Consider the following 57,671-nt stretch of genomic DNA (forward strand, 5'->3'; position numbering starts at 1 on the left):
TATTAGAGCGGTTTGCCATGAACATAAAAAACGCGATGCCCGCACCTGTCCCCATCACCACAATCGCCGCTAAAATATGAATAAACTTGGCGATAAAATATGGTTCCATCATTTCAATACCTGCTCTTTTTGATATATGCCAAACGCATTAAAGTGCGCGTAAAACTCTGATAATTTCAACAGACCAACACACGCTGTGGCTCCTCGGTGATCGATGCTATCTGATAGCAGCTTTTTGGCAATAATTATTGCTGAAAAAGTGGGAATATAAGGCCCGTGACCATCTGGAGCATACAGTCGCCAAGTCAATGTCTGAGGCTGGACGTTTAAATCTCGTCCCTTAATCGACACTTCCATCGCGCCAATATCACTGCCAAATTTAAGAAAACAATTGCTCAAAGTATCGAGTTGCTTAGCTAAAGGAGCCCAGCTTTTGACTATGTTCCACTTGGCAATAGCAGCCATTGTGACCATCCCCCAGTGTAATAAAGGCAATTCTAATCCAGCTTGAAAACTCACTCGCTCGGAAACACCATACCGCTCGGGAAATAAGGCCAGATCTGGCACATCTACATTGGCTAATAAACGGCGCTTTGCAATATCGCCAAAGTCATGACTTTTAGCATCCATCCAACCATAGGCTGGTTGCCAGCGACCTTGTCTAAATACCGAAAAGGGATGCCCTGTGTAGGTAAGAATGGCTTCAATTGTCGCAGTGCCTCTTTGGGCTTTATTCCCAGGTGCAATTGCGATATCAATACTGTCTATATTTTCAAACAAAGGTAAAAAGTGATCGATCACCGCCGAAGATAACCCGGGTACCGAACTGGCACCACTTACGACTAACACACCATTTTCCCGCGCCATTTTATCTAAACAGCCAATATCACATACAAACTGTCTGTCATCAGCTAAATCAATATAATGGGCTCCAGCGTCAATACAGGCCTTTGGTACTGTGTAGCCTTGGCCTTGATACGGTCCTCCTGTATGGATCACCATAAATGGCTTTTGTGCTTTCAATTGCTGTGAAAATGCGTCTGCATGCAAATCTACCTGCCACGTTTCAAGTGTTGCATTAGAGGATTTTTTCAGCAGTTCTACAAATTGCTCAGCTTTTTCTTGGTTTCTTCCTGCTATTATCAAGGTAATATCATGGCTAGCTAAAGATTTCGCTATGCGCTGACCAAAATTACCATAGCCACCTAATATAATTACCTTTTTTGACATTGCCTATCCTTACTTCTACTACAGTATCAAGATTGCTGGTTTTTAACTCATTAAGATCAAAGAATATCAGTCCAAATCTACAGCCTTTATCGTTCGTTATACTACCCAAAATCACAGACACAACAAAGCGCTGAGTTTGACGCGTCTTCAACATTGCATAATGAAAAAAAATCTATTCATTTCACATTGCAAAGTATGCGATCACGGCTAGACTTGCCTTGAATTCTATCAGGACAAGGAGTTATTTAATGACGCTTAAAACAACAGGAAAGGTAATAGCTGTCCTTTCTCTTGCCACCCTTACCGCTTGTATGAGCACATCTCAATCACCTTATTTAAAAAGTTCTCTCTCTGAGGGGATTGGTCCACTTGAGGTAAGAGCCCCCTATGCAAATTACGTCAACTACTATGGCTATGTTGACGCCACCGTCAAACCAGAGGGCGTATATAAAGGGAAAGATACGTACTATTTGTACGCATGGGTACCTGCGGCTGTTGACGAAATTGGTATCTCAATGCAGTCACCCGTTGAGTCAAAGCCAACTGACAAAGACTTTGTGCACACAAACTTTGCTCCGGGGATGGAAAAAGACCAAGCAAAGTACTTTGATACTTACATCGTGTTTGATCGTATGAATATCATCGACAGCAAAAAAATTGCGCAAGGCGGTAAAGTATTGCAGCCATTGGGTTACAACGATGACACACGAGAATTACCAGCAAACCCCAGTGGGGCTTATTACAACTCGCTCTTAAGACAAACAACCAATTTAAACAACCCGACTGAATCTTTAGTCAGAGGGGTTTATCGTATCTCATTCACCTCTTTCCGCTCTCAAGTTGAGGGCTCATTTGAAGCCACCATTGGCACCAATGTACCAGGTGTGAAAATTGCGGCTTCATTGGAGGAGCTTCATAAGCTAGTTAATGACGGCAAATTATAAGAATAAGTCAGGGTGATGCAGTGCATCACCTTATCCCACATCATGGCTGTAAGCTTCAAGTTTACTGTAGCATTATCGCTATTCCTTAACGCAAATTAGCTCAATGACTAACTCACCCTCAAGGTATTAAATTAGTTAAAAATAAAACCCAAAGTTTTAGACTTATTTCAAACAGTCGCTTCAGCATCATCCTTTAATCAAAAATGGCGCTGACCACCTTAGTTCAGCGCACTGAAAGCAATTTAAAGCACCGCCGTTAAAATTGAATTTATGCTTGGATACCACATCATCATCCCAGCAGCAGTCAAACCAATAAGCGTAATCAAAACACCAAAGCAAGCTACCCCAGCAACACACCATCTAACGCTCACATGTCGATGACGTTTACCCCATAAAATTAATTCATACATGGCCATTGGCAACAGATAGCAGGCGAATGAAAGAAATATATCAACAGGACCATCAAGTGTTAGCGTATTACCATTCATCCCCTGATTAACTAAATACCACCCCATCAGGTATAGACGAAATGTCCAAACTCCATTGACCAATAAGAAGCTATGTACCGCCATGCGTTGATGTGCATCAAAACGCTTTTTAATCGCGTAACGCCAAGCGAAGTAAATGGTGATAGGGATCAAAACGCCATTTAGCGTAATCCCCAATGATCCTATATCACTGAGCCGGTGGCCTGCTCCCCATGTTAGATATAGGCCAGTCAACGCCCCCGATAGACCTAGTAAAAAAAACACTCGGCCATTGTAGCGGTGAAAACGAGGGTAGCGTTTACGAACATTGGGGAGCAGTTGGAATAAGCCACTCAATGCCAATAAAGCTGCGGGTAAAACATGCGCAAAAAACATTGCTGATTGAAAGTTAATATTGCTATTGAGCCCTTGCGCTGGAGATATAGCTCCTGCTTTTTCGATACTGCCCATAGCCAAAGGCAATGCATATAGACTCAAGATATAGATGGCAAATGCCCACTGCCCTGCCAATGCCACCACCATCCAGCTTTTAGTCGCACCATTGAGTGTATTTTCAGCGGTTAAGGTAGGTAGTTTAAGTTGTGATAAAGTTAAAGAAATCATCTTAGCCCCTTTTGTAATCTGTTGATTTAATTACTAAGGTGACAAAAACAACGCGATTAGTCGCACCGAATTCGAAATTCGGTGCATGGTTTTTTGCAATCTTTACTTACAAAAGCAAAATTGAGGTATTGAGGCCAGTTGAGTACGATTAGCATGTCGATTTTTTTACCTGTATTCGAGCTTTGGGATCACCACATGATACAGCCATACATTCATGTCATTTTGCTAGCTGTTAGCCTTATCTTGCTATTTGCTCAACTCGGTGTGCGTAATAAAAAGACACTACATATTTTATTTGCAATCTTCTGTGGCTCAGTTGCAATGACCGCAGCTAAACGTATTACCGGCGCAGACCTTGGTCCCTATCAATACCTCATCGGCATGCTTGCCTGTGCAACTTGTAATTGCTTCTGGTTGATCGCAAGAGCGCTCTTTCGAGAAAAAAACCCGATAGCATGGCAGCACATCGCCGTTGCGATTACAATTGCAGTACTGGTCGTGTTTCAACAAGGTTACCTCTTTGCCACTGCACACTGGACGCTGCACTCCCCTTGGCTAAGCCTGTTGTTCAGCTCATTGGGAGAGGTCACTATTTTATTGTCGTCTGGTATATTGATGCTCTCTTGCTGGGAGGCATGCAGAGGCTTTAATCAAGCATCTCGTATAGATAAGCAACAGCGCATTGTGTTTTTGAGCATTTTTGGTAGCGCTATTTTGATCAGTAAAACAGCGCAAAATGTGCTTAATGGTAACCCAGAGCAACTGGCTTTGATCACATCACTGCTCACCATAGGTATCTTAATTTGCTTACAAACACTACTTATCTGGCGCAGCACTTTACGTAAACAAGCACAGGAAGGCACTATCGCGCCTCATGCTCACAGCTTAAAATCACACGCTACCAGCTCTGAAGAAACTAGCTCCCTTGCAAAGCAAATTCACAACCTTATCATCGAGCAACAGGGCTACCTGCAAACAAATTTAAAAGTGGCAGACATTGCAAGGAAGCTCGATGTCTCTGAGTACAAGGTCAGCAAAATATTGCGAGAGCATATGGGCGCCCGTAATTTTAACCACTATATCAATGAACAACGTATTCAACATGCCATGCAGTTATTAAGTGATGCCGATAAACAACATTGGTCGGTACTCGTCGTTGGACTTGAAAGCGGTTTCGCCTCTGTCGGTCCATTTACTCGCGCCTTTAAAGCCTATACAGGTTCAACACCAAACCAATATAGACAAACTCTACCACCTGCGACACCGGTATCTATCTGACCCTCTCCGGTCTTAAAAACGATGTAAAATACGCCTAAAACCAAAATAAAAAATTCTAATCCACAGGCATTTCACCCAACCTAAAAATAAATAATTTCATATAAATTAATAAGGTAAAAGTATTTCAGAACAAACCGAACACGATTCTTCCACTCAATATTTTTGTCATATTTTTGGAACCAACTTGCCACTTTTTCTTAGCTTATTTGTCTTTTTTGCTCTCTATAGTAGCGTCACTAAAACCGATAAATGAGAAAGGATTATGAAAACAAAATTACTGCCATTGGCGCTGTTATGTAGCACAACCACCTTATTAACGGGTTGTTTTGATTCAGATGACAACGAAGTTAAAGCCAAAGTCCCAAATCAAGAAGTGGTGATTGGCACAGCTATCGAGTTGCGTCTGATGGAAACCACAGATCTACATGCCAATGTGCTTAATTTTAACTATTTTACAGATGCGCAAGACAACAAAGTCGGCCTAGTAAAAACCGCAGCCTTAATCCATAAAGCAAGAAACGAAGCGCAAAACTCAGTACTTGTCGACAATGGCGATCTCATCCAAGGTAGTCCCTTAGGTGACTACATAGCTAAAATAAAAACCCTGCAAGACGGTGAAGTTCACCCTGTTTATAAAGCGATGAACACCTTGGACTATGACGTTGCCAATATTGGTAACCATGAATTTAATTTCGGTTTAGAGTTTTTACAAGAAGCCATTGATGACGCAAATTTCCCCTATATTTCTGCCAATGTCTTTAAATACGATGGCGACGATGATGATAGCAATGATGAGCCTCTGTTCTCTCCCTATCTTATTCAAGACAAAGCATTTGTAGATACAGATGGTAATACTCATACCATCAAAGTCGGTTATATCGGATTTGTGCCTCCGCAAATCATGCAATGGGATAAGGCTAACCTTGAAGGTAAAGTCATTGCCAAAGACATCGTCGCGATGGCGAACAAATACGTGCCAGAGATGAAGTCAAAAGGCGCGGATATCATCATTGCCATTCCACACTCAGGGATCGATACCTCCGCACATACTGAAAAACAAGAAAACGCCAGCTACCACCTGTCTAAAGTTGCCGGTATTGATGCCATCATGTTTGGTCATTCTCATACCAATTTCCCAGGCCCACGCTATGAAGGCATGGAAGACAAAGGGATTGACACCAAAAAAGGAACGGTTAATGGCGTGGCCGCCGTTATGCCTGGCTTTTGGGGCAATCACCTCGGTATTATCGATGTAACTCTCACCTATCAAGCTGACGGCTGGGCTGTAACAGGATCGCAATCGACACTCATGCCGATATATGAACAAGATGCAGATAGAAACGTCACCTCTTTGGCTGACAACGATGCCGATATTGAAGCTGCTGTGCACCATGACCACGAAGAAACTCGCACTTGGGTAAATGAACCTTTTGCAAAAATCACCAATCAAGTAAATAGCTTTTTTGCCCTCGTCAACGATGACCCTTCCATCCAAATCGTGACCGATGCACAGACCTGGTATGCGCAAGAGAAAATGCAAAACTCAGAGTATGATGGACTACCAATTCTTTCTGCCGGCGCACCATTTAGAGCTGGACGTGGTGGTGCCGACGACTATACCTATATCGCTGCTGGTGATATTGCTTACCGTAACGTTGCTGATTTATATATCTACCCAAATACATTAACAATCTTGAAGTTAAATGGCGCCGAAGTAAAAGAGTGGCTAGAAATGTCGGCTGGGCAGTTTAATCAAATTGACCCTGATTCAATGGAAATGCAGTCATTGATCAATGGTGACTTCCCTTCATATAATTTCGATGTTATCGACGGCGTCACTTACCAAATAGATATCACTCAACCCGCGCGTTACAACAGCAAAGGCGAAAAAGTATCTGATGGCCAGCGTATCAAAGCGCTTTCATATCAAGGGAAGCCCATTTCCGACGAACAGGCGTTTTTAGTCGTCACCAACAACTATCGCGCTTCAGGTGGTGGTAACTTCCCGGGCATCAGCGCTGATAAAATCATCAACCCATCACCTGATGAAAACCGCCAAGTTGTTGCCAATTATATCACCCACAAAAGCGGAGCGAATGAAGGAAAAGGTTTAGATCCTTCTGCCGATATGAACTGGTCATTTACTGCAATTGAAAACGCACAAATTCAGTTCACTACGTCAAACAGTGAACACGCTAAAACATACAGTGAACAATTCAACCATATTCAGCCGCTTGATAAAGCCAATGAAGCTGGCTTTGCACTGTATCAGCTGAACTTATCTCAACTTAACAACCAATAACACCCAAATACCCATACGGGGTGCACAAAAGAGTGCACCTCACCTCCTTTGCAGCTATTTAGGAAGTTGGCTGTAACAATAAACCAAACCAACGGGAATTGAAAAATGACTGTAAATAAACTGACTTTATCAGTCTTGCTCAGTGCGGGTTTACTTGCCCATTCAACCTTTACAACCGCCGCAGCCTACGACTGGAATAACACAGCGCCAGTTAAAGTACCTAGTGCAGCTAATAATAACGGCAAGACCGTTTATTTTGACGTATCTCATGGTGGCGTTGAAGGCAATGCTGACTGGGTCATTGACGGCGCTTTTTCAGACTTTGCAGACGCACTTGTTCAACATGGTTATACCGTCAAAGAATACCGCGGTGTTGACCTAAACAATGATGGCCGTATCCGCTTTTACGATGATCGTACTAATGGCGCACAAACAAATGAAGCCATCATTACCTTTGATGCAATCAAAGACGCCGATGTATTTGTACTAGCAGAAACGAATAGACCATTTACATTGGCTGAGCAAGCTGCGCTTGAGCAATATGTCGCCAGTGGCAAAGGCATATTTTTCGTTGCCGATCACTATGATGCGGATCGCAATTTAAATACTTGGGATGCAACTGAAGTATTCAACGGCTACAACCGCTCAGATCTGAGTAAATACAACATGGGTGGCGCATATGGCGACTGGCGCAATCCAAAATCGGCTCATGCAGGATGGCTAGTTGAAAACTTTGGGATCCGATTCCGCTTTAATGGTGTTGACTACAAGCAAGGTGTGAGTGGTGTAGAGCCTAGTGCTCAAACTGAAGGGATAACACAAGGTGTTGACCCAATCTTGATGGCCGCTGGCGCAACCCTCGCAATTGTTGACCCACAAAAAGCCAAGGGACTGGTTTACTTCTCAGAATCCGATACACCAGTCAAATGGCGACATGCCAAAGATGACGGACTATATTTTGGCGGAAAAGCTGAAGGCCCCTACGTTGCTATCGCCAAATCTGGTGCCGGTAAAGCCGCTTTCATCGGTGATTCATCCCCGATAGAAGATGCGACACCAAAATACCGTCGCCAAGATAACGGCAACACTAAAAAAACTTATCCTGGTTGGACAGATCCCGGTCATGCTTCTGTACTCGCTGTTAATATCATAAACTGGCTTGCATCCCCTGAAAGTTACCAATACTTCGATGGTCAAAATGGCCATGCCAGCGGGTTTGCTACACCGACCCCCATGGCATCTCAAGAAATGTCAGATCCCAACAATGGTCAACCGTGGGGCACGCCTGCTAGCGGTTTTAATCCATGGGACACAGATACCTACAAAAACAATTCGTTTAATGCCCCACATGGAGACGGTCAAACAAATCCTGATCCTGACCCGGATCCAAACCCAACACCGGGTAATGCTGTATCTGTCAGCGATGCGTTAGCGGCACCGCAGAATACACCTCTAGTCGTGATCGGTAAGGTTACTGCTGCGATCAATGGTATTTACGGATTGCAACTAAGCGACCTCAACAATCCCGCAACACACATTTTTGTTAAGCTGGAAAGCAACCAAAGAGCCGACTTTAACCCACAGCTAAACCCTGCAATTTTAAATCAAAATATTATTGTGACAGGAAAGCGCAACAGCTATATGGGTGAACCAGGCATTCGCTACGTCACTGAACTGCAAATAGCGCCTTCATACATGTCAGTTGAGCAAGCATTGGCCACTGCACAAGGTGAGTCTATCGAGTTAACGGGTCGCGTAAAGTCTGCTTTAAATAATATTTATGCATTGATTTTAGAAGACATTAATGACCCAAGCTTTACCATCAATATCAAATTAGAAAGCAGCCAGCGCGCGCAGTTTAGTCCTGTATTGAACCCTGATGTACTCAATGCAACTTTAGTGCTCAAAGGGGTGCGTGACAGCTACATGAGTCAGCCTGGTGTGCGCCAAGTTTCAAGTATTACACTGACTTCAGATGATAATAGCGGCAACCCGGATCACGGCAGCGATCTAAGCGTCTCTGATGTGTTAGCAATGAACAATGGTCAACCTGTGGTTGTATCAGGCACTATCACAGCAGCAATTAACAATAAATATGCGCTTGAACTGACGGACTCAAACAATGCTGGTAACAAACTTTATATTAAGCTTGAGTCTTCACAGCGCGATACCTACAGCCCTTTGCTCAACCCTGAGTTAATCGGCAAACGACTGAGAGTCGAAGGCATTAAAAATGATTATATGAGCCACCCAGGTGTGCGCAGTGTGAGCAAATTAACACTGCTAAATTAATTATATAGCGAAGAGGTTCAGGCCATATTGGCCCGAACCTTTTACGTTATTGTTTTATTGCTTGAATGGGTGTCGATGAAAAATTCACGTATTGATTTAATATCGCCTGACCATCGCTATTTTGGGTGAAAGTGAGGTAGATATTACTGTCCTCAAAAAAGAAGCTATTTGGCGACATCGCATATAACTCTTGATACCCCCAACCCTCTTGTAAGAAATACAAATCACCTTGATAATAAGCGACCGTATAGACAGCCCCATTTTGTAGGCGGTATTCACCCGCAAACGCGCGAAGTTGTTCATCAGAGAGAGACACTTCTTTAAAACTCGGAATTTTTATATCTAACGCTTTTGCTGCCAAGCGCTGGCTAAGGACAAGTGGCGAAATATTGGTGTTGTTTGACAACACAGCAACATAAAGTGCCTCTTCAGGCACATATAGCGCATCAGAAACAAAGCCATTGATCCCGCCATTGTGTGTGATCACTTGGTAATCGCCCAATGTGGTCACAGCAATGCCATATCCATAATTCGAAATGCGACCATCATTTAAAGTCACTGGTGCCAGCATTTGCTGGTAGCTTTGCTCACTGATTAATTGTTCATTTGCAAGCGCATAAAACCAAGTATTTAAGTCAAAAACATTGGAAGAAAGCGCACCAGCTGCATGAGGCCAACTCGTGTCAACATGGACAGGAGTGATATAACCATTTGATGTAGCATCATAGCCTGACACGTGATTTTTGATGACTTTGCGCCCGGCATAGTGGCTATTTTTCATATCTAGTTTTTGAAAGATATGCTCATCTATAAACTCCGCATAAGACTGTCCGCTAGCCACTTCTATGATCTTGCCAAGCAATAGATACCCTGTATTTGAGTAGGCCATACCATCACCGGGCTGGAATTTCATCGGGTGCTGAGCAACCCTTGTAAGTATGTCGTCCAAGGTTGCTGGAGCGGTTGCTTCTTTTAGCATCAACTCTCTGTCTTCGGTGTAATTGGCAATACCCGACGTATGCGTTAATAAGTGCTCGATAGTGACCACATGACCATCAGTAGGGAAGTTGGGCACATATTTATGAATATCATCCGTTACAGACAACTTCCCACGCTCTTGCAAAATCATAATCGCCGCGGCGGTAAACTGCTTGGTGATTGAGCCAATTTTAAAAACACTTTTGGCTTTTAGGGGTACATTCAACTCTAAGTTGGCACGGCCAATGGCTTTTTTGAAAATCACGTCACCGTCTTTACTGATCAAAGCAGCAGCCCCGGGTTCACTGTGGCTAAGTTCACTGCGCAGTACTTTACGATATTCCTTTTTATAAGTTTTTGAATCACTTGCCGCCGCATCGGCGGCACCCAATGATAAGGTCGTAGCTATTACAGTAACAATTAAAGAAGGTTTCATCTCAATTTCCTTGTGGTTTGGTATACGCCCACTATTCAACCATCTAGGCTCTCCTTTTGTTGTCGAAAAAGTGTTCTTTGTTGTTACAAAGTATATAAAACTGTCTGGACATTCTGGCATTAAGCCTGCTTATTTGTTTACACTCACAATACGCAAAGGACACGCAAAAGATGAATGTAAACAGCGTAACATACTCCCCTCATAACTATTCAAACACTGCAACAGCGAAACCAACAAGGTTCGATCTGACCAATGCGACCGATGTACAGCAGGTACATATAAGCGAAAATGGCAGAATTGCGGATACTAAATGGCAATCCATTGCCAACAAATATGATGTGCACAATATCTCAGATGTAGAAGCAGGCGCTATGTCACGAGATTTATTCGATGCTGGCTTTATTAATACCACCCAAATGATGATCTTAATGGCCCCCTCATCTATGAACGAGACACCACTGAAAAAACATGACATGCTCAATGATATGAAATATACGTTTCAAATATCAGCTTCACTGGGGGGACATTCCCCCACTTCCAAAGAGCATTACCTCAGTGCTATTAATGTGTTGGAGCGCCTAAAAGACTCGCGCGCCCCCTCCTAGTTACTTTTTATCACTCTCATAGTAATTGCCCGTCGCCCTTGCCAAGGCTTTATATACAAAAGGAATTTCAATATCTGGGTAACGTTCAAACAGTGACTCACGCATATAGAAGGTAAACTGCTTCGCACTTTCTATCGGCAACTCACTGGGGCGCTTTCCATGAATAATTTGAATGGCCATTTCGCTGGCAACATGGCCCTGCTCAACTGGTGATGCACTAAAAGCAATTTGCCCTCCATCATTGACATAGGAAGAAGAAAACCCAAGTACAGGCACATTAGCGGTGCTTTCCTGTGTCCACCTGATCACTTCTTTAACTGCTACACGATCTTTCCCTTTGCTATTACATGGATCTTTCCCTTCGGCATCTTTGTCTGGAACCAGTGTTTTATAACCATTTAATAAAATTAAATCAGATTGCTGATTGGCCAACAGCACCGCTTCTTGCCATTGTTTATAACTACAAACTTTGATGATATCTAGGTTAATTTCTGGCGCCCAAGTATATTGCTTGATCAACTCGATATTTAACTTACTAGTTGTCGAGTTATCGGTGATGAAAACCACATCTACCGGATCAGAATCGGCGATATTTATGCTATCGGGAAAAAATATTTTTAAGATACTTTCTTTGACAATCGGCAGTGGCCGTCGCTCTAAAATCCCCGTTACATTGTCTGCTTGATCAAAACCATACGCCTCAGGTTTGGCGTTTACGCCAGAAAATACCACGTTTATCTTGGGATGATTTAAATAGTGTTTAGTCACATATTTTTGCGCGTTGTCATCAACTGCGATGATCACATGCGGCTCCCAGCTGTCAATCAGTTTTTGAGCACGTGTGCCCGCGCGCGATTTAAACCCGCTGCCAGAATGACGCTTGGTATCCATATAATGATATCGTACCGAAAATGCTTCATCTTTTAGGACTTGGGCTATCCCGATATTAACCCTATCAGTCCAAGAATAACCAATGTGGTAACTGTGCAGAACCAGCACTCTGGGTTTGTTTTGTACCGCAATAAGGGTGTAAGCAATAAACCCAAATATAAATAATAACGGGATCAATCGATTTAAGTGATTAACCATGATGAGCTCCTTATCTTATAACATGTTTAACCAGCGAAAAAACGGCAGTGTGCAATAGATGGCCGCGATGCGAAACAGCACCGACAACGCATTAAATTTAAGAAAAGAGGCATGGTTGTAGAGTTTTGCTTTTTTTTGAACGACCCCCTGAAACATCACAAAATAGGAGGCTTGATAGGGAAAAAGCCAGCACTCTGCGAGCATGAGAATGATAAATGCCACCACCCAAGGATCAATACCATGTGATTCTGCCAAAGGTATAAAAATAGCCGCAGTGAGCATACCGGCAGCATTTATCGGTAAGAATAAGCGCAGTGCAAAAACAATACCGATTAATATCAGTACAAAAAACTCAAAGTCCTGAGCCATAAATACGCCAACAAGATTGAGTCGCTCACTGAGCAACATATCAATTTGCGTATAGTTGAGAATATGCACCATGCCAATCATAGAGCCAAGCAAAATCAAAAAGCGCCAATCAATGTCATTTTTAATTTGCTTGTTGCTGATCATACCCAGAGCTAAAAAAACAAATAATACCGTTAAACTCACCCATGATAGCTGGATTTTATGAAATGAAGCTGTGACTACGGCCAACAGAAAAAACAATACGCCGCACAAGGCAAACCACTCTAAACTTGTTATTGGGCCTAACATAGCCAGTTGATCTTTTATGTCTTGCTTCGATATTTTGGGTTTTTCACTATGTCTAAACATAAAATGCGAGCACACCAAAAATAGCGTCAACATTACTAAACCAGCTACGGATGCGGCCGTAAACCAATTCATCCATTGAAACTCTTCTCGACGCTGTACAGGCAGTAAACTAAACACCAATAAATTTAGTGATTTACTGGTCATAAAAATGGCTGAAAAAATACTCACGCCAGCAAACATAGAGAGACTTAAGCGCGTTGCTGCCGCACTGCCATTTTTGAACCCTAGACTTTTACTCATATCTACTAGCATGGGTGACAATAGCCCCACTCTGCCATTGGAGCTTGGGATCATAGGCGTCAAGAAAACCCCTAAAAGCAACAAACTAAAATTGTAACTGAAGGTCGAGTTTGGGCAGCGTTGTAAAATCCACAATACTACGCGGTAGGTAGCGCCTGATGCGACCAGCACAGAGCCCAACCCAAATATGCTCAACGCCATAAAAAAACTCCCCGATGCATAGCCCGACAACGCAACCTCGCTGGGCACCACGCCCAAGCTTAAGCAAATAATGAGAGTAAACAAACCGGCAGCGTACATAGGGATGAGTTGAAATACCCACATAATTAAAGTCACGCTGAATGCAGCAATAAACTGCTTTTGTCGCCAATTAAGCAGTGCATCACCTCCTTGTTCTCCAAAATACAAGATGCAAGCGGGGGTCAGTACAACCAAAAGCCAACCCAAGGCCTTGAACCAGTCTTTGTATTGAGTATCAACCTCGGGGACTTCTATCAGCTCTTGCTGTGCATCCAGCGCCGCAGGCGTGTGCACTTGCTCTAGCAACACTTTGCGAAACATGTCCTTAGAGGCTGTGTGCTCAGGCGCAATTTCATGCGCTTTATCACTGGGAATAGCCAAAAATATCGAAGACTCTAAAACAACGACCTCACTGAGGTAGCCATTCACGCCAAGTAGCGCCTCTTTGCCTATCACCCCCTCACTCAAGGTTTGACACTCCCCAGTGGAGCTCGTCAGCTGCACACTGCCAGTTAGCAGTACATAATATTGCTCAGCCAACTCCCCATGTTGAAAAAGCTTTTCACCGGGGGCGACTTGATACTTTTGTATATAAGGCAGTAATCTCGCGAGCTGTTGTCGGCTCCAGTCGTCAAACTCTTCTGTTTGGCTAAGGCGCTCAATATCTCGCTGTAATACAGGTAAATCACGACTTGCCTCCCCATCTGAGTGGGCGCCGTCAAGCGCACTGTGTTTATTTGCTAATAATTGTTCATTCATAATATGGTTCCGAGCTTGTCGCTACTTAAATCGAATTGAAATCAACCTAGTTTCAAATAGGTAATAAAAAACAAGGCACAGCTTAAAAAGGGCCAATAAAACAGTCTGGGTAATAAGTTATCTTTGTGGTGGATGAAATACATGCGCTCTGTACGTGACAACAACACACTGTTAATGGTGACTAGCGCTAAGGCTAAATAGGCGAGAAAATAGTAACTCTCGTAATAGTTGATCCCCGCATCGTTTAATTCGCCTCTGAGTGTGCTATGCCACAGCATGGTTGAAAACATCAAAGCTGAGGAGCCTGTGATCACCGCCATGGGATTGAATCCAAACACATCCGCTTGGCTCTGATTTGCAGTAGATAAAATCAATAGCAAAAATAAAATGACAAACACCATCATCATCGGCGCAACGTGGGTGATCAAAGGATTGATAAAGGCGCGCTTGATAGACACATTAAAGTACAACTCAGCGAGGTTATATCTATCGATGTAATTGCTTATACCAAAGTCCGTTTCATAATTGCTTTTGCGCAAACTGAAGTAACTATTTGCGATATCCCACCCCGTCAATTTAGCAACGGTGTTGAGGCCTGGTTTAGCAGAGTGGTAAACCAAGGGGTAAGCATTTAAATCAGGCTCCAAAACAATGTTATTCGCCATGTTGAGGTGCTTTAAGCGCAATGAAACCGTACCGCTGTCAAATGGGTAATAACTGTGGTCAATTGCCAATGGCAAGACGACTTTAAAATACCAACCAAGGGTTTCGGTGTTATGTGTTATGTCCCGATAATGATGCTCACCGAAGCGATAAAATAACTTGCCATCTACGGCATCGGCAAACACCACCCCCTTTTGCTTATCTTCAATAAGGCCATCAAGATCATACTTTTGCCAAATGTACCCACTGATCACCAGCTCATTGAGGTTTTGGTATTCAATAGAGCGCACCAATATACCTGTTTTCACAAATTGGGCTGGGTGCTGCTTTATTTGGTCGCTGTATCTCAGGTATCTCGCCCGCGCTTTTGATACATCTTGTTCATCGGTGAGCTTAAGAGAGTCGCTCTGGTGCTCGTATAAATGGACACTTGCCTCTTTAGCGATCAGTGCTAGGCCCACCATAAAACTCATGGAAATCGCCCCGACAAACAACCAACTAGATGGCAACCAGCTCGGTGTTGTGATTCGATGTCTAGTTTTAAAATACAGACCAATGATGCAGTTGATCGCAAATAGTGTTGAAACCAATACCAAGTTAACGTACATGCGATGTAACTCTTTGGCGTTATACCCAAGTTCATTGGTCATAAACACCACATGCAATTGCCAGTTGGTGTGAGCAATAAGTTTAGAGAACACTTTTGCTTTGCCGCTTTGCAATTGAAATGTTTTTGCTTGTGCATCTCGCTGCATTAATCGCTCTGTAAAACACGCCCCACCGCGCAGATAACACGCTAAAATCACATCTTTTTTACTGGCATACTGACTCACTCCACCATTGGTTAGCACCACTTCTTGTTTGGCCAGCTGTTCATTTGGGTGATAAATCAGATTGCCCTGCTCAGACACCACAAAGCCATATCCAGTTTTCCAAAAGTGCCGCGCGCGCATAATGGATTTAAGCTCGGTTAGGGAGTAATTGAGAGAGATCACACCCGCAACTTGAGAGCGACTCGCATCGGTAAAAAATGGGATAGAGTAGCCGATAATGTATGCACCACTGGTGCTGCTGAATTTTGGCTCTTGCCAAATTGCGCGCCCCTGCTCTACGGCTTTGGTGTACCACTGAGTTTTTTTGCTGCCTATTTGCGTGTAATCATAGTTTTTGGGTTTAATTTGGATTTGATTATTAGACTGAAATGCATACCAAGATTTCAATTCATACTGATCACTAGCAATTGCACCCGGCGTATTGAATATCTGTTTATCCAGCGACACACCCACTGCGAAAATCTGCCCTTCTTGACGGTGTTTGTTGCTCTGCAATGTATGAGTCAATATGCGTTTAACTTTTGTATCTAACGCAAAACTCATATCATGCTGGCTAAAATCCTCATCACTTAATTGAGATTTTATGGTGTCGCCGACCTCGATAAGGTACGCAATCTGTCGCTCAATATGCTTTGCAGCATAGAGGGTCTCTTCATACGCCAAAGTGTTTTTTTGTTCAAACACGTGCGTTTTATTTTGGAAGTACTGAGGGACCAAATAAATAAGCAAGATCAGTAACAACAGTCCAACATAGCGATTGCATCGGATCAAATAATCAAGCATACGTTGTTACACCTGCTCAATAGCCAAAGTGATAATTTAGGCCCAGTGACACAATGGCAAGATCTGCCCCCTGTTCGGTCCCGTCGCTTAGGATATTAGACTTGGCAGGTGTCACTGTGGGACTAACTCCAGCATTAAAACCATAGCGGCCATGAGTGTCATTATTGATTGCAGAGTAAATAAGCGACGTGCTTAACTGCTTGGAGAAGCGATATATAACCCCGATGCTCGCACCTTTTGCCCCATCGTTGCCAGCGTCACTTTCTTTCGCTCGCCACAATTGTGCTTGGTAGGTGAAATGATCGTGTTGCCACTGAGCATTGAATAAAAACGCATCTCGGGAATAACTTGAGGCAAGGCGAGAATCCGAGATGGTTTCATACATCCAGCTAAATTTGCACTTTTGCAGTCGATATTGCAGCGCAACTTTTTTGCCAGATAGCGCTGCATCCGCGAAGCGCTGCCGCTCATACCCTGTGACAAACGTAAAAGCACCTTTATTATGACGCAGTGCAAACGATACATTGTCTCGCTCACCGACTTCAACGTCCTCAGTTGCCAGCTGATTTTGTGAGTAACTAGCTGATATGGATAAATCTTTGATCAGGGCTCTGTCATAGACAACAATTTGCTTGGCCCGTACATTAAAGAGCTTTGACGCTTTTTCACCGCTGGCTGCACCAATGACTTGATTGTAATCTGCCACAGTGCCTGAAAATATATCGAGCTTGCCTGTCATTGATTTATAAGCAGTATCAATTTTACCAATTCGGAACCGCCCAATATCACGGTGCTTTAACCCTACATAGGTATTGCGCAGCGACCAAAATTCACTGTCTTCATCGCCTGACGCCTTAACACCAAACTCAATTTTATATAGCCCTTGCCATTGCTCATCGACCCTTTGCTTACCTTTCACGCCTAACCTAGAACCGTGCGTCGCAATAAACTGTCGGCGGGTATCCTCAGTCGTACTTTGTTCTCCTAAATCGACTGTATTAAAGGACAAACGAGCACGGCCATATACTTGAGGAGCATGGTCATTTTTAGCCTGAAGTGACGAAGTCGTCGCATGAGTCAGTGATGGCACCAACAAACATCCAGATGCGCAGAGTGGAAATAGAGAGCTTAGTTTCATTTTGATACTCAGATTGGTTGCTATAAACACATCCAGTATCTTTATGTTGAGCGCACAATAATTGGGGCTCTGAAGGTTAAATAGCGCGAATATTACGATTCACTCATTAATGACAAAAGCCAAGCAAAACACCCAAATACACACTTTTTACAAAAAATGGGCCCATTCATCACCCCTTTTTTCTGCGCCCAACGTTATACATATAAACACACATTCCTCAGAAAAAAGGTGAACTAGATGAAGCATAAAAACCACACCGCTGCGCCCTCGAACACTGATGTTGATATGAACCCTATGCTCGATATCGTTTTCATTCTGCTGATCTTTTTTATTGTGACAGCCAGCTTTCAAAAAGCACATGTCCTTGATCTTGATAGGCCAAATAAGGCAAATGTTGCGCTCTCGCAAACTTTAACCCCCCAATTTAGCATTGATCAGCGAAACCGTATTTTCTTGAATCAAAAACAGGTAGACCCTGACGCCATCGCGGTAAACATTGCACGATTGGCAGCCCAAGGGGAGATAACTTCAATTAGTTTAAAAGCACACGCCATGAGCGAGCACAACACGCTCGTTACGGTGTTAAATGCGATCAAGTCACAAACCGATGCACCCGTTGCTTTGGGTAGCTAATAAAGAAAGGCGAAGGGAAGAAGCCATGGTGTCGCATCACATTACACCATGGCGGCCAAGGCTATGGGTTAATATGATGAAGCTGGGTGTTAACTAACTTACCATCAAAATCACGGTGTGCATCAATCCGCGCGAAGAAAGCCTGTGCATTTGGTGTTACCGGGATAACAACTGAATAAAACGCAAAGTTAAGACCTGCAACAACCTGTTGCTGTGCAGCCAGAATCATATAATTAACACCTTCCAGTGATTCGATCTGTTGCGCGGCACGCAGCTCCGCTTCACTGAAGTCATCACGTAAGGCAACTGAATCAAACGAACCAATAGGCGGCACTAATACAGGCTCACTGAATACGCGATCTGATAGTTGAGTAAAATGTTCACCTTGTTGATTAACTACAATCAGCTCAAGGCGGTTCACTTTAGGTACGTTTGGTGCCACAACTGGTGACACAAAGCAATAAAACGCATAGTTAGTGCCATTTACAACCTGAGATTGCCCAGCTAAAGGCTTAATATCCACACCTTCACGCTTATTAATGTGTTCAAATGCATTGATGTATTCTTTGTCAAAATCCTGCGCCAATACGATTGGACCAAAACCACCTAAAATACGATTTGCTTCAGACATTGTCTTATCCTTTTATGTCATTAAGAAAGGGGTACTCCATACCTCGGAGTTGATTAAGATGCGACAAGTCTAGGCGCAATTGGACGGCCTGTTGGTATCACTTTAGTATCACTTTGGTATCAGATTTAGCGCCGTAAATTTGTGCAGCATTTTTGACATCTTTGTACACTAATTCGCACACCCAACTTAACCTCTGTTGTTGGCGTAAATCACCGTGCGTTGCTAGTCTTAACATCCCTTTTTCAAGGAGTCAGATTATGGATGGCAGGGTAAAACTGGATTGTAAAATGCTAAAACAACTACGCCGTGACATGGGGCTAAGTCAGGAAAAACTCGCATGTGCATGCCAAGAGAGAGCACTCTGTGTTTCCATTGCAACCCTCAAGCGCGCTGAATGCGGCTGCAAAGTATACCATCGCACGGCACGAGAACTGGCTCGCTTCTATCAAATCCCAGTAAAAGATTTATTGAGCGATCAACCCATTTAAACTACAACGATTAACTGCAAAATAAAGCAGTTCTAGTGCCAGTCAGAGTCAAAACGTGAATGCGCTCCTGCTTTAGGTCTGTATTCGTTGGAAAACAGCGACTAAAAACGCATAATGAATTTAAAGACCCCTTGAACACAAGCGTCGTATTGCTGAATCGATTTGTAACAAATTTGCTATTTTCAATGACAGTGCTTTCCCCTACTCTAAAACAGTAAAAGCAAATGGAGAACGCGATGAAAGAATTACAAAAGTTAGTCAGTGGCTTGAATAAATCCGGTGCACTGAACGGCTTTTTAGGTGGTGTCGCCGGAGGCGGAGTCAGCAGCTTATTAAGTGGTAAAAAAAGTAAAAAAACCGGTAAAAAAGCGGTGAAATATGGTGCCTTAGCAGCGGTCGGTGGGCTCGCATGGAAAGCATACAAACAGTACAGCGAACAAAGTCAATCGGCATCACAGCACCGCGACAGCCAAGCATATGAACAGGCAATGGCAAAACGTTCACACTCTCATCGTACGTTTGACTTTCAGCCCGCAAGTATGCCCGAACAAAGCTTCGAACAAGTTGTCGAAGATGATACGGGTTCAGGGCAACTGTTGCTCATGCGGGCAATGATTGCAGCCGCATATGCCGACGGCCATATCGATGAAACTGAACGGCAAAAGATATTTGCCCAAGTAGAAACCATGACCTTAAGCGTACAAGAAAAAGCCATGTTGTTTGACGAGTTAAGAGCGCCGATGGGCCTTAGCGAACTGGTGTCAGCGGTGCCAAATGCACAAACGGGTATCGAAGTCTACGCAGCCAGCGCAAGCGCCATTGACCTTACACAGACGGTCTCTTTACAATATTTGCAAGCGCTAGCCAATCAACTTTGCCTGCCTCGCGAGCTGGTCAATAGCATTCATCAGCAACTCGATACGCTGTAGTGGGAAGCAATAATTAGCTAAGCAGGCGTGACTCTTTCAAACTTATATTTGCTCAACAAAGTACACAAAAGAGCACGCCTCAGTGTGGATGGCTTACCCTCACTAAATTAGTTAAAACTGAGCTGATAAACTCGGGTAATGCCACTATAAACGCGGAAGGAATAGCCTTTCACAACCTGCAACACCGCACTTAAGGCTTTTTAACCACTTTGGGCTTTTTACGGTTTGGGTAACAGGTCGTGCACATAGGGCATACAGTGCCATCACACCCCCTAGCAGTACAAAACTCGCGACCATAATAAATAAATTGTAGATGCAGATCATTCCAATGCTCTTTTGCGAATAATCGCTTAAGGTCTTTTTCAGTCTGTGCCACGTTTTTACCACTGGTTAAACCCCAGCGCTGTGCTAAACGGTGAATGTGGGTATCAACAGGAAAAGCGGGCACACCAAATGCCTGCGACATCACAACACCCGCGGTTTTGTGCCCAACGCCGGGTAGAGTTTCCAGTGCATCCATATCTTCAGGCACAACCCCGTCATAATCAGCAACTAAAATTTCTGACAATTTTTTAATTGCTTTGGATTTTTGTGGTGATAAACCACATGGGCGGATAATGGCTTTTATATCCTCAACCGACTGCTTTGCCATATCAAACGGATTATCAGCCAACTGCCACAGTGCGGGTGTTACTTGATTGACACGTTCATCGGTACATTGCGCCGATAATAAAACCGCAACCAATAACGTATACGGATCTTTGTGATCAAGGGGAATTGGAGGCTCGGGGTAGCGAGCTTGGAGCTCTGCCAAGATATATGCTACACGCTCAGCTTTTAATAGATTTTTTTCAGACACGCTTACTGGCCTAGGTTACTTTTCACATTGCAATGCGCTTAATTTACACTGACGCCAAAGCTGCGTCAGCATAAAACATCATTTTCTCGATTTTGCGTCTTCACTACTCATTTGGCTAAGCACCGAGGTATTGCCCTAAAGCAATGAAAAAAGGCACACCAAGTAGCACATTGAACGGAAAAGTGATCCCCAGTGACGCTGTAATAGACATTCCGGCATTGGCCTCTGGTAAGCTCTCTTTCATTGCAGCTGGCACCGCGATATAAGAGGCACTCGCGCCAAGCACAGCCATTAGTGCAAGTCCACCGGCACTGAGCCCTAAAATCACGCCAAGGCCTGTCCCAGCTAAGCCACCTAACATTGGCATTAAAATCGCGAAGCTAATTAAAAATATACTGTTCTTTTTTAATGTGCCCAGTTGCTCACCTGCAACTAGGCCCATCTTCAATAAGAATAGTGCCAGGACGCCAGAAAATAGCTCGACAAAAAAAGGTGTGAGTTTTTGTACGCTCTCACCACCGACGAAACCGATAATTAAGCTCCCTACCATTATTAGAATGCTCTGGTTGGCGATCAGCTCTTTTTTCACAAACGTGCGGTTGATAACTTTTATATTACCTTTAGCAAGTACTAAACCAACCACAATTGCAGGCATTTCGAGCAACACCACAAACAGTGGGAAATAGGCTTCATAGGCAATGTTAGCAGCTTCCAAAAGCGCCACCGCGACAGCATAAGTTGCTACGCTGACCGAACCATAGTGCGCTGCAATCGCACCAGCGTTGATCTTATCTAGTTGACCAAAATAACGTAATAGCGGGTACGCCACCAATGGCAATAATAATCCAAATGCCACCACTGCAAGAGACATCGTCAGCAGTGCAGGGTCAATATGTTGCTGCAATGCTATTCCGCCTTTTAGGCCAATAGCCACCATCAAAAAAAGGCTTAATGTCTTATACAGACCATCTGGAAATGAGAGTTTTGCACCCAATAGCTGGGCTAGAATACCCAGTATAAAAAAAGCAACAACCGCGTCTATCATGGGTTACTTAGCCTCTGCTAAACAAGATGATTGAGCAGTACTTTGCGATTTTTGAGCTTTGTTAGGTGAAGATTTTAACACGCTAAAAACTGACAGCGTAAAGAGAATGACGGCCAATAAAATAAAACCTGTACCACCATGTCCGAGTAGGTTGCTCAAATAAGAAAACGCCAACAGACTTAAGCTTGTTATAAGGGATAACACCAAACTTTTAAATGCCATAACTCTCTCCTCTGTATTTTTGAAGATTTTACAAAAGTCAAAACATAGATAAAAATAGATAGTTACTATGACAATCATAGACAAAAGTCTAACTTGATAATTAAGTAGGATATATGGCTTCCAGATTACATGCCCACATTGGCACCTTTAGACAGCTCGAAATTCTGCTAGCTTTGCATGAAGGAGGCACTGTTAAAGCGGCATCCGAAAAGCTGTATTTAACCCAACCAACAGTTTCAATGCAGCTTAAAAAACTAGCCGAAGCCATCGGGCTCCCTCTGTATCAACAAGTAGGAAAACAGCTGAAATTTACCGATGCTGGTTTGGCAACGGTCTCTACGGCAAAGAAAATATTGCAAAGTTGCGAAGAGTTAGACATGCACCTTGCCAATTTACGCGGGCTCAAAGCGGGCACACTCAGGTTGTCCAGTGCAAGCACTGCGAAATACTTTATCCCCCATTTGCTTGGGCCATTTTGCGAGCGCTATCCAGATATAGATATTCAGTTTACTGTTGCTAACAGACAACAAGTAATAGAGCGTCTTGAGCAAGGATTGGATGACTTTTATGTGTTTAGCCATTTACCAGAAGGGTTAGATTTGGAGGTGATTGAATTTATGTCCAATGATCTGGTTGCCATTGCACCTGCTTCTCACCCTTTTAGCCAACAAGAATGCGTATCATTAGAGGCGTTTTGCCAAGAAGATTTCTTGATCCGAGAGTCAGGCTCTGGGACCCGCTTTGCTACCGAAGCTTTTTTCAAAAACAAGGAGGTTACACCCAATATCAAAATGACCATAGCCAGTAATGAGGCCATTATCCACTCCGTGCTGTCACGTCTCGGGGTTTCCATACTCTCGTCGCATACCCTTGCATTTGGCGAGATACATGATGTCAATGTGGTCAATGTCGAGTCGTTACCCATTCGCTCCAAATGGTCTTTTTCTTGGACCAAGCGAAAAGCACTCTCTCCTATTGCCAGTGTGTTTCTCACTTATGTTGAAACTGAAGGCAGAGCTATTATGCAAAATGCGATCAGGATTTAGTGAGCCTGTACAAAAAAAGCACACCGAACATGAAATATAACTGGTGTTATTAAGGTCTGTGTGACTGGCAACTTTAATTCGCTTGAGGGCTCTATTATGATAAATCCACTCAAATTGGCAACACTGTGCATAGTTATGGGCTTAACTGCTTGCGGCGGCAGTTCTTCTTCGTCTCCAACAAACTCAGCAGCCGCAACCACAGCGCCTACCACGAATACATCCACTGGCTCCACAACAACCACAACTCCAGCACCTGCCAATACAGTGACTTATGAACTGAAATTTACTCGTACTTGGGAGCGAAGCAACTTCCCGACAAACTACCCTAACGGTACTCACTTCTCACCTGTTATCGGTCTCACACACAATGAACAAGGGCGGATTTTTCAGCGTGAAACCTCTGCGAGCGCAGGGATTGCCAGCATGGCTGAAACCGGCTCAAAGACGCTGCTCAAAAATGAAATAAGCGATATACAAAACCTCGGTAACTCGAGTTACTTAATTGATGAAGCGGGTATTTCCGGTAACAGCAAAAGTGTTTCAATGACATTTGAAGCAAGCCAATCTTTCCCTTATCTGAGTGTGGTTTCTATGGTTGCCCCAAGCCCTGATTGGTTTATTGGCATCGATAGCCTGTTACTTTTTAATGATAACCAGTGGGTAGATGAACAAACTATCCAACTTAAAGTGTACGATGCAGGCAGTGACAGTGGCACGACATTTAGCGCCGCTGATTCGCCCACAGATCCTCAAGCTACCATCACTTTACTCAGCAGTGAACGCGCTGATACAGACTTTACAAATGGCGTTCACTTTACAAGTGGAGAAAATATTGGATTTATCAAGATAACCTTAATGCGGTAGGATCATGTGATGGCCACGGTTAATAAACAGTGGCTATAATTTATACGCTTGCTAGCAAGTCATGCAATAAGGCTCTGAGCCACACATTTTTGTCATCCCCCTCTTTGCGGTTAAACCACAACATCGCAATCGCGAAATCGGGCACCAAAATGGGGGGTTCAAAATGATGTAATTGACTGTTTTTAAAAGCGATATCAGCCATTTTTTTAGGCACTATGGCAAGTAATTTTCGGCCTTGTAATAAACTCTGGATAGTCATAAAGTTGCGTGTAGCTACACCAACTCTACGCGTGAGTCCTGCCGCTTTTAACGTGTCGTCAACACCCGTTGTCAAATGTCCATCGGGACTGACCAAGGCGTGTTCAACCTGTGCAAACTCCGCTGCTGACAGTTTTTCTTCACATGCAACATACCTTGGATCTGCGATACATACGTGACGTTCGGTGTAGAGGTGATGAGCGCAAAAGGCTGGATCCGGTTGAGCGATACTGCCGATAACAATATCCAATTTCTCTTGTTCTGCCAAAGCAACGTAATTACTTCGATTCACATTGATAAAGCTAATTTGTGCCATTGGCGCCTGCTTACGGATGGCATCAAAAATCGCCGGAGCAAAGATAAACTCCGCATAATCGGTTAGCCCGATACGGCACAACCCCGTATACTCTGCCGGATTAAATGGCACGCTCGTCAAAAGGTCACTACTTACACAATCCAGTAGTTTGGTAATTGTAGGCGCTAAAAGGTGGGCATGCTCAGTGGCCACCATTTTATGTCCTTGCCGTTCAAATAGCACATCATTAAACAGCGAGCGTAATCGTGACAGGCTATGACTCATTGCTGACTGACTCACACAACTTTTTTGGGCCGCAACACTCACACTTTGGTAACGATATAAATACGCAAAGGCCACCAATAAATTGAGATCTACGTTACGCCACTGTACGTCACTAAAACTCACTCATTCATCCCATATAATTCATAGAAATAATCAATACTATTAATTTGATTAATTATAATGCATTTTTTAACCTAATGGCATGAATCAAACTCGCATCCAAAAAAAGCACTCGACATGTTTACCATATTTAAACTTTTTTTCTTGCTTGGCTGGGTTAGCTTTGGCGGACCCGCTGCGCATATTGGTTACTTTAGACAAACCTTTGTTGAAAAACTCAAATGGCTCGATGATCAAGAGTATGGCCAAATAGTTGCTCTCAGCCAATTTTTACCAGGTCCGGGGTCAAGCCAAGTTGGCTTTGCTCTTGGTTATAAACGAGGAGGCTTGCCCGGCGCTTTGGCTGCCTTTTTAGGGTTCACACTGCCGTCGATATTGATCATGATTGGTTTAGCTGTGGTTGCCAGCCAAATCACCCAAAACGACCTCTTTCAGAGCATTGTACATGGCTTGAAGTTGCTTGCTGTAGTCGTAGTGGCCGACGCAGCATGGGGTATGTACAAAAACTTTTGCAAAAGCACCCTTACCGTTGGTTTGTGTATTTTAACAGCAACGATGTTACTCATCGCACCAAGCATCATAATGCAAATAGGGATCTTACTACTTGCAGCTATGATCGGTTCACGTTACTTGAAACAGACGCAGCCCAAACCAACAAGCCAAGCTTTTAAACCGAGTTACCCCCCGCTTTTCTTATTCGTAGCGCTGTTGATTGGTCTACCTTTTGCCGCCCAGCTCATGCCCTCGATCGCCCTGTTTAATGATTTTTATCAAGCAGGCAGCTTAGTGTTTGGTGGTGGTCATGTTGTTCTGCCTCTATTGCAAAACATCGTAGGTGATCAACTCAGTCAAGATAGCTTTTTAACTGGCTATGCCGCCGCACAAGCTGTACCCGGCCCAATGTTTACCTTTGCAACATATATTGGCTATGAACTACTACCAAGCAACCCGATTGCAGGTTCTCTTATTGCAACATTCGCCGTGTTTTTACCTGGCTTTTTACTGCTGTTAGCGGTGCTAAAAAACTGGCAAACACTCGCTCAAAAGCCGCGTGTAGCAGGCGCTCTCATCGGCGTTAATGCTGCCGTGGTGGGACTGTTAATAGCCGCTTTATACCAGCCTGTGTTTATCAGCGCGGTCTTCACCGCTTATGATATTGCGCTAGTCCTAGTGGGCTTCTTCTTACTGAAACAACTCAAGCTCCCCATCATTTGGTTGGTATTAACTTTTATATTGGCCGGTATCGTGACTGGGCTTGTCTAACTAATCAAGCAGTAGACATGGATGTCTTCATTCGTATTTTCAGCTACTTTTTATTGTACTTAAAGGCCTAAAAAGGCTTGCAATTCAATTACAAACATGGAATTGTATATTTGATTCAAATAACAACATAAATAAGGAATATTTTATGAAAACAAAAATTAATAAAAAGCAACTTAAGAATTTGTCTCAACATAGCAAGGCGATTTCACCACATACTACAGCAATCATTGCAGGTGGTAGACAAGGTGATATGCCTTTGCCAACCAAACTCGCTTTTGCCTGCCCAGGTACTGCGGCATAACGCCATCAGCATAGCGAAGGAAATACACCTTCGCTACTTACCCGTTTTAACGCAGTCAAAACCAACCACAATCTCCCCTCCTACTGACACATACAAAAGCGACCTTTTTACTTCACAATTAGTTTCACATTGGGCTTTTAATTACTCCACAATACGCGTAGACTTGAATGATAACAATTATCATTCAAGTCTACGCGTATGTTTAAAGATTTTGCTACTCGAACCTGCCCATGCTGCAATAAACCACTTAAACTAACTGAACGTATTGCTTTGCTGAATCGTGAGCCGCTGACTTGTAAATATTGTACAAAGCTACTAAGACCCAATTTTAGTATTATGCTGATCAATGTTTTTTGGCTAAGTAGCAGCGTTTCTTGGCTGATAAAGACGCATACTGAATTGAACTATGCTTGGGCGCTATGCGCTGCTCTACTGGCTGTAAGTGTGTTATTGCCTGGGCTAGACTTGCTCTTCTCCTTAGAAGAAGAGCACTAACAAAGCTGGTTAACTCAATCAGGATAACCAAAGCAGTTTAATCACCGCCGCAATGGTTGTTAAACTTAATACAACACACAGTGCGTTAAATACCTTGTTTGCAGCAGCGCCTTTAACGTAATCACCTGCAATTTGCCACCCGGCAAGCATGCCATTCAAAGCAAAAATACTCACACACAGTGTAGACACCACTTTGAACCAAGTTGGCGCAAGAAAATCACGTAAACTCTGATGATCAGTAACAGGCGCACTGAACAGCAATACAAGTAACATAATGCTGTATGCGACGATCAATGCATTGCCAATACGCTGTAATACCCACTGTTTTGTTCCCGAGCGTGCAACTCCTGTTATAACCATATCCAAACTCCAATTACGATACTCAATACGATCCCCAGACCAATAGCAACCCGAGAAATCATGCAACCGCTGGCAAGTTCCTCGAAGTAGCCAAACTCTTGTACAATATGCTTAATAGTACCCAAGCAGTAATAGCCCAAAGCAGTCAACAGACCCCAAACAATAAACTGGATCAAAAAGTTTTCGGTAAACAAAGAAGTCAATGTACTAAAGTTATGCGTCGATTGAATTGCGAAGATAAGCAGTGGTAATAAAACAACCAATGCCGCCCAAACAATTACGCCGCTAACACGGTGTAAAATTGACGCGTACGCCGTGATAGGTAACGCCATTGTCTGAATTGCCAGATTCGTAGGCCGTTCTCTTTTCATATTAAATACCCAAGTGCAAATGTATATAAATGCTAACGCAAATCATTACCAGTTACAAATGTGGTGAGGTTTTATCTTTCAAAGATGAGAGCGCTAAGAAGAGCTGAGGGCTAATTAACGTGTGTATGCTGGATTCATATAAAGTAGTTGATTATAACTAGTATGATAGATATAGCATGAGTGAGACAACACACATAAACAGGGCTTCGTAAGTTACTGAGGATAGATGTCTATCCTCACAGAGGCCATCAATGTGTTTTTTTCGGTCCAGTACGTACCAACTCTTTACCGTTCTCAAATACGTCTTGGGTAACCCAGCGCCCTAGTAGCAGCTGATGTTTGTCGTCAAGTACTGCGACGAATGGACGACCATTGCTATTGTGGGTTGCCAGTGCAATTCCCGCCACGTTTTCAAGGCCTAATCCGCCATTTTCCACTAGCAGTAAAAATGCTTCTAATTCAGCTAAACTGCTGATTTCTTCTTGATCGTTGATCATGGTTTTTAACTCTCTACAGACTTATTTCACTCTATTTTGAGATGAACTGAGCTCAAAATAAACATTAATGGCTCTATTATATCTCGCAATCCTATTGCCAGCTACGTGCTCTACAATATTGCGACAATGACGTATAGGGATTGCCGCACAGCCCCCTCTTGCCGTACACTCTTGGTCATTAATGCATTTATTTTTTTGAGGTATCAATGGCTGAACCTGACAACAAACCCTCTGGCTTCTTTAGCCAGATGCTTTTTAATATTATTCTTCCAGTGATTATTTTGACGCGCTTTTCTGGAGAAGAGCACTTGGGGCCTTCTCTTGGAGTCGTAGTCGCACTGGCATTCCCTGTTGGATTTGGCCTTTGGGAACGCCAAAAAACGGGTAAATTTAACTTTATTTCCGCCCTTGGTATTGTCTCAGTTTTATTGACAGGCGGGATTAGCTTACTCGAGTTAGACGCCAAGTATATTGCCATTAAAGAAGCCTTGATCCCCGGAGTGATAGGGGTTGCAATTGTGGTCAGTCAGTATACCAAGTACCCGTTGCTTAAAACCATGCTGTTTAATGAGAACGTCATGGACATTCCAAAAATTGATTCTGCACTAAAAGAAAAAGGCAATTTAGACAAGTTACCCAAAGTGCAAATTGTTGCGTCTAATATCCTTGCAGGGTCTTTTTTCTTGTCATCCGTACTAAATTATGTGCTGGCAAAAATGATTGTCGTTAGCCCGGCAGGCACCGAAGCATATAATAATGAATTAGGCCGTATGACAGCATTGAGCTATCCGGTTATTGTATTGCCCACTATGGTGATCTTTTTTGTGGCGTTGTATTACCTAATTAACTCGCTGAAAAAGCTCACAGGGTTAAAAATGGAAGAGATGTTTATTGAACAATAACGCAATGCATTTCACGACATAAAAAAATGGGGCCTTTGGCCCCATTTTATTTGCATAACTATCGGTTTTTAGGCAATCGAGTTAAGTCTAACTTAAGAATTTTAGAGCGCCTTTGGTAGTTATAAAGTGACTTCTTCTTTGCTGGTAAGTCCTCTATTCCCGCACAATCAAAGCCTTGCTCTAAAAACCAATGAATACTACGAGTTGTCAGTGCAAACAAAGCCTTATAGCCTTGCCGACGCGCTTTATTAATGACAGTACGTAGTAAGAAACTGCCCCGATCGGCATCCCGGTATTGTGGGTGTACAGCAAGGCTTGCAAATTCACCGACCTGCTCCTCCGAAAATGGGTAAAACGCAGCGCACGCAATAATCACTCCATCACGCTCTATCACAGTAAATTGCTCTATTTCCATCTCTAACTGCTCACGAGAGCGCCTGACTAGATAGCCTTGTTCTTCTAGAGGGCGAATTAAATTGAGCACACCATTGATATCGGCGATACTTGCGCTGCGCAGTTGCTCGGAGCTTTGAGGTGCAATTTGAGTACCGATCCCATCGAGTGAAAAGAGCTCTTGCAACAAGGCGCCATCTTCTCTATAACTGACCAAATGACAGCGGTGTACTCCGCCACGGCATGCTTCAATTGAGGCCTGTAAAAACACGGCTGCACTTTTACAAGGTGCATTACAAGTTTCTCCGCGAGCCAATAGCAGCTCAGCTTCATTGGGCATTAGCTCAGCAATGGCTTCTCCGTGTTCATCCAAGATACCGGCTTCATGGCAAAAACCAAGCATCTTATCTGCATCTAAGCGCAGTGCGACTTGCGTTGCAATTTCCTCGGCAGTTAAATTAAAACTCTCACCTGTCACCGAGGCCGAAATAGGACCGAGTAAGACAATGCTGTTATTATCAAGTTGGTGACGAATACCCTCTACATCAACACGTCGCACACGACCAGAGTGGTGATAATCCACCCCTTCATCAATTCCTATCGGTTGTGCAATTACAAAATTCCCGCTCACCACATTGAGTGATGTTCCTGACATAGGTGTGCTACTTAGAGACATTGATAACATGGCTGTTATATCAAGCTGCATAGCCCCACTCACTTGCTTGATAATGTGGAGAGAATCTCCATCAGTGACCCGAATATGATTGTGAAATTCACTGTGAAGACCCGCATTGGACAACGCATTATCAAACTGCGGTCTAGCACCAAATACCAACACAATTTTAATACCAAGACTGGTCAGCAACGCCACATCGTTAATAATGCTGCGATATCCAGGTTGATCAACCGCTTCACCACCAAGCATCACAACAAAAGTTTTCCCTCGGTGAGCGTTCACATAAGGGGTTGATTGACGAAAACCATCTACGAGTTCGGTCGTACGCACGAGCATTTACCTTTTAAAAGTGCCAATAATTGAACTTATCAAAACGAACCCCCATCATAGAGAATTAAAATTCAAAATTAAAGAATTTTTATTCTTTAATTTTGAATTTTAATTCTCCGTAAACGTCAGAAAAAACAATAAAGCAAAAACAAAAAGCCCTACAAAACAAAAGAGTGAATAAAAACCCCAGCCTAACCAAGCGTTTGACACCTTAAAAATAAAATACTTAACACAACAGAAAGTTAATTATTATTCACTATTAAGCTTCATCTTTTTCAAGCTAAATAACTCCGAACTACATATTTTCCCACATTTTTTAATTGCTTTAGCGGGCTTCTATGGCTATTATCTCGCCGCACTATCAACTAACTGTAGAGGAGAAAAATTCATGACAAACACACATTTATCCTTTGCAGGTCTCATCCGCTAAGTAGCTGAAAGCAAATTCAACTCCTGATATAGCTTCCTTTTAAGTTACCCACAGTCACTTATTGTGAAATATGGCCTGCCAATACGTTTTCCGTTTTAATTCCTATATAAAGGTATTGGTATTATGGGCAACTGCGTCCAAAAACTTACTGAAAATACAGCCCTTATTGCATCTAAAGATACATGGATTGAAGGGCTTGCTGTACAACAGCTGATAAAAACATCTGAACTTGAAAATATGCACCGTGTTGCAGGTATGCCGGACTTACACCCAGGTAGAGGCTACCCAATTGGTGCGGCCTTTTTTACCACTGGCAAGATATACCCAGCATTGATAGGCAATGACATTGGCTGTGGTATGTCGTTATGGCAAACATCTGCAAAAATCTCGAAGCTCAATTTAGATAAACTGGCAAAGAAGTTTAACCATGTAGAACAGCCCCTTGATGACAGCTGGCATACGTTCATTGAATCACGTAAAAATGAAAAAAGCATTACGACAAATAGCTATGATCACGCTCTTGGCACCATCGGTGGGGGCAACCATTTTGCCGAGTTTCAAGCCATAGACCAAGTCTATGATCAAGCCGCACTGGATGCCTTGGGTATAGACAAAAAGCACCTTCAGTTATTGGTACACTCAGGTTCTCGTGGGTTGGGCCAATCTATTTTAGTCAAACACATCACCAAACATAACCACAGCGGTTTGAACGTCAATGATATCGACTTTGCTTCTTATATCGCGGCACACAACGAAGCACTAAGGTGGGCTGAGCTTAATCGAGAATTGATCGCTTTGCGATTTTTAGCGGCGATAAGGTCCGATGGTCACTGCATATTAGATATCAACCACAATTTAGTATCACCGCAAAAAATTGACGATACCCAAGGCTGGTTGCATCGCAAAGGTGCAACACCAAGTGACCAAGGCTACGTAGTTATTCCGGGTTCTCGAGGAGATTATAGTTACTTGGTTAAGCCGTATGCTGTACCAAATGAACACACATTAGCTAGTTTATTTTCTCTCGCCCATGGTGCAGGAAGAAAGTGGCAGCGCGGCGCGTGTCAAAGCAGACTCAGTCACAAATATAAACGCGAAGATCTATATCGAACAGAACTGGGGAGTCGCGTGATATGTGGTAACAAAGAGCTGCTTTACGATGAAGCACCTCAAGCTTATAAAAAATGCGAATCCATCATCACAGATCTCGTTGAAGCAAGATTAATCAATGTCGTCGCAAAGTTACGCCCAGTCCTAACCTTTAAGACCAATGGGAGCTGCGCAGAGTGATCTTGTTACAACTATCTTCAGGGCTAGGTCCTCTCGAATGCTGCAAAGCTGTGGCGCTTGCTTTTGTTCAATTGCAAAAAGAAAGTAAGAAGCGGGGTATTTGTTGTGATGTAGTAGAGCTTATACCGGCCTCAAAAGCCGGCTGCTATAAGTCAGTTGTCGTCAAACTATCATCACCCAATCAAGAAGTCACACAGCAATTTGCACTCAGTTGGCAAGGCGCTTTATTGTGGACCTGTGAAAGCCAGTTCAGACCAATGCAAAAACGCAAAAACTGGTTTTTTAGCGGGCGAGTCTATCAAGTAAACGAACGCCAAGTTGACAGTGAAATTACATTTCAGGCATGTCGCGCCAGTGGTGCTGGCGGTCAACATGTCAATAAAACAGACTCAGCAGTACGGGCAACCCATGTAAAGACAGGCCTCTCTGTTCGAGTTGAAAGTGAGCGTAGTCAACATGCAAATAAAAAACTTGCCAGTGCATTGCTACTGCAAAAACTAGCCGCAAAGCAAGAAGCAGACATAAGCGTCCAGCAAAAGTCTCGTTGGCAACATCACCGAGAAGTAGAGCGAGGCAACCCAGTTAAAACGTTTAAAGGGGTTAGTTTCACCCCTGTTAGGAAGTGAAGCAAACTATGTTAGGTCCAACAAAGATAAACGTATTATTTGTTTGTAGTCGCAACCAATGGCGAAGCCCTACTGGCGAGCAAGTGTGGAAAAACCACGCAAACCTCTCGGTGCGCTCAGCCGGTACTAGCCCTAAAGCAAAGCGCACAGTAAACAAAGGGGATATTCAATGGGCAGATATCATTTTTGTCATGGAAGAAAAGCATAAGTGCCGCTTGCGAGCTAAGTTTACACAACTCTTGCTGTATAAAAATATCCAGGTGCTTGATATACCAGATGATTACCATTTTATGAATGATGCATTGGTTGAAATACTCAAAGCAACTGTCGGCGCCTATTTAGCACTCCCCCTGTAACTAACAACACAACTTTCAAGTAAAAACGCACCTACATACCTTAAATATCGCCTTCTACCTCTTAGCTCATAGCGATGAGAGAAGGCGCTTTTTACTAATGGCGCTATGATAAATAGGCCCTTACCGCCCTAATTACTACGGCTTATATAGCTGAAAAGTATCTTCATTGACCTCTTGTGGCAAATTCGCAGACTCTAACAATATTGCCAGTTAGTTTGCATTTAATACGTTTACGTGATGCACACAAATGAACAGTTGATGGAAAAATGTCTTAAAGCTGCCATTCAAATGTTATTTATTTTGTTTAAGGAGCCTTACATTTACCTCAGCATAGAAGTATAAGTCTAAAAAACAATGGATTAAATCTGCACCTCAAAAAACCATTGGCGGACAGACTCATAGTAGAGTCGCTTTTTGCAAGATAGCCTCTATTACAAAAAACAGCATAAATTTAATATCTTTCATATTAATCGCGTCCGATTTCCACGCCACTAAAGCGAGTGAATTTTAATCAACTGAAAATTCACACAATACCATTGACTCAAAGTGTAAAGCACTATTACTTTATTTACCTGTGAGCAATTTTTGTTCACTTTAAATGTGATAAAGGAAATTAGATGAATAAAAAAATGACAATGGCAGTCATGGGACTGGCTATGGGACTAGGAACTTCCCTTGCAGTTTTTGCAAGTAATGGGTACACGCACGGCTGTAACTGGCAATCGCACGGTACACTAGAAAACTACTGCGGTTTTCAAGCTTATGTTTGTCAGTGGGGTTATACACCGGGTTACGACTGTCGTACCATCAAAGCGCAATGTATGAGTGATTGCGGATAAGGCAACAAAGTTGGTAGGCTCTTTTACATAGAGTCTACTATTTTCTTTCTCGCATTGTCGTTGCCATACTGAACCTGCAATATGGCTTTGTATATCTTCTTGATGAATTCATATCTAATGTGCCTGCGCACTTTACTGTAACTTTCCCAAAAGACACAGCTAAAAAGCAGAATAGATAAGCTGTAGCTACAAAGTTGATAAATTCAACGTCTGGCTCAATCATTAAAAGTATAAAATTATTAATGTAGATAGGTTTTAAATCCTATATTTTTCAATCTAAAACAGTAAATCCCGCAGCGCCCAAGGCAGGTTGAATTTTAATCAATTCAAAATTCACACTATTTATTGACTCATTCCACCAAGCGCGATTACATATTTAGCGGTGAGTAATTTTTGCTCGCTGTTAAAATGATAAAGGAAATACAATGAATAAAAAAATAGCAATGGCCGTCATGGGGATCGCCATGGGACTAGGTACTTCTCTTGCTGTCTCTGCAAGCAATGGTTATACACATGGCTGTAACTGGCAGAGCTTTGGCACATTAGAAAACTACTGCGGGTACCAGTTTTATGTGTGTCAGTGGGGCGGAACACCTGGATATAACTGCCGCACGATTAAAGCACAATGTATGCGCGACTGTGCATAATTAATCACCCTGAGCGATAGTACCTGCTATCGCTCATTTTAACCCCGTGAGTAGAACAATGAATATAATAAAGTATCTGGTTATTTTTGCTCTTGCCCTCGGCCTAGGTTGGCTTGGTGGAGGCTATGGTATGCAGGCAATCCAAAGCTTGTTTGCAAGCCAGCAAATTGAAAAAGGGGACTATAGCTCATACGGTGTAAATTCAACGACACCCATTAAGATATATACCACCCAATGGTGCCCTTTTTGTAAAAAAACAGCACAATATTTAGAACAACGTAATATTGCCTTCGTAAAAGTGGATATTGAGCAAGATGCCGAAGCACTTAAAGAGTTTGAGGCATTAGGTGGTGAAGTGTTACCCCTAATTTTGGTATCTGATGGCTTGATCCGAGGCTTTAACCAAGCCGCACTAGAAACACAATTAAAGAGCCACCAGCTGCTCTAGCCCTAACGCGAAGGGTCAGCGAGCTTCAACACTAGGCCCTTTTTGCATCACCAATCAAACATACTACTTAGCACCACTTTCGCAATTACTTGAAGCTACTCTGGCATTATATTTTCTCAGGTTTCAAGCCGCGATTGAATAGTGCACAGAACTAGGCCCCACAATGCAAAGTCATTCACATTCGCGCGCTAAGCGCAATTGCGAAGGGATCTGCTCTATACACTTAATTACACTTACTTACATTCTAGAGCGGTGCCAAATGCCATAGTTGACACAAGTTATTTGCGCAGCTCAAAGCAACTCACAGACGCAATAATACAAGGATTTTAAATTAATCGGACTTAACACAATGCAACAAAACTCACGTTTTTACTTCATTGATAATTTACGCAGTATGGCTCTATTACTTGGAATTATTTTCCATGCAGCGATTGCCTACGGACCTTATTTTAAAAATATATGGTTTAGCGCAGATCCCAATACCAGTGTATTTTTCAACTACCTCGCAAACTGGCTACATTTGTTTAGGATGCCATTATTTTTTTTAATTGCAGGTTTTTGTAGTGCACTTCTAATTGCTCGAAAAAATGAGCAATCCTTTATCACATTGCGATTTAAACGCGTCTTAATTCCTTTTCTTGTTTTCTATCCAATCATCATTGCTGTATTTCTTCATATCTTCATGTGGGGCACAGAGGTCGCGAACCCCGTTCCGGCACTTTTTGGAGTCATTCAAGCTATTGAGAACCCACAGATCAGCACCATACATTTGTGGTTTTTATGGGTCCTAATGCAGCTTTGCATACTTCATTGGTGTTTAACTCGCTTTTCTAGCATTTACAAATATCTGTTGAAAGTAACGACAAACCCACTTGTTTTGTTGCTCGCACTCGTAGTTTGTAGCTTTATATCGCTTTTAGCACAGCCTGTCCCTTTCCACGCCCCAGACAAGCTGTATCCGCAATTTTGGGCATGGGGCTTTTATGGTGCTTTTTACTTTGCAGGCGCTATTTTATATAACAATCTACAGGTGAGCGCCCGAGGAGTTAAAAGCACTTTGGTTATCGCTGGTGTAGCGACTGTATCACTTGGGTACTACTTCCTATTGCTACCCGCATCACCAACTCTCACACAAGTAATTGAAGCCGCACAACAGGGCTACTTTGCGCCATCAGGTGCGCAGCACTCGCTGCTAGTGGCAATTCAAGCGATTGCAATTGTCAGCTGGACCGCATTGGCGCTTATTCTTGGTTACAACTATTTAAACAAAGAGAGTAAAGTCAGTCGTTACATATCAGAATCATCGTACTGGGTATATCTAGTGCATGTGCCAATTTTGCTTTATATGCAGCTTCCACTTACCAATATTGACTTACCAGCTGCAGTTAAGTTTATTCTCAGTGTGAGCGGCACTTTGGTTATCTCACTGGTTAGCTATCATTATTTGATCAGAGGACGCTTTATAGGCCATTTATTAAATGGAAAAAAGCCCACGTCACCTCCTTCTCCAAAGAGCGAAAATAACGCGCTAGCAAAATAGTCTCATTGAACGGGGGCAGAGTCCCCCACTTTGTGCGGTGTTGAAAAGGCAAAGCCAACGAAATAACTTGAATTGTCATCCCTTACCAATACGGTACTGATGTCAGCGCTTATACTAACCCCTTATCAAAAGCTTTTAATACCGCCTGAGTACGATCATTAACGTCTAATTTCGCCAGGATCTGCGATACGTGATTGCGGATTGTGCCATCTGAGTTGTTTAAAGTGATTGCGATCTCTTTGTTGGGCATCCCCAAAGTCAAACATTTCAAAACCTGAAGCTCTTTTGTTGTTAGCATCATTTGTGGCACCAACTGCTTTTTTAGTAAGTAATCGGTGAGTGCTTTTTGCAATACTTGCTGCCCTGCTACCACCTGTTTAATGGCCTCAATGAGGTCTTCAAGCTCAATGCTTTTTAAAACATACCCTTTTGCCCCTAAATTGACGGCATTGACTAGCGTATCACAATCTTCGAAAGTCGTGATGATCAGCACAGGAGGTGTGGGCTGAGGGAGTTTTTGCATGGCGCTTAATACCCCAAGGCCATCTAACTCAGGCATGCGCATATCTAACAACATTACATCAAACTGGGCCTCTTTTATTCGCTCCAATGCTTCAATACCGTTTTGAGCAACACCAGTGACTCTAATACACTCACTCAAATTCAGTAGACTTTCCAACCCCAGCCGAACTAGAGTTTGATCTTCAACCAAAAGACATGAAATCATCACTCTTTTCCTAGCTCAAGGGGTAAAGTCATAACATTCAAAAGCTGACTGTTCTCAAGGGATTGCTCAAAGTGACCACCGAATTGTGCCATTCGCTCAGTCAAGCCAACTAAACCGTTACCCGCTTTGGGCAACTTGGACTCTTTTTGGCTGTGCCATGCCTTGGCGACTAACAGCTCGGTCTCCCCTCTTACTTCTACCGAGACGTGTAAAAAGAACTCTTTTGCCTGAGTATGTTTTAACGTATTACTGATCATCTCTTGGCAAAATCGTACAATGCACAGAGTGTGCTGCTGCGAAATCCTTTTTTCATCGACATCTAACGCTAAGTCACATCGCAACCTAGGTGTCATGGCAATAATCTCTTTTAACGCATGCGCAAGTAAAGCACTGTCATTGCGTTGCACAGAGACGATATCGCGTACTTCCGAGAGCACCTCTTGGCTAAGTTGATGGCATGTCTCTAGCGACTTTGCGACATCGTTAGGTGCAACCCGTTTCGTAAAGTCTAAGTTTATGCTCAAAGCGGTTAACTTGTGGCCAAGTGAGTCGTGCAGCTCTCGAGAAATATGCTGCCGCGTTTGCGCGGCCGACATAATAGCCATCATATGCTGCGCCGCTTGGAGTTCTTTGTAGTTTTGCCGCGATTCATAGTGCATATTTAAACTTTCAACTATTCGACGGCTGACAAACCAATTCATACTGCAAAAAAAGAACCAGACAACAAAAGTTATCCAAGGGATCTCACCTTGCCAACGTTCAAAATGATACAGGCCATATGCAAACATTATCAAAGAAACAAATAGCATGACCTTGGGAAACGAAAAGTGTGGGCTAAATACCGCAGAAAACATCACAGCATGGATAAATAACAATGTTGTTGTAGAAAGAGGCACTAATGACAATATCAGTAAAAGATAGCAAACAGCGACAAGAACTACGTGTTTATTAGGGTTTTTTATTACATAAAATAATAGCAGCAGTATGGCTACACTCACAGGTAGCTGCAGCAACAAGGATGTTGACGAATTGGCATAGTATGCACAGGCACAGGTCACCCCAAGCCATGAAGCTATAGTTGAAAAGCGCCAATCTGTTGTGTGTCTGATCTGAGAGCCCATGGTGTACTACTTCGTTTTTTTAACCATTATGGCAAATGTGTCGGTTCATAAACAGTGACAGATGTCATAGGTTAAATAGGCAATTTGTGACTAGTGGCGGTCTGATTTCGACGGTTAGCATATGTGTATTGAAAGAAATAGAGAGTCTATTATGCAATACACACCACGCTTTCACTTCATTGATAACTTGCGCAGCACTGCACTTATACTGGGCGTCATCTTTCATACAGCCCTCACTTATGGGCCATACTTTAAAAACATTTGGCTTAGTGCCGATCCAAGTAACTCGGTATTTTTTGATGTGCTTTCAAATTGGCTGCATTTATTTCGCATGCCACTGTTTTTTGTTATCGCAGGCTTTTGTAGTGCATTAATTATCCAACAAAATAGTACTTATGCGTTTATCAAATTAAGGCTAAAACGAATACTCATCCCCTTTATTATATTCTTCCCTTTATTGGCGGCCTCGTTCGTGCATGTACTCACTTGGGGTGCAGATATTGCCGATCCTGTACCCGCCATTTTTACTGTCTTTAAAGTTATTGAAACGCCACAGATTAGCACCATGCATTTGTGGTTTTTGTGGTTATTAATGCAGCTTTGTTTATTACATTGGGTGATAATGCATATTTCAACCCGATGCCAATACCTATGCAGCGTCTTCGCAAAGCCAATTATCGCGTGTTTAGCTATTGCCACACTCAGTTTTGCTGCACTGCTGGGCCAGCCTGTGCCGTTTCCCGCACCCGATAAGATCCAGCCTCAATTATGGGGGCTCGTTTTTTACGGGGCTTTTTATGTTATGGGCATAGGATTACACCACAAACCGTACAGGCTAGAATGCAGTATCAAGACAATCATATTGACAACAATTATTGCGCTGATATCAGTAAGCCTTTACCTAACTTATTTGCCAGAACCACCAACATTAGAACAAGTAATTGAAGCAGCGAAACAAGGTTCCTTTACCCCTACGGGTTGGCGACACATGCGCTTAGTGGCCATTCAAGCGGTTGCCATAGTAAGTTGGACTGTACTCGTACTACAGTTAGGTTACCTCTTTTTAAATCGAGCAAACAGATTAAGCCGATACCTTTCAGAAGCGTCGTATTGGGTTTATTTGGTCCATGTTCCGCTGCTACTTTATATCCAATTTCCTCTCATTAACCTCGACTTGTCTGTATTTGCAAAGTTTACAATAAGCCTACTTGCTACCTTATCAAGCTCTTTATTAACCTACCACTTTCTAGTCCGAGGACGTTTTTTAGGTCACTTATTGAATGGCAAAAAAAAGCCTGAGTATACATAAGGGGAGTGGCCCATCTACACTTTGTTTCGGATATTACCAAGCAGCAGTCACTAGATGGCATACCCTGTGTGGATGCTGCTGCCAACGCTTAACAATATTGGGGGAATTACTCAAACTCTTTGTCATCCTCTACAACGGTAAACTTAGAGCTATGTACCAAATTACCTTTTGCGTGAATCTCAATATACCAATCACCTGGCGTTGCTTCATATGGATAATCAAAGTAATAGGCAAAACCCCAAATATACTCACCATTGTGCCCTGTAATATCTACTTGCCGATTTAATTGAGATCTTTTCTCCCCACTAGGGAGTATCATTTCTGGGTAGGAGATCCGAACATCAAGGTTATTTACATGCTCAGGGATAGATAAAAAAGCAATACCAATTTCAAAGCCGGTGCCCAATCTATTAGGGATGATCCAAGTTCTTTCTTTAAGCGTTTTTGATTGTTCATCTACGTTCATCACGCCGCTCAGTGAACTTTCATCTTGGATTAGTTCGCCACCTATTTTTTCTATATAAGAATGGACAAATACCACAGACTCTATCTTACTTCTGCTTGACTGCGCTGCCATAGAAGCAAAATTTGATAAAACAAGAATACAAAACAGTAGCGCTTTTAACATAGTTCACCTCTGTTCACTCATTTCACAATGAGCGCCACTTAACCGATAAATATAGCCGATAAACAGGCAGCCTTTAGTGCTGACCGGCAAAGTTATTCAACCTTTGGGTACACTTCGTGTTCAATAATATAAACTACCAACATAACCCAAGCCAATAACAATCTCCCACATCATTTCGTAAGATAGCTCGGTATTGCTTGTCAATTAGTTCACACATCTGCTGTGCCAAACGCAACTCTTGGAGCTAAAAAGTGCATAAGAACTCAAGTGATAAAATGAAATCAAAGTTTGAAATGTAAGAGGGAAAGGGAGTGTTACTTGTTTGGTATAAGGCCTGCCAAGCAGGCCCCTAAGTACTTATTTATGACTGTGCAACCGGCTGTTCAACAGCCTCCACATCTGCTTGTTTACCTAAAATACGATGCGTAATTGTACCTGCTGTCATAGAACCAGAAACATTCAAAGCAGTACGTGCCATATCAATCAGTGGCTCAATAGAAATCAGTAGTGCTGCAATAGTCACTGGTAGACCCATCGCAGGCAACACAATTAACGCTGCAAATGTCGCGCCCCCACCAACACCTGCGATACCAAATGAGCTGATCGCCACAATCGCCACCAAAGACAGTATAAACGAGATATCCATAGGGTTAATGCCCATACTTGGAGCCACCATCACTGCCAGCATCGCAGGATAGATCCCTGCACAGCCATTTTGACCTATTGTCGCGCCAAATGATGCCGATAGGTTAGCAATCGCAGGCGGTACATTGAGCTTATTAATTTGCGTGTCCACGTTCAAAGGGATAGTTGCGGCACTGCTGCGCGATGTAAATGCAAACGTCAATACCGGCCAAATTTTTTGGAAAAACTGTTTAGGGCTTACACCAAACAGACCCACTAACAAACCATGTACAACAAACATCAAAAAGATTGCTAAGTAAGATGCCACGATAAAACCAAGCAAATTAGTGATATCCGCAAGACTTGATGTTGCTACAACCTTAGCCATTAATGCCGCTACACCGTATGGCGTTAGTGAGATCACCATTTTAACTAATCTCATAACCACAGCTTGTACAGTCTCAACGAATGTACGGATCGGCGTTTCTAACTCTTCACGCTCAGCCATCACTTTACGTGCCGCTATACCTGTTAAAATACCAAAAATCACAACCGCGATAATTGAAGTAGAGCGCTCCCATGCCAAATCTTGAAAAATATTAGTTGGAATGAAGCTTAGCAACATCTGCGGAATAGAAAGGTCACTCACCGTTTCACTTCGAGATGCCAAAACCGCAATACGCGATGTTTCTCGCGCCCCTTCGGTTAAGCCTTCTGCGCTCAACCCAAATAATTGCGTAATAAAGATACCAATGAGCGCCGCAATCATGGTCGTGACGACTAACACTGAAATAGTAATGCCGCTTATTTTGCCAAGCGCACCTGATTTTTCTAGCTTTACTACAGCTGCTATCATCGACACCAGTACCAATGGCATGATGATCATTTTAAGCAATGCGACATAACCGCTGCCAACAACATTAGTCCAATTTAGGGTTTCTTCTATGGCCTGATGCCCTTCCCCCAACGAAAACTGCAAAGCGAAACCAAAAACACTGCCCAATGACAGGCCAATTAAAACAAGTCGAGAAAGCGTTGCGCCTTTTTTCTGAGTTTGGAATAGAAGAACGAGAATTGCAGCAAAAACAGCAAGGCTCACCATAGCGATGAAGGACATATATTTACCTTTGAATGCTCAATAAGAGAGAAAACCTAAAAGAAGATAGTTCGGAATTTTTTCCTAGCGCGCACAGTAATAAATTATTGCGTTACTGAAAAGAATGATTCGGAATGAGATATATTTTCGAGTTATTGATTTGCTGCTTTTTTGACTAAGACAAAGTAAGTACACAGCGACAGTGTATATTTTATAGTGGCACCCATGAAGCCTCGATGCCAACTTGGTTGCCTATAAAGCATCTAGATCATTTTGCAGCGCCTCTAGCTGATCTAAAATCGCTAAGAATTTCTCGCCAAATGGCGTCACCTTATACTCAACTCGCGGAGGCAGCTCATTGAACACATGTTTATCTAAAATTCCAAACTCGACGTTACGCTTAAGACATTGATTGAGCACTTTGGTTGATAGCCCTTCAACTTGCCGCACCATTTCCCCAGGTCGATTAACCCCAGCTTTTAGTAATTGATAGACAGTTAAAGACCACTTACAGCCATAAATAGTCTCGACCATTCTCGCACTCGATTGCGGTGCTAACTTTCTTGAAATTTTTTTCTCTTGTAAAGTCATAAAGATGTACCAAAAAGTACCTACCTAACCAAATTGTACTTACTATTCAGGGGCTTTTGTTAAAATTAATATTATCACGACTTTCAAAAACAAGAGACGTGATTATGACTTTTTCCAGTAATGGCACAGCCCTTATCATAGGTGGTTCAAGCGGTATGGGCTTTGAAACCGCCAAACAACTATTGCAAGCAGGTGTCAAAGTTGAAGTACTTGGCAACAACCCCAATAAGCTAAACGCTGCGGTTGATGAACTTAGCACATTGGGTGAGATTAAAGGCCTACAAATCGACTTATATGATATCAAGGCAGTCGAGCAACTAGCGTATAGCATCGCCAGCAAGGACACACACTATGGCTACCTCGTCAATGCAGCAGGTTATTTTTCACCTACCCCTTTTGTGGAACATACCATTGCAGACTACGATAAATACCATGATCTCAACAAAGCAACGTTTATCTTGACTCAGGCAGTAGTAAAAAACATGCAACGTTTTGGAGGCGGTAATATTGTCAATATAGGCTCGATGTGGGCAAAACAAGCAATAAAGGCAACGCCTTCTTCAGCATATTCCATGGCAAAAGCAGGATTACACGCCCTGACACAACATTTAGCCATGGAGCTTGGTGAAGTCAATATACGCGTCAATGCGGTTGCCCCTGCGGTAGTCCAGACCCCCATTTACGAGTCGTTTATAGCACCTAAAGATATGCAAAAAGTGCTCGCATCATTCAATGATTTTCACCCAATTGGACGAGTTGGCGAACCTCTGGATATTGCCCATAGCATCTTATTTTTATTATCCGACGAGGCGAGCTGGATAACGGGCACGATTATGGATGTCGATGGCGGAGTGATGGCTGGTAGAAATTAGGCAAGGTCACTCCCTAGGATCCAATCAAGACGAGAATATTATGCTAAACATGAATTTTGCTGAACAAGTCATTATCCATACTGCCGAGCAACCTTGGTTAGCCAGCCCCGCCAGAGGAGTCTGGCGCAAGCCTCTGGAGCGCGAGGACAAAGAGTCAGGTCACACCACCAGCATTGTAAAGTACGACGCAGGTTCAAAGTTTAAACCGCATCCACACCCGATGGGAGAGGAGATATTTGTGCTTGAAGGGGTATTTTCTGATGAGCATGGAGACTACCCCGCAGGCACCTATTTGCGTAACCCGCCTAACAGTGTGCATGCCCCTTTTAGCCAACATGGCTGCGTTATTTTTGTAAAACTCAACCAATTTGATCAACACGACACACAAACTGTGCGGATCAATACCAGAGAAACCAGGTGGCAAATGGGGCAAGGCAATTTACAGGTTATGCCACTACACAGCTTTGCTCATCAGCACACAGCCCTAGTAAAGTGGCCCGCCAAAGAGCGATTTGTGCCCCATAAACATTTTGGCGGAGAGGAAATTTTCGTTTTGGAGGGCGAGTTTATTGACCAACATGGCAAATACCCAGCAGGTACATGGTTACGCAGCCCACATATGAGTGAGCATACCCCCTATGTCGACCAACCAACACTTATTTTGGTAAAAGTAGGTCATCTAGGAGCTGAATGAGCTGCAACATAGCGTTGTTGTATGGTTTATTGCATGGTTATAATTCGCCTATCACGATATTTATCGCAGCTTATTCGGAGCTCAACCATGAAAAAACTCTCTAAAGTACAAGAAAAACAACAAGCACTTGTACTAGACGTCGCCGACAGACTCGAGGCGCAAGCCCGCGAAGAAATCCCCGGAATGCTGCAATGCTGGTTTGATATGGAATTTCACCTTTTCCCAAGCTCTCTATTACTGTGCTTCCAATTCGAAAGCGAGCAAGCATTGGAAGCGGCAAAACCAGAGTTACTTAAATGGCAAAAGCGCCTCAGTGCAGCCATGGTTAAAAAGGGGGTGATCCTGAAAGATATGCGTAAACACTTGGTGTTTACCTTGAATGGGCCTGAGGATTAAGCTTCGTTTACTACCTCAAAAAACGGCAGTGTAGTCACCCCTGCCGTATACCCTTATTGCTTGCCATTTGTATAAACCTTTTAAAGAGTCGCCTTTTTTATTCACCGAATAATTAGCCCTTCCCACAATCACTGCAAACCATCAATACGATCAGCCAGTTTTTTTCGCGTTTCTAGATGTTTTGCAAGCAGGGTTTGAAACTCAGGCAAGGGCTGTAATGGCTGCAACATATGATTATTTTGTAGCGTCCACCACTGAGAGTTAAGTGACTCCACCCAACCCATTTCTAGCGCGTTTGCCAAATGATTTAATGCTCGCTGATGATTTCCTTGCAATGCATTTACTTCAGCCAACGAAAATTGTGTTTGCACCTTATCAAACACTTCGCCTTGTCCCAGTAAATTTTCTACTTTACTTAACAGTTGCTGCCCACGTTTAGCTTCGTTCAGTTGTATAAGGGAAGCTGCATACAATATGATTGACTGGTAGTTGTCTGTGCTCACCTCAATCCGCCCTAGCGTGTCGTGCTGCCAACTTGGATACACTTGTAGCAAAGTGTTTCTCGCGGCTTCAAATTGCGCAGCTCTATATTGCGCGCGAGCCAGTTTTAATCTCGCAGCGACACTATAGGGAAGTCGAAACACTCGATTTCGTATATTTACTAAGATCTGCGCCTCGTTTTTACTTTCGCTCAGAGCAATCATGTCCAACGAATGTACAAAGTGGCCATGTAAAGGCTCCATTCGATCCAACAGTACTCGAGCGGCCTGCTCTGCGCCAACGCTAAGGTAAGCGAGCACTTGTTGTTCGCACACTTCAATACTTGAACAAGCATCAAAAAGTGCTGGAGTCTGCCTATGCCAATTTGCCATCGTCAAAATAGACGTCTGAGTATGTCGACTCACCTTAGCGGCATCCAATAAACGAGTATCCGAGTCAGGATCCAGCTCTAGGGCTTGCTGGTACATAAGTTGTGCCGAGTTCTGTTTCCCCATGGATTTTAATAAAAAGCTCATTGCTCGCTTTAGGGGCGCTGACAGTGGATCTAATATTATCGCCTGCTCCAAGTGGGCCACAGCCTCTGATTGTTTACCCAAGCGATTGAGCAATTTGCTATACCAAAGATGTGTCGTAGCACTGTTTTCAATCTCCAGCGATAAACTCATCGCATCTTGAGCTTGACGATAAAGTGCAAAGTTGCCTGTCGCCGCAGCTTTGTCTGATAACAGCATACCCTGCGTGGCCAGTGCTAAAGGCGAGTTGGGCTTCAATGCCAATGCCTTTTCAATATGTGGAAGCGCAGCATTGATTGCATCCATTTCACCCCAGCTACCAAAGGTGTGTAAAAACGCATAACTAATGGCTAGGCCTATATGTGCATCTGCGTACTCCGGCTCTAAGGCAAGACTGTGCTTAAAATAGGTGACCGCCTTATTTAATGAATCAGGTGTCCTTTGACGCCAGTGATATTGCCCCATTAGATACCACTCATACGCTTGCGCATCAATGTTTTGCTTCAGCTTTTCTTCGGATTTTTCAGTATTATCTATAACACCAGATAAAGAAGCGCTCACTTCATCTTGAAGCTGAAAACTATTGTCGGATTGACCAGTATAGATTTTCGACCACAATAGCTGACCATCATGGGTGCCTATTATTCTTACATGAATACGCGTTTGCTCACCCATTTTTTGTATATGGCCATCTAGGATCGCGTCAACTTGCAGCGCCTTGCCTATCTCAGTAGCGCTGTCATTACCTCGATATAAAAATGATGAATAACGTGAAATTACCTTAAGCGATTTTACCTGAGACAATTGATTGATAATGGCGTCGGATAAGCCTTCTGCGAAATATTGGCTATCTTGCAATGGGCTTAAGTCTTCAAACGGTAATACCGCTATAGAATGGACGTTTAACGACTGAGGATTGGCTATTTCATCCGACTGAGTGAAATACCAAACCAGAAAGAGAATTGGCAGTACACAACATATTGCCGCGAGTTGTTGTCGTGTAGCGCTCCCCATATTCGATAAATAAGGTGACTCCACCTTCTTGACCTCTGCAATAAGCAGGTAGCCTTCATTCGGTATGGTTTTAATAAAAATTGGGTTGCGTGCGCTGTCATCAAGCGCTTTGCGAATTTTGCTGATAGTCACCGACAAAATATCAGCCGCAACAAATTTACCTGCCCAGACTTGTTCGAATATTTTCTCTTTGGTGACAACTTTTCCGGCTTCTTGGATCAACAGCACAAGTACTTGCATACTCTTATTGTCGAGCATACGGGTTTCTGATTTGTTTTTGATGCTGTTGGTCTTCGGACATACCTGCCAGCGACCGAGCTGATACTGTTGACTATGCCTCACCCTTTAATCCCACCCGGTAAATATACTTCAAATTGCAAACAGCGATCCTCTTTGACATCCTATTTTTAATTTTTGCCAAGTAGACTGAACACAATTGACAATACTTTGGGCCTCAGACATTGTGCAGATTGCATAAAGAAATATCAAAAATAAACGCCAAAGTGTAGTACCTAACACCGATTCGCCTCAAAACCAAAGTCTCAACTCGTTTTAAAATCAGCTGAACTCGGATATTTCAGCATGGTCAAAAAAATAAACCACTGAAAGTATTGAATATATTTTTATCAAACAAGCATTATTTGTAATTTTAGAAGATTTAAGGTGTTTTAAGTTGCTCAAAACTTCTTGTCTAGTAGCGTTTGAGCAAATGACGTTAAATTAAGAGGCTTGTTATGGGCAATTCTATAAATCTAAAAAAAGCGATGGTATTAGTCACTGCGTTAAGTTTAAGCGGCACGACAATGGCTAATAATGATTCACAATTCAACCACACTGCGCCAGTCGCCACACAAAAAGAACTTCAAGGGCGATTTTGGGATCTATCAGAGCTCGATAAAGCCTTTATTAGCGCTGCCCCACAAGACATGAAAGATGGCACCCCAGTTGGAAAGTTGGCCCTACATAGCAAAAACCAAGATGTGGTTATGCAATTCGCACAAGAGGTAGCTAATAAAAAACATGGTGACTACACCAGTATGTTGATATCACATCAAGGAAAACTGGTTTTTGAATCTTACTTTCTGCGCGGTAGAGTCAATTTACCCCATGACCAAGCATCCGCAGTGAAAGGCTACACCAGCTTACTCTTGGGCAGGACCATTCAACTTGGTTATTTAACCATGACGGACTTACATAAACCCTTAGTCAATTTTTTACCTGAGTTAGATGCAAAGAAGTTCACCCAAGGCGCACAAAATATCACTTTGCACAAAGCACTGATTATGAGCGGTGGTCTGCAAATTTCGGAAGATAAAGCCAAGGAGTTATCTCGCAATCAAAATGAGCTATCAAGCAAAACTCTAAAAAAGCTTAAAGGTCAGGGCTTTATCCAAGAACTCTTAGAACACAGCCAACCAATTACTGATGAGTCTCAACAATATCGCTACGGCAATTACAATCCAACCTTGGTCATGCAAGTCATAGATGCCGTGGTGCCAGGTGGTGCGGAGCAATTTATCAAGAAAGAATTGTTAAACAAGTTAGGTATTACAAACTTTACTTGGGCTAACGCGATAAGCGGATTACCTGAGGGTGGCTGGCGAGCATCAATGACATCAAGAGATATGCTCAAGCTCGCCCAACTCGTTAAAAATAACGGTAAATGGCAAGGGGAGCAGTTGATATCCCAGCATTATCTAAATAAGGCGATGCAAAAGCTCATTCGCCCTGTTTCAGACTGGATCCCCAAACATTACTCTTATGGGTACTTCTGGTACCAGACCGATATCAATGTGAAAGGTAAAAACTACAACGCCAATATCGCCTGGGGCGGTGGTGGTCAACGTCTGATAATTATCAAAGAGTTAGATTTAACTGTCGTGATCACCGGATACGACAGAGAAGACACTATTTTTGACCAAATAGCCCAAAGAGTTGTACCGGCATTTATTTAGCGCTTGCGCACTTATAAAGCGCCTCTTATGTGGCGCTTGCACAAGCCTATTTCAAAGCGCTAAAGCCGACATGCAGCGTTGATTTTTTCACCATATCTAGGTCACCAAACAAAGGCGTATTCAACCTCACTTACATAACTCAGCGGCACGCTTTGCCTTCATACACAACGCATATTTTGCACTAGATACTCGACTTTTGCCCAATTCAGAATATCAATCACCTATGCTACTTTTTGCTATTCCAACCTCAATAGAGCGATATATAGGGTAAATCGTGCCGCCTCAATTTATCAAAAGTCAGAATACCCGAAATAAAAACATGTTTAATGTAAACGTCATGTTGACCTTTGGACTATTAAGAAATATCGTGTAATTCGCAACCCTATCAGGCTATCAAATCGACGCCTTTTAGTGGTCGTGAGCATGATTTACTCACGCTTGTTTCCGTTTTGGTACAAAGTTGTTAATGCAGAGTACTCAATTGATGCATATCAACCCCCACATCGCAATAAAACAAGGGTAGAAACGAGAGTTATAGCGGTGGCCGGAAAGAAATTAATATAATCGCTGTTATATCTCAAAAGCCAATGGCAAAAAAGTTAGGATGTGGTAGAAAAACAATTGGTAACTATGAGCAGAGTATGAATTCGATAAAGTTTAAACCTTTTTAGATATTGCACTGCAAGCTAAATACTAAGTCTTTACTTAATCATGTAAGGCCCATTAGAAATGCTCTCACTAGGCCTGAGTTACAGGATGACGAAGAATGAACGAAATATTACCTCGTATATTTTTATATAAATTAAACACTTCAATTACTTGGATAGTTAAAAATCTCCTCCTAACCCGCAAAAACTGTGAGGTAAAACCTATCAGACAATCACAGCCTGATAATGCTTATACTGATACATTTGCTACGGTGAAGCCTGCCAGCTCTTTCGAACATACTCGTCAAATGCTGAAGGGCGAGTAAGCATGAAAAAACCAACGCCTCTCGACACATTAAGTAAGCTGAAATATGTTATGACATCAGTGGTAGCTTGATATACAAAACGTAAAGGATAAACAGCAATGAACTCCCCTTTTAGAAATCTTCGAAAACTGCAAACCCTTGGTTTAACTAGCCGTGACTCGGTATCTGATGGAATAGGTGCTTATGGCCCATCAAAGGAAAGCTCAATCAACGACAAGTTTACCGCCTCTCAATTCAAAGGAGGACAGCACCTCACCATCAGTGCTTGCGTCTCGATATCGGGAGGCAATACAGCTTACAAAGCACCAAGAACAGCACAACGGCAATTTGGTAGTATCCCTATCACGATTGATAAGCTGAAATAAGGATAACTAATGAAGCTTTCAAATTTAATCTTGCTAAGTATCGCCTCTCTGGCTTTTTTTTATATCCAATTATGGGACCAGCGCCTAGTGACGCCAATTTATATTAGCCTGTTAACTATATGTATAGGCTATGGCATCTACATAAGAGAGATCAATGTAATTCATATAGCAGGGTTTATTTTAGCTTTAACTGGGATTGAGATAATCATTTTCGAGTCTGGTATTATTAACCACGTGACAGTTGCTGAAAACACGCTGCTTCAAGGTAGCATTATTTATGGTGTACAAATCTTTTTTACTGTTACCACAGCCCTTGTATTAATATTCAGAGTGCAATTGTCACGGCTTTTGTCCAATTCAACAAACATAAAACTCACTAATTTTGATGGTGTTTTTCATTGGTTATTCATCTACATGGCAATTGTAAACTTGTTAACACTGCTAGAAAACATTGCTTGGTCTTATTTCAATATGAAGTCTTGGACATTGATTTATGACAATTTTGAAGGACTGATTTACATTGCATGGGCGCTCTGCTGTGGCGCGCTGCTTACCATGTTAATTTGCGCGCCTAAATTAACCCCTCCTCAAGAACGTAAGCTTTCTTAATCAACACACATACCTAGAAATGGCAAAAAACCAGATCTCTATCTGGTTTTTTGTTGCCGTTAATTGCTACTTTGGCGTTGCAACATGCCTGAGGTAAAGTCATCTCATAGTTTGCAATTCATTATTGTGCACTTAACCAAGAAGGACAACTCGGTGACTGCCGATAGTGCTTGATTAAGCTACGTCGCGAGTCATGAAACTGCCACTGCATTTTGTCGGTATAAGTTTGATATAAAAAGGATTGGCCAGATCAAATACCGTTTCGAGTAATGTCTCCTGACCCAATTCAGGGTGATGGGGTGGGGAAATGGGCCTACTCGTAACCGTGTTTAAGCTGCATTAATGTACAAAACGTCTTATTCAATGCGCTTAGGTTGTTAGGGTCTATTCAAAGGCTTGTGCCAAATCAATCCACCTAACAACCCATTTTTTTCGTGGCATTACGCTAACTTAAAGCGATTTATCATCCTCATCATGTCCTCAGAAACCTGACTTAGCTCTTCACTGGCTGTCGCCATTAAGGTCGATTCACCAGCCAACGAAGTGGAACCGTCATTCAAATTGGCAACATTTTGATTGATACCATTGACCGTCATGGTTTGCTGTTCCGTAGCCGCAGAGATTTGCTGATTCATGCCTTGGATAGCATGAACCTCTTGCGCTATCTCGTTGAGCGCCTCTCCCGCTGATGACGATATCTCCGACGTATTGGACGCTTTTTCAGCGCCTTTACTCATCACTTCTACCGCTTGCTCAGCGCCAGCCTGTAACTTCTCAATAATCGTTTGAATCTCAATGGTTGATTCCTGCGTGCGCAATGACAAAGTGCGCACTTCATCAGCAACCACAGCAAAACCTCTCCCAGCTTCTCCTGCCCGTGCAGCTTCAATGGCTGCATTTAATGCCAACAGGTTGGTTTGCTCAGCAATGCCTCGGATCACCTCAAGGACGGTATCGACATTGCGACTATCCGCAGCCAGTTGAGCAATGACCTGACTCGCTTCCCCAATATCTTCTGCCAAAAGCTGAGACTTTTGAATGTTACACTCAATGATCTCTAAACTCTGCTCTGTTTGTTTGGCCGCTTTCACACTGAATTCTGATGCGTCTACCGTTCTACCCGACACTTCAGTCACCGCTGCGAGCATCTCATTCATTGCCCCAGCAAGCTCTTCTGTATCACTGCGTTGCTGATTCAAATTCATATCCACAGTTGAAACGGACGATGACAACCGAGTAGCAGAATCAGCCAGCTGCGTTCCTGCGGCACTGACACTGAGCATAATGTCCTGAATAGAACCCACAAAGCGATTAAAATACTGAGCTAAATCGATCAGCTCTTGACTGCCCTCTTCTTTCAAACGCTGAGTTAAATCCCCTTCACCACTCGCAAGATCGCGCATTGCTGACACAGTGCTTTTAATTGGTTTAGTTATACTTCTAATGAAATAAATCACCAAGGTAGATAACACCGCCAACACCATAACGACGTTCATCAGGGATATCATCTGAGATTGCTCGATATCTTCCTCTAACGCCGCAATATTGATACCAGTGCCAATCATCCAATCCCACTCGTGAAAATAGTCTGCGTAACTGGTTTTTGGTGTCAATTCCGTTGCATCAGGTGAGGTTTTCCAAAGATATTCAACAAATCCACCACCACTTTTTCCGGTCGCATAAAGCTCTTCCACAAATAACTTTCCATTGCCATCTTTGAGCGGCAAAATATTCGTACCAAGCAGGTGCTTTAAACCAGAGGCCAGCTGTATCCCTTCCTTATCAGCCACAAAAATATAGTTGCCGTTGTCAAAGCGCATTGCAGAAATAGCCACTAAGGCCAAGCGCTTCGCTTCTTCTTCACTGAGCGCGCCACTTCGGCTTTGTTCATAGTAATGGTTGATAACACCGAGTGCGCTCTCAATGATCAGCTGCACACCGTATTCATAGTTAGCACGCATATGCTTGTTGGTGTTATGAGCATCCAGCAAAGAATTAGCGAAAAGCCCCATTGCAAATAACACGACTATCATCCAAGCACGTGTACTAATTGGTGCATTATGAATTGAAAAGTTCATGATGCCTCCTCATTACTCATGCGGACCAGTCACTTTCTTAGCAGAAAAGCTGGATTCATGGCTGGTGTATAAGCGACGCAGCGCATCTTTGCACGACCCCTCATCTTTAGCATTGTCTTCAACATGTTTGATCACATCTTGAAACTGTTGCAATAACTGCTTTGAGTCCGCTTCAGACTTTTGGCAGACCCTTTTTGAATCTTGTGATTTGCGATGTGACAGCTTCTTGCCCTGCGCACGCTTAAATACACTATCCATAATTCCCCCGGCCTCTCCTGTACACTTTGCTATGTTTGTCTATCACGTCCAGCCATAGCGTATGTACAGTCCTTGTTAAATGTTAAATTGATAAACGTTTACTCTGTTCAGTGCACAGTCCGGCAAATAAACCTTACTATTTTTGACGTGTAGCAGATAAGGGAGCCAAAGCTGGCCTTTTTCTCGATCTGCGCCAAACCCACTGAACGATTCCATATACTCACCTGAGCAGGTGAAAACCTTGATTGCTCGGTTAACCAAATCCGAAACAAATAAATACCCGTTTTCATGATCAATACTGGTTGGTAGCAAGAAGTTTTCGCTGTCTGTGCCGTATCCTTCCTGACCAAAGCTGCGGAGCCATTTCCCTTGCTGATCATATACTTCTATTCGATTGTTGTTTTGGTCTGTGATAAAACACGTGCCCTGTGCATCGACGGTAATATCTGATGGTGTGTGAAATTCACCGTGCTCTGAACCTAATTGACCAAATGTATGGACTAAAAATGGACCACCCGTATCAGACAATCGCCAGCGACAAATACGATTGTTTCCCGAGTCAGCAATTAGAATGTCATTATTGGTAGGATCTATTGCGATACCTTGCGGTTGGTTAAGCTGCTCATCTCCTGTGCCCAGCCCACCAAAAACAGTGTATGGCACCAGCTCTCCAAGCCTGTCGTTATACTGCAATATGGTGACAATGCCACTTAAATAGTTGCTTACTACCAGTAAAGGCACCTCAGGATCTAACTGTCCTGGCAGTGGTTTTGATGGTGTTAAAGAAGCGATCCCCAGCGAACCTGGTAACATTGGCAAGCTAATAGGCCTAGCGGAATCACTCTTGCCATCTTCCGTGGCTTGCAATTGATAGTTTCCTGAGTCCATCATCCACAGTAAATCTTCTGGATCTTCAAACTTATCATTTAGAAAAATACGCACCATGGTTTGCTGCCACCTTTGCACCCATTCCGTTTGCGCAGACAACGCGATACTTAACCATGATGGTAACCCAGGAGGCTGCATCACTTTTAGTAACTGATCTTGCAGGGCAAGTTGGTGTTCAACCCAATGCTCAAAAAGGGGCGCATTGCTTGAGTAACTAGATTGCGTATTCGTCACATCTCCCACAACCGAGGTCACAAAATGCAGCTGCCCGGGGTTATCACGCTCATCACCCACAGACTTAAGCACTTTGGTTGCACGCGACTTTCCTCCTTTGAGGGTGGCCAAATTCACCGTATGTTTTTGCAAAGATGCCAAAAATGGTTCAGTAATTAATAAAGTGTTTGTACCTGTAAATTCCGTAATTTGAACTGGCGCAAAAAAACCATCTAAGCTCCCCATAAACTGGCCATTTAAATCATACACTGAAATAGCATTGGGTAACCCCCCGGGAATAAGCACGCGATTTTGGATCACTGACACCCCGCGTGACAAAGCCAAGCCATCGATGTAACATTTTCCTGTTGCGCTAAATTCCACACCTTGGCCTTGCCAGTTACAGCGCACCACAGTGGCAAAGCCAGTGTTTGAAATGTAAATATTGCCAGCTTTATCTAAACTCAGCCCCTGAGGCCACAAAAGATGTACAGGATCTCCTCCTTTTTCTGGCACAATCTCTTCAATCGACCGCTCAAACTTGCCGTCTTCGCTAAAGATCACTAATCGAGATTGACTTTGTTGCCCTTCATAAAACTCATCAGCAACACACAACTTCCCATCGTGGACAACAATACCGTTAGGGCCCCGAAGCGCAACTTCTGGTTCGTCGCCAAATATCTTAACTGGCTTGATCTCTAAACGCTCGGTGTATTCCAGTATATGAACTCTGAAATTACCAATATCTGTCACATATACCCAGTTTTTATCCGGGTGCGCAAGTAACCTAAAGGGCATATTGAATTGCTCAGGCCCAGTACCGACCGTGCCAAAACTGGCCAATATTTGATCCATGTCTGAATCAAATACCAACACGCGATTGTGCGCCGTGTCAGCAAGCCATACACGGCCAAATTTGTCGACACAGCTCCCAACTGGAGTGCTGAGAGAAAGGTGCCCTATTGTCGAACACGGTAGTTGTGGCAACTGGTCAACAGTTGTACCAATATAACTGTGGTATGAGATCCCCATAGTACCTAGCCTGTAAAAAGAGTCCGTTTAGTCAAGCTTCTGCCGATACGTTCGAGCAGATCCTTGGTGTAATTAATTATCATTACGATTTTTTTACTGTTTCATACCAAAAAGTAGCAGGAAGAAAATTACTCGCCAGTAAGTCACATTGGAAAAATCGTATTTATTAAAAAATTCACATTTGTATTTTTGCTGCGACCTCCCCAAAACGGAGAAGAAATGCTTTAACGACAAGGCCTGTGGGCTACTTTTAAGAAGATATTATGATTGAAAATCCGGTTCTATTGTTCGGTACAGCGCAAGATGGAGTTATTAATATTATTCATATTGACAACTTCTATTCTAATTCAATACTTAACCAGTGCACTGACAACAATTAGATGAATTCATAACTCCACACTAGTGATAATTTATAGGGGCCTGAACCTTCACATAAACTGTGCAAAATAGTCAACGCACAAGCCCCCTTGCCAGCGCAGAGGTGTTCATTTTTTGTCATTGAGCGGAATAATCAATCAACGTGTCTCACACGTCTAATTTGTAGATTCCATCCTAAGCTGTTTTCAAGTAAGCTGCCTCAATTCCATAGAGAACCCAAAAGAGGAAAGAGCGTTGGATAAAAGAATCGAACCTGAATTACCCAGTATTACGCCCGACTTAGATCAGGTTGAAACCTTTAAACAGTCCCTCAATCCATCTAATAATAAAGCGCCTTTGCCACAGCAAGACCCTGAACACAAAATAGGGCAAACCAAAAAAGCTGGGGTTATGACTTGGGTGGGCACCGCAGCTATTATCACATTGACTGCGGGAATATATGGACTCTATCAACAAAACCAAGCAATGCAGGCGCAATTGTTCGAATCAACCAAGCGAATTGCGGAGCTTGAACGTACGTTATCTGCGACTGGAGAAGAAATGGGCTTGTCCGCAGGTGCTATGCAAGCAAACTTGAAGGCGCTGAGCGAACGTACCGATGAACTGTGGTCTCAAATGGATAAACTCTGGGCCTCAGCATGGAGAAGAAATCAGTCTGACATCAAAAAGCTAAAAGAACAGACGAGCAACATTGCCAGCAACCAAACAAAACACGTCAACACCCAATCAGGCGTGGCAGCAAAAGTAGACACACTCGCACAAAGTCAAACGGATTTAGTATTCAAACTATCTCTTTTAGAAGAACAGTTACAGGCCGCTGAAGCGCTGAAAAATCAGTTAACGTCAATTAATACCGATTTAGATCAATTAAAATCTCAGTCGCGTGGCAGCAATGCTAAGCAAGTAGAGATTGGCAGTAGCATTGCCCAGCTTGAAATTACGCAAAATGCTTTAGCTGAACAATTAGAACGTCTAGAAAGCCGATTCGCCTCCACCACAAATACACAACAAGCGGCGAATTAAATATATTAAATAAAAGGGATCAGTACTGCTGCTCCCTTTGACTGATATTGACTGTTCATTTGTTTCACTCAGAGCATTTTGCTTTAATTTTTACCAGACTCTAAGTAACTGATCTCTGGACAGCGGAAGTCTTCTCCAAAAATAAGATATAGTTCATATACCTGTGCAATGGTCATTATCGTTTTTCCTGTCTCAAAGTTACTTATTGTGGCTTGATCTACATTGAGCTTCGCGCCTAGTTGAGTTTGAGTCAAGTTCCGCTTTTTTCGAGTGTGCCGCAAACTCAATTGAACCTCTGACATAAAACTACATACCTTATTTTTCCTTCTTATTGCATTGTTTTTCATACCATTTGCTCTTACTTTAAATAAACGTATAGAAGTATCTCTGACGTATAGCCTACAGTTAACAAATACGAAATCCGTTATCCTCTTTTTGCTTATTTATGCAAATAAGAAAAGTTTCAATAATGCTCATTAACTTTCAACCTGTTTAACTATTGTTCAGAGTGTATACGCACTTATCCTACACAATAGTAAGTCAAATAGGTTTGACTATCGAAGTTATTCTCATACAATAAAGATGAACAAAATATAAATAACAGATAACATAAAGGTTAATATCGGGTAAGGATAACTCAGGAAAAGTACATTGACTCTCAACTCAAAACATCTAGTCCAGCAAATAAGGCTCGCCGGAAACTATAGTGTAAGTCGCTTTGCTAAAAAAATGGGGGTTTCAAAACAAACAATATACA

The 57,671-nt window shown here is 42.8% G+C and carries 56 protein-coding genes (2 of these 56 only partly in view); 29 read left to right on the plus strand and 27 right to left on the minus strand.

The features are described from left to right. Both J8M00_RS14855 and J8M00_RS14860 read right to left on the minus strand, forming a co-directional pair. Positions 1-112: the 5' end (the start) of a DUF2269 family protein gene (locus J8M00_RS14855; protein WP_247687393.1), read on the minus strand. The gene continues 365 nt to the left of window position 1, outside the view; 112 of the gene's 477 nt are visible here — the first part of the coding sequence; its start codon is at positions 110-112; its stop codon lies beyond the left edge, outside the window. Next, on the minus strand, positions 109-1,230 hold the full coding sequence (locus tag J8M00_RS14860; RefSeq protein ID WP_211011313.1) for a saccharopine dehydrogenase family protein: 1,122 nt from the start codon (positions 1,228-1,230) through the stop codon (positions 109-111). Before J8M00_RS14860 ends, J8M00_RS14855 begins: the two co-directional genes overlap by 4 nt. A gap of 248 nt (positions 1,231-1,478) precedes the next feature. On the opposite strand from J8M00_RS14860, the gene J8M00_RS14865 reads away from it, so the two are divergent. Further along, positions 1,479-2,174: a LipL32 family surface lipoprotein gene (locus J8M00_RS14865; RefSeq protein WP_211011314.1), complete on the plus strand. Its 696-nt coding sequence runs from the start codon at positions 1,479-1,481 to the stop codon at positions 2,172-2,174. A gap of 242 nt (positions 2,175-2,416) precedes the next feature. Here J8M00_RS14865 and J8M00_RS14870 read toward each other — a convergent pair whose 3' ends face one another. Further along, positions 2,417-3,265: a DUF2306 domain-containing protein gene (locus tag J8M00_RS14870; RefSeq protein ID WP_211011315.1), complete on the minus strand. Its 849-nt coding sequence runs from the start codon at positions 3,263-3,265 to the stop codon at positions 2,417-2,419. Between the two features lie 195 nt (positions 3,266-3,460). Here J8M00_RS14870 and J8M00_RS14875 point away from each other — a divergent pair, with 195 nt between their 5' ends. From J8M00_RS14875 to J8M00_RS14885, 3 genes are all read left to right on the plus strand, one after another. After that, the gene (locus J8M00_RS14875) at positions 3,461-4,543 is read left to right on the plus strand and encodes a helix-turn-helix transcriptional regulator (RefSeq protein ID WP_211011316.1); all 1,083 of its coding nucleotides are present in this window, start codon (positions 3,461-3,463) and stop codon (positions 4,541-4,543) included. A 262-nt stretch (positions 4,544-4,805) separates the two neighbouring features. Next, positions 4,806-6,845, plus strand: coding sequence for a bifunctional 2',3'-cyclic-nucleotide 2'-phosphodiesterase/3'-nucleotidase (locus tag J8M00_RS14880; RefSeq protein WP_211011317.1), 2,040 nt, complete (start codon positions 4,806-4,808; stop codon positions 6,843-6,845). A gap of 105 nt (positions 6,846-6,950) precedes the next feature. Further along, positions 6,951-9,137, plus strand: a complete 2,187-nt coding sequence (locus J8M00_RS14885; RefSeq protein ID WP_211011318.1) for a DUF6359 domain-containing protein — start codon at positions 6,951-6,953, stop codon at positions 9,135-9,137. Between the two features lie 46 nt (positions 9,138-9,183). On the opposite strand, the gene J8M00_RS14890 is transcribed toward J8M00_RS14885, so the two are convergent. Continuing rightward, entirely contained in the window at positions 9,184-10,551 is a 1,368-nt protein-coding gene (locus J8M00_RS14890; protein ID WP_211011319.1) for a serine hydrolase domain-containing protein, read from the minus strand. Positions 10,552-10,721: 170 nt separating this feature from the next. Between J8M00_RS14890 and J8M00_RS14895 the strand changes: the two genes are divergently transcribed. Continuing rightward, the gene (locus tag J8M00_RS14895; protein ID WP_211011320.1) at positions 10,722-11,156 is read left to right on the plus strand and encodes a hypothetical protein; all 435 of its coding nucleotides are present in this window, start codon (positions 10,722-10,724) and stop codon (positions 11,154-11,156) included. On the opposite strand, the gene J8M00_RS14900 is transcribed toward J8M00_RS14895, so the two are convergent. The 4 genes from J8M00_RS14900 to J8M00_RS14915 are packed head-to-tail and all read right to left on the minus strand — an operon-like array spanning position 11,157 to position 17,618. Next, positions 11,157-12,245 (minus strand): ABC transporter substrate-binding protein, encoded by a 1,089-nt coding sequence (locus J8M00_RS14900; protein ID WP_211011321.1) that lies wholly within the window; start codon positions 12,243-12,245, stop codon positions 11,157-11,159. A gap of 15 nt (positions 12,246-12,260) precedes the next feature. After that, positions 12,261-14,201 (minus strand): SLC13 family permease, encoded by a 1,941-nt coding sequence (locus tag J8M00_RS14905; RefSeq protein WP_211011322.1) that lies wholly within the window; start codon positions 14,199-14,201, stop codon positions 12,261-12,263. Positions 14,202-14,242: 41 nt separating this feature from the next. Then, positions 14,243-16,480 (minus strand): PDC sensor domain-containing protein, encoded by a 2,238-nt coding sequence (locus J8M00_RS14910; RefSeq protein ID WP_211011323.1) that lies wholly within the window; start codon positions 16,478-16,480, stop codon positions 14,243-14,245. Positions 16,481-16,496: 16 nt separating this feature from the next. Next, positions 16,497-17,618, minus strand: coding sequence for a porin (locus J8M00_RS14915; protein ID WP_211011324.1), 1,122 nt, complete (start codon positions 17,616-17,618; stop codon positions 16,497-16,499). Positions 17,619-17,855: 237 nt separating this feature from the next. Here J8M00_RS14915 and J8M00_RS14920 point away from each other — a divergent pair, with 237 nt between their 5' ends. After that, positions 17,856-18,251 (plus strand): ExbD/TolR family protein, encoded by a 396-nt coding sequence (locus J8M00_RS14920; protein WP_211011325.1) that lies wholly within the window; start codon positions 17,856-17,858, stop codon positions 18,249-18,251. 61 nt (positions 18,252-18,312) lie between these two features. Here the strand turns inward: J8M00_RS14920 and J8M00_RS14925 are convergent, their stop codons facing one another. Further along, positions 18,313-18,882: a hypothetical protein gene (locus J8M00_RS14925; RefSeq protein ID WP_211011327.1), complete on the minus strand. Its 570-nt coding sequence runs from the start codon at positions 18,880-18,882 to the stop codon at positions 18,313-18,315. Positions 18,883-19,139: 257 nt separating this feature from the next. On the opposite strand from J8M00_RS14925, the gene J8M00_RS14930 reads away from it, so the two are divergent. Both J8M00_RS14930 and J8M00_RS14935 read left to right on the plus strand, forming a co-directional pair. After that, positions 19,140-19,370 (plus strand): helix-turn-helix domain-containing protein, encoded by a 231-nt coding sequence (locus tag J8M00_RS14930; protein ID WP_211011329.1) that lies wholly within the window; start codon positions 19,140-19,142, stop codon positions 19,368-19,370. Positions 19,371-19,606: 236 nt separating this feature from the next. Beyond that, positions 19,607-20,299 (plus strand): tellurite resistance TerB family protein, encoded by a 693-nt coding sequence (locus tag J8M00_RS14935; RefSeq protein ID WP_211011331.1) that lies wholly within the window; start codon positions 19,607-19,609, stop codon positions 20,297-20,299. 190 nt (positions 20,300-20,489) lie between these two features. Here the strand turns inward: J8M00_RS14935 and nth are convergent, their stop codons facing one another. The 3 genes from nth to J8M00_RS14950 form a co-directional block, all read right to left on the minus strand. After that, positions 20,490-21,158, minus strand: a complete 669-nt coding sequence (gene nth / locus J8M00_RS14940) for an endonuclease III (RefSeq protein ID WP_211011333.1) — start codon at positions 21,156-21,158, stop codon at positions 20,490-20,492. 115 nt (positions 21,159-21,273) lie between these two features. After that, complete coding sequence (locus J8M00_RS14945) at positions 21,274-22,203, minus strand: sodium-dependent bicarbonate transport family permease (RefSeq protein WP_211011334.1); 930 nt, start codon at positions 22,201-22,203, stop codon at positions 21,274-21,276. 3 nt (positions 22,204-22,206) lie between these two features. Beyond that, positions 22,207-22,425, minus strand: a complete 219-nt coding sequence (locus J8M00_RS14950; protein ID WP_211011335.1) for a hypothetical protein — start codon at positions 22,423-22,425, stop codon at positions 22,207-22,209. Positions 22,426-22,538: 113 nt separating this feature from the next. On the opposite strand from J8M00_RS14950, the gene J8M00_RS14955 reads away from it, so the two are divergent. Next, a complete protein-coding gene (locus tag J8M00_RS14955; protein WP_211011336.1) occupies positions 22,539-23,471 on the plus strand; it encodes a LysR family transcriptional regulator in 933 nt (310 codons plus the stop codon). Between the two features lie 96 nt (positions 23,472-23,567). Beyond that, entirely contained in the window at positions 23,568-24,335 is a 768-nt protein-coding gene (locus tag J8M00_RS14960; RefSeq protein WP_211011337.1) for a spondin domain-containing protein, read from the plus strand. Positions 24,336-24,375: 40 nt separating this feature from the next. Here the strand turns inward: J8M00_RS14960 and J8M00_RS14965 are convergent, their stop codons facing one another. Beyond that, positions 24,376-25,296, minus strand: coding sequence for a LysR family transcriptional regulator (locus tag J8M00_RS14965; protein WP_211011338.1), 921 nt, complete (start codon positions 25,294-25,296; stop codon positions 24,376-24,378). Positions 25,297-25,410: 114 nt separating this feature from the next. On the opposite strand from J8M00_RS14965, the gene chrA reads away from it, so the two are divergent. Together chrA and J8M00_RS14975 are read left to right on the plus strand one after the other, a co-directional pair. Further along, complete coding sequence (gene chrA / locus J8M00_RS14970) at positions 25,411-26,556, plus strand: chromate efflux transporter (protein WP_211011339.1); 1,146 nt, start codon at positions 25,411-25,413, stop codon at positions 26,554-26,556. A 145-nt stretch (positions 26,557-26,701) separates the two neighbouring features. Continuing rightward, complete coding sequence (locus tag J8M00_RS14975) at positions 26,702-26,857, plus strand: hypothetical protein (RefSeq protein ID WP_211011340.1); 156 nt, start codon at positions 26,702-26,704, stop codon at positions 26,855-26,857. A 513-nt stretch (positions 26,858-27,370) separates the two neighbouring features. Here J8M00_RS14975 and sdhD read toward each other — a convergent pair. The 3 genes from sdhD to J8M00_RS14990 all read right to left on the minus strand — a co-directional run bounded on the left by sdhD (position 27,371) and on the right by J8M00_RS14990 (position 28,580). Next, entirely contained in the window at positions 27,371-27,712 is a 342-nt protein-coding gene (sdhD, locus tag J8M00_RS14980; RefSeq protein ID WP_211011341.1) for a succinate dehydrogenase, hydrophobic membrane anchor protein, read from the minus strand. Beyond that, a complete protein-coding gene (gene sdhC, locus J8M00_RS14985) occupies positions 27,703-28,083 on the minus strand; it encodes a succinate dehydrogenase, cytochrome b556 subunit (protein WP_211011342.1) in 381 nt (126 codons plus the stop codon). Before sdhC ends, sdhD begins: the two co-directional genes overlap by 10 nt. A gap of 248 nt (positions 28,084-28,331) precedes the next feature. Further along, positions 28,332-28,580, minus strand: coding sequence for a hypothetical protein (locus J8M00_RS14990; RefSeq protein WP_211011343.1), 249 nt, complete (start codon positions 28,578-28,580; stop codon positions 28,332-28,334). Positions 28,581-28,786: 206 nt separating this feature from the next. Here J8M00_RS14990 and J8M00_RS14995 point away from each other — a divergent pair, with 206 nt between their 5' ends. Next, on the plus strand, positions 28,787-29,482 hold the full coding sequence (locus J8M00_RS14995) for a VC0807 family protein (protein WP_023399642.1): 696 nt from the start codon (positions 28,787-28,789) through the stop codon (positions 29,480-29,482). A gap of 58 nt (positions 29,483-29,540) precedes the next feature. Here J8M00_RS14995 and argA read toward each other — a convergent pair whose 3' ends face one another. Next, positions 29,541-30,881, minus strand: coding sequence for an amino-acid N-acetyltransferase (gene argA / locus J8M00_RS15000; protein WP_211011344.1), 1,341 nt, complete (start codon positions 30,879-30,881; stop codon positions 29,541-29,543). 553 nt (positions 30,882-31,434) lie between these two features. Between argA and J8M00_RS15005 the strand changes: the two genes are divergently transcribed. The 7 genes from J8M00_RS15005 (at position 31,435) to J8M00_RS15035 (ending at position 37,057) form a co-directional block, all read left to right on the plus strand. Next, entirely contained in the window at positions 31,435-32,601 is a 1,167-nt protein-coding gene (locus tag J8M00_RS15005) for an RNA ligase RtcB family protein (RefSeq protein ID WP_211011345.1), read from the plus strand. Next, positions 32,598-33,227: a peptide chain release factor H gene (gene prfH, locus J8M00_RS15010; protein WP_211011346.1), complete on the plus strand. Its 630-nt coding sequence runs from the start codon at positions 32,598-32,600 to the stop codon at positions 33,225-33,227. Before J8M00_RS15005 ends, prfH begins: the two co-directional genes overlap by 4 nt. An 8-nt stretch (positions 33,228-33,235) precedes the next feature. Then, on the plus strand, positions 33,236-33,583 hold the full coding sequence (locus J8M00_RS15015; RefSeq protein ID WP_211011347.1) for a low molecular weight protein tyrosine phosphatase family protein: 348 nt from the start codon (positions 33,236-33,238) through the stop codon (positions 33,581-33,583). A 617-nt stretch (positions 33,584-34,200) separates the two neighbouring features. After that, on the plus strand, positions 34,201-34,422 hold the full coding sequence (locus tag J8M00_RS15020; protein WP_211011348.1) for a hypothetical protein: 222 nt from the start codon (positions 34,201-34,203) through the stop codon (positions 34,420-34,422). A gap of 425 nt (positions 34,423-34,847) precedes the next feature. After that, entirely contained in the window at positions 34,848-35,069 is a 222-nt protein-coding gene (locus J8M00_RS15025) for a hypothetical protein (protein ID WP_211011349.1), read from the plus strand. A gap of 58 nt (positions 35,070-35,127) precedes the next feature. Beyond that, complete coding sequence (locus tag J8M00_RS15030) at positions 35,128-35,517, plus strand: glutaredoxin family protein (protein ID WP_211011350.1); 390 nt, start codon at positions 35,128-35,130, stop codon at positions 35,515-35,517. A gap of 349 nt (positions 35,518-35,866) precedes the next feature. Beyond that, complete coding sequence (locus J8M00_RS15035; protein WP_211011351.1) at positions 35,867-37,057, plus strand: acyltransferase family protein; 1,191 nt, start codon at positions 35,867-35,869, stop codon at positions 37,055-37,057. Between the two features lie 109 nt (positions 37,058-37,166). On the opposite strand, the gene J8M00_RS15040 is transcribed toward J8M00_RS15035, so the two are convergent. Then, entirely contained in the window at positions 37,167-37,784 is a 618-nt protein-coding gene (locus J8M00_RS15040; protein ID WP_211011352.1) for a response regulator, read from the minus strand. Beyond that, entirely contained in the window at positions 37,784-38,905 is a 1,122-nt protein-coding gene (locus J8M00_RS15045) for a sensor histidine kinase (protein ID WP_211011353.1), read from the minus strand. The genes J8M00_RS15040 and J8M00_RS15045 overlap by 1 nt, the downstream gene beginning before the upstream one ends. A gap of 151 nt (positions 38,906-39,056) precedes the next feature. Between J8M00_RS15045 and J8M00_RS15050 the strand changes: the two genes are divergently transcribed. Then, the gene (locus J8M00_RS15050; protein ID WP_211011354.1) at positions 39,057-40,214 is read left to right on the plus strand and encodes an acyltransferase family protein; all 1,158 of its coding nucleotides are present in this window, start codon (positions 39,057-39,059) and stop codon (positions 40,212-40,214) included. Positions 40,215-40,320: 106 nt separating this feature from the next. On the opposite strand, the gene J8M00_RS15055 is transcribed toward J8M00_RS15050, so the two are convergent. The 3 genes from J8M00_RS15055 to J8M00_RS15065 form a co-directional block, all read right to left on the minus strand. Beyond that, positions 40,321-40,842, minus strand: a complete 522-nt coding sequence (locus tag J8M00_RS15055) for a DUF3859 domain-containing protein (protein ID WP_211011355.1) — start codon at positions 40,840-40,842, stop codon at positions 40,321-40,323. Positions 40,843-41,203: 361 nt separating this feature from the next. Continuing rightward, complete coding sequence (locus J8M00_RS15060) at positions 41,204-42,583, minus strand: L-cystine transporter (RefSeq protein WP_211011356.1); 1,380 nt, start codon at positions 42,581-42,583, stop codon at positions 41,204-41,206. 231 nt (positions 42,584-42,814) lie between these two features. After that, positions 42,815-43,153, minus strand: a complete 339-nt coding sequence (locus J8M00_RS15065) for a winged helix-turn-helix transcriptional regulator (RefSeq protein ID WP_211011357.1) — start codon at positions 43,151-43,153, stop codon at positions 42,815-42,817. A 104-nt stretch (positions 43,154-43,257) separates the two neighbouring features. On the opposite strand from J8M00_RS15065, the gene J8M00_RS15070 reads away from it, so the two are divergent. The 3 genes from J8M00_RS15070 to J8M00_RS15080 all read left to right on the plus strand — a co-directional run bounded on the left by J8M00_RS15070 (position 43,258) and on the right by J8M00_RS15080 (position 45,115). After that, positions 43,258-44,025: an SDR family NAD(P)-dependent oxidoreductase gene (locus J8M00_RS15070; protein ID WP_211011358.1), complete on the plus strand. Its 768-nt coding sequence runs from the start codon at positions 43,258-43,260 to the stop codon at positions 44,023-44,025. Between the two features lie 40 nt (positions 44,026-44,065). Next, positions 44,066-44,719 (plus strand): cupin domain-containing protein, encoded by a 654-nt coding sequence (locus J8M00_RS15075; RefSeq protein WP_211011359.1) that lies wholly within the window; start codon positions 44,066-44,068, stop codon positions 44,717-44,719. A gap of 87 nt (positions 44,720-44,806) precedes the next feature. After that, on the plus strand, positions 44,807-45,115 hold the full coding sequence (locus J8M00_RS15080; protein ID WP_211011360.1) for a hypothetical protein: 309 nt from the start codon (positions 44,807-44,809) through the stop codon (positions 45,113-45,115). Positions 45,116-45,243: 128 nt separating this feature from the next. Here the strand turns inward: J8M00_RS15080 and J8M00_RS15085 are convergent, their stop codons facing one another. Further along, on the minus strand, positions 45,244-47,484 hold the full coding sequence (locus J8M00_RS15085; RefSeq protein ID WP_211011361.1) for a winged helix-turn-helix domain-containing protein: 2,241 nt from the start codon (positions 47,482-47,484) through the stop codon (positions 45,244-45,246). 392 nt (positions 47,485-47,876) lie between these two features. On the opposite strand from J8M00_RS15085, the gene J8M00_RS15090 reads away from it, so the two are divergent. The 3 genes from J8M00_RS15090 (at position 47,877) to J8M00_RS15100 (ending at position 51,044) form a co-directional block, all read left to right on the plus strand. Further along, positions 47,877-49,097 carry a serine hydrolase domain-containing protein gene (locus J8M00_RS15090; RefSeq protein ID WP_211011362.1) on the plus strand — a complete coding sequence of 407 codons (1,221 nt, stop codon included), beginning with the start codon at positions 47,877-47,879 and terminating at the stop codon, positions 49,095-49,097. Positions 49,098-50,168: 1,071 nt separating this feature from the next. Further along, positions 50,169-50,435 carry a hypothetical protein gene (locus J8M00_RS15095; RefSeq protein ID WP_211011363.1) on the plus strand — a complete coding sequence of 89 codons (267 nt, stop codon included), beginning with the start codon at positions 50,169-50,171 and terminating at the stop codon, positions 50,433-50,435. A gap of 9 nt (positions 50,436-50,444) precedes the next feature. Beyond that, a complete protein-coding gene (locus J8M00_RS15100; RefSeq protein ID WP_211011364.1) occupies positions 50,445-51,044 on the plus strand; it encodes a hypothetical protein in 600 nt (199 codons plus the stop codon). Between the two features lie 440 nt (positions 51,045-51,484). Here the strand turns inward: J8M00_RS15100 and J8M00_RS15105 are convergent, their stop codons facing one another. From J8M00_RS15105 to J8M00_RS15115, 3 genes are all read right to left on the minus strand, one after another. Continuing rightward, positions 51,485-53,122, minus strand: a complete 1,638-nt coding sequence (locus J8M00_RS15105) for a methyl-accepting chemotaxis protein (protein ID WP_211011365.1) — start codon at positions 53,120-53,122, stop codon at positions 51,485-51,487. A gap of 12 nt (positions 53,123-53,134) precedes the next feature. Next, positions 53,135-53,380: a hypothetical protein gene (locus J8M00_RS15110; RefSeq protein WP_211011366.1), complete on the minus strand. Its 246-nt coding sequence runs from the start codon at positions 53,378-53,380 to the stop codon at positions 53,135-53,137. A 75-nt stretch (positions 53,381-53,455) separates the two neighbouring features. Beyond that, complete coding sequence (locus tag J8M00_RS15115) at positions 53,456-55,513, minus strand: beta-propeller fold lactonase family protein (protein ID WP_211011367.1); 2,058 nt, start codon at positions 55,511-55,513, stop codon at positions 53,456-53,458. A gap of 612 nt (positions 55,514-56,125) precedes the next feature. On the opposite strand from J8M00_RS15115, the gene J8M00_RS15120 reads away from it, so the two are divergent. Next, entirely contained in the window at positions 56,126-56,914 is a 789-nt protein-coding gene (locus J8M00_RS15120; protein ID WP_211011368.1) for a hypothetical protein, read from the plus strand. Positions 56,915-56,997: 83 nt separating this feature from the next. Here the strand turns inward: J8M00_RS15120 and J8M00_RS15125 are convergent, their stop codons facing one another. Next, positions 56,998-57,216 carry a helix-turn-helix transcriptional regulator gene (locus J8M00_RS15125; protein WP_247687395.1) on the minus strand — a complete coding sequence of 73 codons (219 nt, stop codon included), beginning with the start codon at positions 57,214-57,216 and terminating at the stop codon, positions 56,998-57,000. Positions 57,217-57,565: 349 nt separating this feature from the next. Here J8M00_RS15125 and J8M00_RS15130 point away from each other — a divergent pair, with 349 nt between their 5' ends. After that, a protein-coding gene (locus J8M00_RS15130; RefSeq protein WP_211011370.1) for a helix-turn-helix transcriptional regulator crosses the window boundary here: on the plus strand, positions 57,566-57,671 show its 5' end (the start). 149 nt of this gene lie beyond the right edge of the window; the window shows 106 of its 255 coding nt (coding positions 1-106); its start codon is at positions 57,566-57,568; its stop codon lies beyond the right edge, outside the window.

The organism is Pseudoalteromonas luteoviolacea (genome assembly GCF_018100925.1).
Lineage (GTDB): Bacteria > Pseudomonadota > Gammaproteobacteria > Enterobacterales > Alteromonadaceae > Pseudoalteromonas > Pseudoalteromonas obscura.

What these genes read in the sequence shown, in the direction of transcription:
- chrA (WP_211011339.1), top strand. Translation starts at nt 25,411, where the DNA reads ATGTTTACCATATTTAAACTTTTTTTCTTGCTTGGCTGGGTTAGCTTT.
- J8M00_RS14935 (WP_211011331.1), top strand. Translation starts at nt 19,607, where the DNA reads ATGAAAGAATTACAAAAGTTAGTCAGTGGCTTGAATAAATCCGGTGCA.
- J8M00_RS15050 (WP_211011354.1), top strand. Translation starts at nt 39,057, where the DNA reads ATGCAATACACACCACGCTTTCACTTCATTGATAACTTGCGCAGCACT.
- J8M00_RS14865 (WP_211011314.1), top strand. Translation starts at nt 1,479, where the DNA reads ATGACGCTTAAAACAACAGGAAAGGTAATAGCTGTCCTTTCTCTTGCC.
- J8M00_RS14915 (WP_211011324.1), bottom strand. Translation starts at nt 17,618, where the DNA reads ATGAAACTAAGCTCTCTATTTCCACTCTGCGCATCTGGATGTTTGTTG.
- J8M00_RS14900 (WP_211011321.1), bottom strand. Translation starts at nt 12,245, where the DNA reads ATGGTTAATCACTTAAATCGATTGATCCCGTTATTATTTATATTTGGG.
- J8M00_RS15055 (WP_211011355.1), bottom strand. Translation starts at nt 40,842, where the DNA reads ATGTTAAAAGCGCTACTGTTTTGTATTCTTGTTTTATCAAATTTTGCT.
- J8M00_RS15100 (WP_211011364.1), top strand. Translation starts at nt 50,445, where the DNA reads ATGAAGCTTTCAAATTTAATCTTGCTAAGTATCGCCTCTCTGGCTTTT.
- J8M00_RS15105 (WP_211011365.1), bottom strand. Translation starts at nt 53,122, where the DNA reads ATGAACTTTTCAATTCATAATGCACCAATTAGTACACGTGCTTGGATG.
- J8M00_RS14955 (WP_211011336.1), top strand. Translation starts at nt 22,539, where the DNA reads ATGGCTTCCAGATTACATGCCCACATTGGCACCTTTAGACAGCTCGAA.
- J8M00_RS14975 (WP_211011340.1), top strand. Translation starts at nt 26,702, where the DNA reads ATGAAAACAAAAATTAATAAAAAGCAACTTAAGAATTTGTCTCAACAT.
- J8M00_RS15060 (WP_211011356.1), bottom strand. Translation starts at nt 42,583, where the DNA reads ATGTCCTTCATCGCTATGGTGAGCCTTGCTGTTTTTGCTGCAATTCTC.
- J8M00_RS14870 (WP_211011315.1), bottom strand. Translation starts at nt 3,265, where the DNA reads ATGATTTCTTTAACTTTATCACAACTTAAACTACCTACCTTAACCGCT.
- J8M00_RS15080 (WP_211011360.1), top strand. Translation starts at nt 44,807, where the DNA reads ATGAAAAAACTCTCTAAAGTACAAGAAAAACAACAAGCACTTGTACTA.
- sdhD (WP_211011341.1), bottom strand. Translation starts at nt 27,712, where the DNA reads ATGGTTATAACAGGAGTTGCACGCTCGGGAACAAAACAGTGGGTATTA.
- J8M00_RS14995 (WP_023399642.1), top strand. Translation starts at nt 28,787, where the DNA reads ATGGCTGAACCTGACAACAAACCCTCTGGCTTCTTTAGCCAGATGCTT.
- J8M00_RS14945 (WP_211011334.1), bottom strand. Translation starts at nt 22,203, where the DNA reads ATGATAGACGCGGTTGTTGCTTTTTTTATACTGGGTATTCTAGCCCAG.
- J8M00_RS15025 (WP_211011349.1), top strand. Translation starts at nt 34,848, where the DNA reads ATGAATAAAAAAATAGCAATGGCCGTCATGGGGATCGCCATGGGACTA.
- J8M00_RS15030 (WP_211011350.1), top strand. Translation starts at nt 35,128, where the DNA reads ATGAATATAATAAAGTATCTGGTTATTTTTGCTCTTGCCCTCGGCCTA.
- J8M00_RS14925 (WP_211011327.1), bottom strand. Translation starts at nt 18,882, where the DNA reads ATGTCTGAAGCAAATCGTATTTTAGGTGGTTTTGGTCCAATCGTATTG.
- J8M00_RS14890 (WP_211011319.1), bottom strand. Translation starts at nt 10,551, where the DNA reads ATGAAACCTTCTTTAATTGTTACTGTAATAGCTACGACCTTATCATTG.
- J8M00_RS15115 (WP_211011367.1), bottom strand. Translation starts at nt 55,513, where the DNA reads ATGGGGATCTCATACCACAGTTATATTGGTACAACTGTTGACCAGTTG.
- J8M00_RS15020 (WP_211011348.1), top strand. Translation starts at nt 34,201, where the DNA reads ATGAATAAAAAAATGACAATGGCAGTCATGGGACTGGCTATGGGACTA.
- J8M00_RS14990 (WP_211011343.1), bottom strand. Translation starts at nt 28,580, where the DNA reads ATGATCAACGATCAAGAAGAAATCAGCAGTTTAGCTGAATTAGAAGCA.
- J8M00_RS14960 (WP_211011337.1), top strand. Translation starts at nt 23,568, where the DNA reads ATGATAAATCCACTCAAATTGGCAACACTGTGCATAGTTATGGGCTTA.
- J8M00_RS14910 (WP_211011323.1), bottom strand. Translation starts at nt 16,480, where the DNA reads ATGCTTGATTATTTGATCCGATGCAATCGCTATGTTGGACTGTTGTTA.
- J8M00_RS14920 (WP_211011325.1), top strand. Translation starts at nt 17,856, where the DNA reads ATGAAGCATAAAAACCACACCGCTGCGCCCTCGAACACTGATGTTGAT.
- J8M00_RS14880 (WP_211011317.1), top strand. Translation starts at nt 4,806, where the DNA reads ATGAAAACAAAATTACTGCCATTGGCGCTGTTATGTAGCACAACCACC.
- J8M00_RS15110 (WP_211011366.1), bottom strand. Translation starts at nt 53,380, where the DNA reads ATGGATAGTGTATTTAAGCGTGCGCAGGGCAAGAAGCTGTCACATCGC.
- J8M00_RS15035 (WP_211011351.1), top strand. Translation starts at nt 35,867, where the DNA reads ATGCAACAAAACTCACGTTTTTACTTCATTGATAATTTACGCAGTATG.
- J8M00_RS14930 (WP_211011329.1), top strand. Translation starts at nt 19,140, where the DNA reads ATGGATGGCAGGGTAAAACTGGATTGTAAAATGCTAAAACAACTACGC.
- J8M00_RS15125 (WP_247687395.1), bottom strand. Translation starts at nt 57,216, where the DNA reads ATGTCAGAGGTTCAATTGAGTTTGCGGCACACTCGAAAAAAGCGGAAC.
- J8M00_RS14860 (WP_211011313.1), bottom strand. Translation starts at nt 1,230, where the DNA reads ATGTCAAAAAAGGTAATTATATTAGGTGGCTATGGTAATTTTGGTCAG.
- J8M00_RS15015 (WP_211011347.1), top strand. Translation starts at nt 33,236, where the DNA reads ATGTTAGGTCCAACAAAGATAAACGTATTATTTGTTTGTAGTCGCAAC.
- J8M00_RS15045 (WP_211011353.1), bottom strand. Translation starts at nt 38,905, where the DNA reads ATGGGCTCTCAGATCAGACACACAACAGATTGGCGCTTTTCAACTATA.
- J8M00_RS14885 (WP_211011318.1), top strand. Translation starts at nt 6,951, where the DNA reads ATGACTGTAAATAAACTGACTTTATCAGTCTTGCTCAGTGCGGGTTTA.
- J8M00_RS15065 (WP_211011357.1), bottom strand. Translation starts at nt 43,153, where the DNA reads ATGACTTTACAAGAGAAAAAAATTTCAAGAAAGTTAGCACCGCAATCG.
- J8M00_RS14875 (WP_211011316.1), top strand. Translation starts at nt 3,461, where the DNA reads ATGATACAGCCATACATTCATGTCATTTTGCTAGCTGTTAGCCTTATC.
- J8M00_RS14950 (WP_211011335.1), bottom strand. Translation starts at nt 22,425, where the DNA reads ATGGCATTTAAAAGTTTGGTGTTATCCCTTATAACAAGCTTAAGTCTG.
- sdhC (WP_211011342.1), bottom strand. Translation starts at nt 28,083, where the DNA reads ATGAAAAGAGAACGGCCTACGAATCTGGCAATTCAGACAATGGCGTTA.
- J8M00_RS15005 (WP_211011345.1), top strand. Translation starts at nt 31,435, where the DNA reads ATGGGCAACTGCGTCCAAAAACTTACTGAAAATACAGCCCTTATTGCA.
- J8M00_RS15075 (WP_211011359.1), top strand. Translation starts at nt 44,066, where the DNA reads ATGCTAAACATGAATTTTGCTGAACAAGTCATTATCCATACTGCCGAG.
- J8M00_RS15090 (WP_211011362.1), top strand. Translation starts at nt 47,877, where the DNA reads ATGGGCAATTCTATAAATCTAAAAAAAGCGATGGTATTAGTCACTGCG.
- J8M00_RS14905 (WP_211011322.1), bottom strand. Translation starts at nt 14,201, where the DNA reads ATGAATGAACAATTATTAGCAAATAAACACAGTGCGCTTGACGGCGCC.
- J8M00_RS14895 (WP_211011320.1), top strand. Translation starts at nt 10,722, where the DNA reads ATGAATGTAAACAGCGTAACATACTCCCCTCATAACTATTCAAACACT.
- J8M00_RS15070 (WP_211011358.1), top strand. Translation starts at nt 43,258, where the DNA reads ATGACTTTTTCCAGTAATGGCACAGCCCTTATCATAGGTGGTTCAAGC.
- J8M00_RS15095 (WP_211011363.1), top strand. Translation starts at nt 50,169, where the DNA reads ATGAACTCCCCTTTTAGAAATCTTCGAAAACTGCAAACCCTTGGTTTA.
- J8M00_RS15040 (WP_211011352.1), bottom strand. Translation starts at nt 37,784, where the DNA reads ATGATTTCATGTCTTTTGGTTGAAGATCAAACTCTAGTTCGGCTGGGG.